The sequence below is a fragment of the Promicromonospora sukumoe genome (genome assembly GCF_014137995.1).
GTDB classification, from domain to species: domain Bacteria; phylum Actinomycetota; class Actinomycetes; order Actinomycetales; family Cellulomonadaceae; genus Promicromonospora; species Promicromonospora sukumoe.
In genome coordinates this window covers 915,194-971,394 of sequence record NZ_JACGWV010000003.1, presented here as the reverse complement: position 1 = coordinate 971,394, position 56,201 = coordinate 915,194, and the positions used below count along the sequence as shown (strand labels likewise).

Here is a 56,201-nt window from a genome sequence, read left to right as displayed (position 1 = left end):
AGGGCCGGACCGGTGGCGCGCTCGTCACCGCCCTGTCCGGTATCGGAACCACGCTGGAGGAACGGCGCCGACTGCGGCGCGAGGTGGTGAGCGCCACGATCGGGGCCCAGTTCTCCGGGTACACGGTCATCTTCCTCGGCTTCGGTGCGGTGCTGCTGATGAACGCTTTCAGCCCCGGGGTCATGGACGTGATGATCACCAACCTGGCGGGCCAGGCGGTGCTGGTGATCGCGACCGGGCTGTTCGCGATCGGTTACGTGGTAGTGCGCCGCGTCTCGAAGGTGGAGGTGTGACGTGCTGGACCTGTTGATCGCGGCTGCCGCCGCCGGGCTGGTGGCGCTGGGCATGACCGGGTTCCGGCTCGTGACGAGCACGGGCCTGGAAGACGTCGAGGCCGAGTACGCACCCAGCGCGGAGCCCCGGCCGCGCGGCTTCATCGCCGTGCTGGACGTGATCGGGGCGCCCCTGCTCTCCACGGCGGTCCGGCTGCACGGACGAGCCCGGCTGCAGCGGCTGGACACCATGATCCGTCGAGCCGGCCGGCCCGACGGCGTGACGCTGACGATGTTCGTCCGCCGCGAGGCGGCCTTCCTGGTGCTCGCGGTCGCGTTCGGCCTCCTGCTCACGCTCCAGGGTCTATGGATGTTCGGCCTGCTGCTGGCACTCGTGCTGGCCCTCTGGATGCGCCTGTGGCTCTTCCTGGCGGGGAACGCACGGCAGGAGCAGGTCGACAGCGAGCTGCCCGACTTCCTGGACGTGCTCAGCGTGACCGTGACCGCGGGCCTGGGCTTCCGGCAGGCACTCGAGCGGGTGTGCGAGCTGCACGACGGCGCGCTGGCCGCCGAGATGCGCACCGCGCTGCAGGAGATGAACGTGGGCACGTCCCGGCGTCAGGCGTTCATCGCGCTGCGGGAACGCAACAGGTCCGCGGCCGTCGGTACCTTCGTGACCGCGATGCTGCAGGCAGAGGAGCTGGGCGTGCCGCTGGCGGACGCCCTCACGGACATCGCCTCGGACGTGCGCCGCGAGCACGCCGAGAACGTGCGTCGGAAGGCGTCACGCGCAGCGCCCCTGGTATCGCTCGTCGTCACCCTGACCATCCTGCCCGGGGCCCTGATCCTCATCGTGTCCTCGGTGCTGATCGCGAACGCGGGGGTCCTCGGTGGGATTCTCTGAGCTGCTGGCGCCCAGGCACCCGATGGACCCGTTGACCCAGCGGGCCATCGGGTCCACCGTGCGCCTGCTGTGCCAGGTGCGCCTGGTGGTCCTGGCGTTCGCCCTGGTACTGGCCCTGCTCGACGGCGCGGGCTGGCTCGGTGTGTCCCTCGTGATGCTCGCCGCCCCGTTCTCCTTCGTGCCCGCGCTGAACTGGGACGCCCGTGGGCGGGCCTACGCCCGCAACGGGATCCTGCTGGCCGGGGACGTCGTCGTCGCCGTCGTGACGCTCCTGCCGATCGCCGGGTCGCCGCTCATGGCCATCTACGCTGCGGCGACCGCGGCGCTGTGGGGCCTCCTCGCCGGTCCGTTGCTCGGACTGGTCATGGCGGTGCCCCTGGCACTCCACCAGCTCACGGTGTACGGGGACGGTCTGCGTGGGGTGGTCACCGGGACCGCGGGTGCGGCCCTCGTCGTGGTGATGACCTGGACCGGTACCGTGCTGGGGCGGCGACTGCGGAGGCAGGCGCTCACGTCGGTGGCGCTGGTGGCGACGCGCGAGCACGAGGCCGCCCTGGCGGAACGGCTGCGCCTGGCGCGGGACCTGCACGACACCGTGGCGGGTGACCTCGCGGGCCTTGCCCTGGCGACCCGGGGGCTGGCCGACCGCCTGGACCGGGAGGGATCGGATCCGAGCACCATCCGGCTGGCGCGGGAGCTGTCCGACGCCGTCGGGGTGGCGCACCAGCACACCAGGGCGACCCTGGGGGAGCTGCGTGACGATGCCTCCGGTGTGACCGGCCCCGTGACCGACCTCGCCCGGCGCTGGACCGAACGCACCGGGATCCCGGCCCAGGTGTCCGCGGGACCGGAGGTCGACGACGTCGTCGGCCCGGGCCGCGCCCAGCACGTCCGGGCCCTGGTGACCGAGCTGCTGGAGAACGTGCGCAAGCACGCGGACGCCACCCGGGTCGAGATCACCGTGTCCGTGACCGACGGGATGGCGGAGGTGGTCCTGTCGGACGACGGCGCGGGGCTCTCGACGGGAGTCGCCGGCGGGTACGGGATGCGCGGCGTCCGCGAGCGGGCCGCGCTGTGCGGCGGCGACGCCGCGTGGTCCCTTGGGGTGGAGGGCGGCACCACCGTGCGGGTGACGCTCCCGGACGAACCCGTCGACCGGCCGGCCGCGGAGCCGACGACGGCGCACGACCCACCCGGACGGGACCGCACGACCGGTGCCGTTCCCGACCCCGCAGCGACTTCACACGCAGTGACTCCGAAGGTGGCTTGATGCGAATTCTCACCGTGGACGACAACCCGATCATCCGGATGGGCCTGCGAAGCCTCCTGGAGGGGACCGACGGCGTGACCTCGGTGGACGACACCGGCGATCCCGAGGAGGCGGTGGCGCGCGTGGACTCCGGGCAGGTCGACGTCGTGCTGTTGGACGTGCGGATGCCCCTGATGAGCGGGTTGGAGCTCCTGCCACGGCTCTCCGGGGCCACGGTGGTGATGTTGACGCACACCGACGACCCGGCCGCGGTCTCCGAGGCGATGGCGGCCGGCGCCGCCGGGTACCTCGTCCACGGCGTGCTGGAGCCGGGAGCGATGCTGGACGCGATCCGGCTGTGCCGGAACGGGAGCCAGGTGGTCTCCGGCGTCTCGACGCTCCGGGTCGAGGCCGCCGCCCCGGCCGCGGCGCCCGCCGTACGGAGCCTGCTGTCCCCGCGCGAGGCCGAGGTGATGGACCTCGTGGCCGGCGGGCTCTCCAACCGGGAGGTCGCGGCGCACCTCGTCCTCTCCGAGAAGACCGTGAAGAACCACCTCAACAGCCTGTTCGCCAAGCTCGGCGTCACCACCCGGAGCCAGGCCATCGTCCGCTGGCTGCACCAGGACCAGGACACCGGTAGGACCCTGGGCCCAGGCAGAACGGGCCCTGGTGTGGGACCGGGCACCCTGGGCGCGAGGTCCGCGGCTCCGTAGGTTCGTCGGTGTGGTTACGGCCGGTTCCGTAGCCGACACCGGATACCGAGCTATGGAGGACACCATGTCGAAGCTGCACCAGAAGGCGATTGACGCTCACACGATGCTGCGCTTCCGCACCGCTCGCGCGATGGACCGTTTCATCGACGAGGAGCGTGGGCAGGGCAGCGTCGAGTACATCGGCATCATCCTGGTCGTCGTGGCGATCGTCACCGCCGTCATTGCCGGCGCCACGCCCATCGGCACCGCGATCATCACCAAGCTCACGGCGGCAGTGAACAAGATCGGCGGCACCGCCTGATCTACCCGAGAACGACGACGGAGGTACCGATGCGTAGGACCGCGCTCACCACCCTTGCGGCCGGTCTCGTGGCCCTGTCGGCAGGTTGCGGGCTCCTCGGTACCACCGAGCCCGGTCCGACGGCGGAGCCCCCGGCTGACGCATCGGCAGACCCGACCTCGCCCGAAGGCTCCCCGCCTCCGGGCGAGGTCGTCTCCGTGGAGCGGGACTGGCACGGCGCGCGGGTGAGCTTCGACGTGCGTCCCGTCGAGGTCGACGGTGACCTGGCCGTCCTGCGGTACGACCTCCACGCGACGTCGCCGAGACCGGTGGAGCTGTCGACCATCGTCCTGAACCTCGGCGGGCTCGGCAGCGCCTCCACCGACGGCCGTGGCGTCCGGCTCTTCGACGCCGCCGAGGCTCGCGTCCACCCCGTGGCCGAGGCCTCCGGCGACCTGCCCGCCGCCGCGATCGACTGGACGGCCGACGACACCCTCCAGGGCTCGGCGGTCGCGGTCTTCGCGGCGCCCGCGGACGAGTCGGTGGACGTGCTGTTCCCCGGCTTCGGCGTCGTGACCGTACCCGTGGTCGCGGCGGGCGACGACTTCGAGGACGCCGTCGCCCGGGTCGGCGGTGTCGACGACGCGGAGACGAAGAAGATCCGGGCATTCACCCGCAGCCACGACGCCGGGTCGGCGACCTCCGCGGAGGACGACGAGGTCACGGTCACCCTCGCGTCCGACGTCCTCTTCGCCTCCGACAAGCACACGCTGTCGAAGAAGGCACAGGGCGTCGTGGACCGGGCCGCCGCATCGATCAAGAAGCAGGCGGACGCCGGTGACGTGCAGGTGGTGGGCCACACCGACGACGTCGACACCGATGCCTACAACCAGACGCTGTCCGAGCGCCGCGCCCGGTCCGTCGCCGACCGGCTGCGCGCCGCCCTCGCCGGCGACTTCACGGTGACCGAGGACGGGCGCGGCGAGAGCGAGCCGATCGCCGAGGGCACGAGCCCGGAGGCGCGGGCCGCGAACCGGCGCGTCGAGATCCACTTCCGCGGCAGCCTGGTCGTCGAGGCCGACTCGAAGGACGACATCCCCGAGACCGACGCCCCGTCCGCAGAGAACGGCCCCGTCACCATCTCCACGGATGGTGGCGAGTACGCGATCGAGGTGGAGTCGCTGGTGCGTCGGCCCGGCGCGATAGTGGGCACGCTCGTGGCGAAACGCACGAGCGGCGGCTCGATCGACCCGGCCTGGTTCCTCCCGGCCTACCTGAAGCAGATCGGCGACCGGCAGTTCGGTGCCCTGGGCGACCTCGCCGGGGCCCACAACCTCTCGCTGCTCGGCACCGAGGAGCGCGTGCTGCCCTTCGACTACACGGAGGACGAGACCGTCGGTTTCGTCCTGCGGCGGCTGCTCGGCGACGAGGAGGTCAAGCCCATGGGCCGCGGCGAGTCCACGCTGATCACCGTCGTGTGGCCCGACACCGGCCAGGACACGGTGACCGTCGACGCACCGGACCGTTTCCGGATCACCGACGTGCCGGTGACCGAAGCCCCGACAGGAGACTGAGCCATCATGGGACGCAGCCAACGGCACCGCCGCCCGCTCTTCGCCCGGTGGCGGCACGACGAGGACCGCGAGCGCGGTTCGTTGCACGTCATGGCCATCCCGATCGCCGTCGGCATGCTGAGCGTCGCTGTGCTGGTGATCTCGATGGTGGGCTCGGCGACGAACGACCGGCGCGAGGCCGGCACCGCGGCCGACTCAGCCGCGCTGGCAGCCGCCCAGGAGTGGGACGAGCACCTGGGCGCGCTGCACGGGCTGCACCTGCTGCCCGGCGACTTCGGCGACTTCTGGGGAATCATCGAGGAGCTGCTGCTCACCCTGGTGGTCGCGGACAAGATGGAGGAGGCCGCCACGGCGTACGCGGAGGCCAACGGCGCCGAGCTGGCCGACTTCGACTACGACGTCGACAGCCTCAGGGTGTGGGTCGAGGTGGAGCACGAGGACGAGGTGCCCGTCGCCGAGATCCGTTCGAAGGCGGAGGCCACGGCGCAGATCAAGCTCAACGGCGGGCTGTGCGAGGACGACGGCAGCCTCGGCTGGATGATCGACGGCGAGTGCGTCACCGAGCCGGACGAGGACGAGATGCCGGGCGAGGACCAGGGTGAGGACCCTGGCAGCGAGGAGCCCGGGGACGGCGACGAGGAAGAGGACGAGGAGCCGGCCTGGGAGGCACCCGAGGTCGACGGTTACGGCAGCCGCATCGTGCTCGTCGACTGAGCGGTCCGGCCGAGAGCCCCAGCCCTGGATCCAGTTGGAGCCCTGGGCCCTGTACCCGCCCGCACGCCGCGGTATGCTCTTGCCTCTCTCATGAAGGTCGAAATGTCCATTTTTTGGCAGGCGTCCACGGCCCGTAGCGAGCGTGGTCAGGGCACGGTCGAGTACATCGGTGTGGTGGCTGTCGTCATCGTGATCGTGGCCGCGGTCGTCGCTATGACGACCCCCGTGGGCGGTGCCGTCATAGCGAGCATGACGTGTGCGTTCCAGGACATCGGGTCGGTCCAGGAAACCGACGCGGCCTGCGAACCCGGCGAGGTCGAAGCCGACGACGAGGACGACCGTGAGGTCGATCTGCCTGGCGGCCTGGGCCCCGACACCGCTCTGCGCTGTCAGGACGACTGGGAGTTCTGCCAGCCCGAGAAGCTCGAGGACGGTGAGACCGCAGTCTGCCTCTTTCCGCTGGGAACCCTGGGGTGCGGGGTGGAGAAGGTGGACGAGGAAGACCTTCCCCCGTACGACCCCGAGGACGACTGCACCACGGACGACAGCTGCGAGGGCGTGTGGGACGGCGCGATGGAGCCCGGTGAGTCCGAGGGCGAGATCGAGCAGGTGGGGTGGTTCGAGTGCAACTTCAACATCCTGGGCTGGTACCCGAACGACAACGTCAGGTTCTCCTGGGAGGCCAACTCCCTCAGCGGTGCCGGCGCGGCAACGCCCAGCGTGTGCGTCGACGGACCCGGCACGATCAACATCGACCAGGAAGGGGTCGAGCGGTTCGACGCCGGCGAGCACACCGGGTGGTTCATCTACAAGGGCGATGACGGGTACGAGTACAAGCACTACTTCGAAGAGGGCGAGACCTCGTACTTCGACCCGTCGAGCACCGTCTACGAGGTCCACATCGACTGAGGTGCCGCTCGCCCGGCTCGAAGCTCGCGTCCGGCTCGCTGTCAGACGAGCGATCGACGGCGGCGGCTGACCCCGGTGGGCGCAATCTGCGCCCCGGGCTACTTCTCCTCGAACCTCACGATCTTCTCGTCGCTGTCGTAGTCGAACTGCCCCCGGAACCGCCAGTTGTTGTAACCGCCGTCGCCGTTGTTCTTGACCGTGCCGCCGTCCAGCGCGATCACGTCCATGCCGTCGACCGTTGCGAGGTGGTCGAAGCCGCCCACGAAGTTGAAGTCGAAGTTGTCGAAGTCCTTGACCACCAGGATGTTCTTGTCCGGGTAGGCCGCGGAGTACTCGTCGACGAGCGACTCGGTCAGGTCGTCGTTGTCGCCCGGCACGTCGCCGTCGTAGTCGGTACCGGGGTAGGTGCCGTCCGTGAATCGCGGGCTGTCGTTGTCGTACATGTCGAACTCGGTACCCGGCGCGGAGAAGTCATCGGTGTAGTACCCGTCGTCCGGCTCGAACTCGACGTGGTTGCATCGCGGTGCCGGATCGACGATCTGCTTGTCGCCGTTCACATCGGTCACCTCCAGCGAGGACTCGTTCAGGGTCCGTTCCTCATCGACCGTGGCCCACTCGACGTCAAGCAGGTCCAGGCCCTGCCAGCTGATGTTGGTGTTACCGCTCTCGGTGGTCTTCGTGGTGTCGTAGTCCAGCTCGCGGACGTTTCCGTACTCCTCGGCGACCTCGTAGATCCCACCGCCTTCGGAGTCGTTGCCGTCCATCTCGACGTCGTCCTTCTGAAGGTCGCCGTCCTTGCCACCCGGGAAGACCTCGTCGATCTTCGGCCCCAGGGAGTCGCGCAGCTCGGGGTACTGGTTGAAGTCGATGATCAGCTCCTTCACCGTCGCGGTCCCCTCCTGCTCCGAGCTGTTGTAGCCGCCGCCGGCCGTGAACCCGTACGGCAACGTCGCCTCCAGATCGACGCCGGCGTCCTTGAGCGTCTGCAGCACCTGGTCGTCCATCGTGATGTACATCTGGGCCAGCTCACCGTCCGGACCCCAGATCACCGTGGTGCGGGTCGTGCCCTTCCACTCGACGCTCTTCGTGCCACCTACGCTGCCGCCCGCCCCCGACTCGTCGTCATCGTCCGACTTCTCCTTGTCCTTCTTGTCCTTCGTGAAGGGCTTGTCCCCCGCCAGCCCCGCTCCGATGATGAACGCGCCGATGTCGGAGGACTGGTAGGCCACCTCGTAGCTGCCGTCGGACCATTTGCGGCTCTCGATCTGGATCTCGCCCTCGTAACCGCCCTCGACGCTGCCCTCGATGTTGACAGGGCCGCTGTCCGTCTCGAAGGTCAGCCCTCCGGAGAGCTTGACCTTCTTGACGTCCACGTCGGCCGAACCGGCCACGTGGTGCTCAGGCTCCTCGTCGGCCAGCTCCTCGAGCCGGTCGCTCCGGTCATCGACGCCCGGGCAGTACTGAGGGCCGTAGGAGTAGCCCGTGCAGTTCTCCTGGCCGGTGCTGTTACGGACCGAGTCGTACTCCGCGTACCAGTCGATCCACTCCTGGGCGTCCTCCATGGACGTGAACTCGTAGGTCGTGTCGTTGGTGTAACCCGTGATGCCCGCGACGTCGAAGCTGATCGGCGAGCCGCCGACGCCGTCACCGCTGACCCCGGCACCCATCTCGACGCCGTCGAGGATGTGGATACGCACGCGGCCGTCACCCAGCTGCTCGATCAGCGAGCCCTGGCTGTCGCCGAAGCGGAAGAAGAGGAACTTCACGTTGGTCTGGTCGACGTGCCCGGTCACCTCGATGAAACAGTCCGGCTCCATCGAGTCGTACGCCTCTTCCACGCACTCGCGTAGCTCCCGCTGCTCCCCCGCACGATCCGCGCCCGGATCCGCGTCCCGGTAGGCCTCCCACTCGGCCTCGCAGCCCACGGGCACCGGCAGGTCCTTGCACCCCACCTGCACGTTGGGAACATCTTCGTCGATGTCCTCGCTGGTCGGGGCCGTGTTGACGCACTCCTCGCTGTCGGGGTCGTCGCTCGGCTCGCCGAATCCGTCCGTGACACAGTCGACGAAATCCTGGATCTCGTCCCCGAGGTAGACCCGCTCGTCGTCCTCCCGGTCGAACCAGCCCTCGGGCAGGTCACCCGACGCGCAGATCGTCGGCACCCAGTACCAGACGCAACCGATCTCGACCACGTGCGTGGAGTACTCCTCGTCGAGGTTGGTCTTGTCGAAGGTGACGTCCTGCTCGCAGTCACCCGACGGCGGGCTATAGCTGTCGCCCGTGTCTTCCTCGTCCCCGGTGTCTTCCTCGTCCCCCGCGTCGTCCTCGTCGCCCGATCCGCTCTCGTCGCCCGAGCCGGTGGAGCAATCCTCAGGGCCGTCCTCGAAGCTGCTCTGCACGACGCAGAGCAGCTCCGCGCTGATGTCCCGGCCCACCGGGGTCGCTGCCGCGAACACGACGCCGATCACGACCACGAGGAGTGCGACCAGACCCACGAACTCGACCATCCCCTGACCGAGCTGTCCGGAGGCAGTCGTTCGGGAACGCCATCGCTCCGCAGTGCGACGGAAGATCGCGCGATGGAATGGAGACATAGGAGCAAACTAGGCATCGTGGGCATAGGGCGCCACGGTCCCGGGACCTGTTCGAGTGACGGTCGCATGGGACCGGGGGCCCAACAGCGGGTGGGCCCCCGGCCACAGTTCCGGGCGGGGCCTACTCCTTGGCGACGAGGGTGAGCACCTCGTACGTCGCGACCTGCTCGTCGCGCTGGTTGGTGAGCACGGCGTCCCACCGCACCTCGCCGTAGTCCTCGTCCTCGCGCGGCGTGATCTGGGCGGCCGTCAACCGCACGCGCAGCGTGTCCCCGGGCACCACCGGCGTCAGGAAGCGCAGGTTCTCCAGGCCGTAGTTCGCGAGCACCGGCCCCGGCGCGGGGTCGACGAACAGCCCCGCCGCGAACGACACGAGCAGGTACCCGTGCGCCACCCGGCCGGGGAAGAACGGGTTGGCCGCCGCGGCCTCCTCGTCGGTGTGCGCGTAGAACGTGTCGCCGGTGAAGTCGGCGAAGTGCGCGATGTCGTCGAGGGTCACCTCGCGCGGCCCGGACTCGACGGCGTCGCCGACCCGGAGCACCGCCAGGGACTTGCGGAACGGGTGGCCCGTCCCCGTGCTCGACGGCGCCCCCGCCCGCCACCGCCCGGTCAGGCCGGTCAGCGCGGCGGGCGTGCCCTGCAGGGCCGTGCGCTGCATGTAGTGCTCGACGGCGCGGACGCCGCCGAGCTCCTCGCCCCCGCCGGCTCGGCCCGGTCCGCCGTGCACCAGGTGCGGCACCGGGGAGCCGTGGCCGGTCGAGGAGCGCGCGTCGTCCCGGTCGAGCACCAGCACGCGGCCGTGCATCGGCGCGATACCCGTCACGAGGTGCCGCACGACGGCGGGGTCGGCGGACGCGACGGTGGCGACGAGCGAGCCGCCGCCGAGGTTCGCCAGCCGCACGGCGTCGTCGAGGTCGCGGTAGCCGAGCACCGACGCGACCGGCCCGAAGGCCTCGATGTCGTGCACCGCGGGCGCGTCGGGGTCGGGGAACCGGAGCAGGACGGGCGCGACGAACGCGCCGTCCGGGGCGGGCCCGCGCGTGCCGTCGGCGTGCACCACCTCGGGCTCCGCGAGGTCGCCGACGACGATCTGCCCGCCGCCCGCGACCAGCTCGGCGACGCCGCGCAGCACCTCCTCCTTCTGCGCGACGCTCGCCAGCGCGCCCATGGTGACGCCGTCGGCCCGCGGGTCGCCGACGACGACGCGCTGCGCGATCCGCTCGCGGACGGCGTCGACCACGGCGTCCTGCCGGTCGGCCGGGACGATCACGCGCCGGATCGCGGTGCACTTCTGCCCGGCCTTCACCGTCATCTCGGTGACCACGGAGGCCACGAAGGCCGTGAACTCCGGGCTGCCAGGCTCCACGTCCGAGCCGAGCACGGCGGCGTTCAGCGAGTCGGTCTCGGCGGTGAGCACCACGCCCCGGCGGATGACGGCGTCGTCGACGGCGAGCACCCGGGCCGTGGACGCGGAGCCGGTGAAGCTCACGGTGTCGCGCACGTCGAGGTGGTCCAGGAACCCGCGGGCGGGGCCGCTGACGAGCTGCAGCACGCCGTCGGGCAGGATGCCGGAGTCCACGATCGCGCGGACCGCGGCCTCGGCGAGGTACGCCGTCGCGGAGGCGGGCTTGACGACGCTCGGCACGCCGGCGAGGAAGGCGGGCGCGAACTTCTCCAGCATGCCCCAGACGGGGAAGTTGAAGGCGTTGACCTGGAAGGCGACCCCCTGCCGCCGGGTGCGCACGTGCTGGCCGCCGAACGACCCGTCGCGGGACAGGCTCTCCGGCGGCCCGTCGACCAGGAGGTGCGCGTTCGGCAGCTCGCGGCGCCCCTTGGACCCGTAGGTGAACAGCACGCCGATGCCGCCGTCGATGTCGACCATGGCGTCCCGCCTGGTGCCGCCGGTGCGCAGGCTGACCTCGTACAGGTCCTCCTTGACCCCGGTCAGGTGCTGCGCGAGCCGCTTGAGCAGCAGCGCCCGCTGGTGGAAGGTCAGCGCGCCGAGCGCGTCCTGGCCGACCGTCCGCCCGTAGGCGACGACGGCCCCCAGGTCGAGGCCCTGCCCGGCCACCTCGGCGACCGGCTCGCCGGTCGAGGCGTCACGCACGACCTGCCCCGCGCCGTCCGACGGCGGGCGCTGCCACGCCCCGAGGACGTAGCTGTCGAGGGTGCGGGCCGGGGTCTCGGTCGCGGTCATGGTTGCTTCCTCTCGGCTGTAACTCTCGGCTGTCCTGACGGTCCCGGCGTGCGGGTCACTCGTCCCACGTGAAGAACCCCTGACCGGTCTTGCGCCCCAGGTGCCCCGCGGCGACCATCCGGCGCAGCAGCGGCGGCACGGCGAACCGCTCCCCCAGCTCGCGCTCCAGGTGCTCCGCGATGCCGAGGCGCACGTCGAGCCCGACCAGGTCGGTGAGCCGGAGCGGCCCGACGGGGAACCGGTAGCCGCGCACCATCGCGGCGTCGATGTCGTCAGGCGTGGCGACGCCCTCCTCGACCATGCGGATCGCCTCCAGCGCGATCACCACGCCCAGGCGCGAGCTCGCGAAGCCCGGGGAGTCGGACACGACGATCGACGTCTTGCCGAGCGCGGCCACCCAGGCGGCCGCCTCCTCGACGAGCACCGGGACCGTGTGGGTGCCCCGCACGATCTCCACGAGCGCGGAGGACGGCACCGGGTTGAAGAAGTGCAGCCCGACGAAGCGCTCGGGCCGCTCCAGGTGGCCCGCGAGCACGTCGACGGACAGCGAGGAGGTGTTGCTCGCCAGCCAGGTGACCGGCGAGACCACCCGCTCGACCCGGGCCAGCACGTCGGCCTTGGTCGTGAGGTCCTCGGGCACGGCCTCGACGACGAGGCCCGCGTTGCCGAGGTCCGCGACGGCGGTGGTCGCGCGCGCCCGCTCCAGCAGCTCGGCCGCGGTGCGCGAGGTGGAGCCGCGCTCGACGCTGGCGGTCACGGCCCGTCCCAGCGCCGCCCGCGCCCGGGCCGCCGCCTCGGCGTCCCGCTCGACGACGACCACGTGGGCGCCCCCGAGCAGGAAGGCGTGGGCGATCCCGGCGCCCATCCGGCCGCCGCCGACGACGCCGACGGTCCGTGGCAGCGTCATGGCTTCCTCCGGTCCAGGAAGGCGGTCATCCGCTCGTGCTTCGCGGGCGACTCGAACAGCACGGACTGCGCGAGGTCGTCGACCTCGGGGTGCGCCGCCCGCGGGGCGCGGAAGGCCCGCTTGGTGAAGCGGACCGCCGTCGGGTCCTGCTCGGCGATCCGGTCCGCGAGCGCGTCGGCCGCCTTGAGCAGGTCCGACGACGCGTGGACGGCGCTGACGAGGCCGGCCGCCAGGGCCTCGGCGGCGTCGAGCACGCGGCCGGCGAGCAGGATCTCCAGCGCGAGCGTCTCGCCGACGAGCTCCCGCAGGCGCCAGGTGGCGCCCGCTGCGGCCATGATGCCGAGGCCCACCTCGGGCTGGCCGAACCGGGCGTTCTCGCCGGCGAGCCGGAAGTCGGCCGCGTAGGCCAGCTCGGCGCCGCCGCCCAGCGCCCAGCCGTCGACGGCGGCGATCACCGGCATGGGCAGCGCCGCGATCCGCACGAACAGCCGCGAGTTGATGCCGGCGAGCGCGTCGTCGCGGCCTCGCTCGCGCAGCTCGGCGATGTCGGCCCCGGCGGCGAAGACGCGCTCCGTCCCGGACAGGACCAGGATGCGGGGCCAGGCCTCCAGCTCGGCGCAGACCTCGTGCAGCTCGTCGACCATCGCCCGGTCGATGGCGTTGCGCACCTCGGGCCGGTCGAGCCGGACGTGCAGGCGGTCCGCGCGGTCGTCGACGCGCCGCAGGGCTGCTGCCATGGCCTCATCACCTTGGGTCGCACCGGCGTAGCGTCGGTGCGCTACTTACTGACCGTTCGTTCTGTAGATGGCAGCATGGCACGCGCGCGGTCGTGGTTCAAGGGCGCGCTAGGCGCGCAGCCCCTCGAACGCCATGGCGACGACGGCGTCGGCGAGCTGGTCGGCGGTGAGCCCGCCGCCGGGGCGGTACCACTCGACCAGCGAGTTGACCATGCCGAAGAGCAGCCGGGTCGCGGTGCGCGCGTCGACGTCAGACCGCAGGGCGCCGTCGGCGACGGCCTCCTCGACCAGGCGCGCGACGGCGTGGTCGAACTCGCGGCGGCGCCCGAGCGCCTCGCGCTCGATCTCGGTGTTCCCGCGCAGCCGGAGCAGGAGCGTCACGAAGGGCAGCTCGTCGACGAGCACCCGTACGGCGCCGCGGATGACGCGTTCGAGCCGCTCCAGGGCGGTGGCGTCGGCGTCGGGCTCCTCCAGGAGCCGCTCCAGGTTGCCGAGCGCGCGCTCCAGCGCGAGCCGGAGCAGCTCCTGCTTGCCGCTGACGTGGTAGTAGATCGCGGACTTGCTGGTGCCGAGGCGCTCGGCCAGCTCGCCCATCGACGTCGCGTCGTAGCCGCGCTCGTTGAACGCCTGGACGGCGACGGCCAGCACCGCGTCCAGGTCGTAGGCGACGCGCCCGGCGCGCCCGTTGCCGCCGCGTCGGGCGGGTGCGGGGGCGTCGGCCGGCTGTTCCATGCGAGCCAACCTAACCGACCGGGAGGCCGTTGCCGCCGCGCCCACCCCGGTGCTAGCCTGACTGAACGATCGGTAAGTAGGCCCGGTCGCACAGGAGCTCCAGCACAGGAGGCGGCATGCCAGCGGACCACCTGCCCCCGGCGTCGTCCGGAGGGGCCGCACCGCGAGAGGCCGCGCCCGGGGAGGACGAGCGGCTCGCGGCGTTCGACGCCCTCATCGCCGCCGACCAGCGGATCGAGCCCACCGACTGGATGCCCCCGGCGTACCGGAAGGCGCTGGTGCGGCAGATGTCGCAGCACGCCCACTCCGAGATCATCGGCATGCAGCCCGAGGGCAACTGGATCACGCGCGCGCCGAGCCTCAAGCGCAAGGCGATCCTGATGGCCAAGGTGCAGGACGAGGCCGGGCACGGGCTCTACCTCTACTCGGCCGCCGAGACCCTGGGGACCACGCGCGACGAGATGCTCGACGCGCTGCACTCCGGCAAGGCCAAGTACTCCTCGATCTTCAACTACCTCGCGCCGTCCTGGGCCGACATGGGCTCGATCGGCTGGCTCGTGGACGGCGCCGCCATCGCGAACCAGGTGCCGCTGTGCCGCGCGTCGTACGGCCCGTACGGGCGCGCGATGGTGCGCATCTGCAAGGAGGAGTCGTTCCACCAGCGGCAGGGCTTCGAGATCCTGCTGGCGCTGATGAACGGCACCGACGAGCAGCGGGCGATGGCGCAGGAGTCCGTGAACCGCTGGTACGCGCCGGCCCTGATGATGTTCGGCCCGCCCGACGGCGAGTCGCCCAACTCGCGGCAGAGCATGGCCTGGAAGATCAAGCGGTTCTCGAACGACGAGCTGCGCCAGCGGTTCGTCGACATGATCGTGCCCCAGGCCGAGATCCTCGGGGTCACGTTCCCCGACCCCGACCTGCGCTGGAACGAGGAGCGCGGGCACCACGACTTCGGCGAGCTCGACTGGGACGAGTTCCACGCCGTGCTGCGCGGCAACGGGCAGGCCAACGCGCTGCGCCTGGCCAAGCGCAACGCCGCGCACGCCGAGGGCGCCTGGGTCCGCGAGGCGGCGCGGGCCTACGCCGAGCGCACCGCCACGAGCGAACGGATCGCGTCATGACCGAGGAACCCCGCCGGGAGACCTGGCCGCTGTGGGAGGTGTTCGTGCGCTCGTCGCGCGGCCTGTCCCACGTCCACGCGGGCTCGCTGCACGCGCCCGACGCCGAGCTGGCGGTGCGGAACGCCCGCGACCTCTACACCCGCCGCAGCGAGGGGGTCTCGATCTGGGTGGTCCCCGCCGCCGCGATCACCGCGTCCGACCCCGACGCGAAGGACGCGTGGTTCGAGTCCCCGCGCGGCAAGGACTTCCGGCACGCGACGTACTACACGGCGTCGCAGGCCGTGCCGCACCTCTGAGCCTGACCCGCGCCACCCCGCACCCGCCCGACGCTCGATGGAGAGCCATGCCGAACCAGCACCAGTCCCCGTCCGCGGTGCTCACGCCCGAGGCCCTCGCCGCCCGGGTCGCCCCGCAGGACAGCCCGGTCCGGGCCGCAGACGACGTCGCGCGGTACGCGCTCGGCCTGGGCGACGACGCCCTGGTCCTCGCGCAGCGCCTCGGCTCGTGGATCGCGGCCGCACCCGAGCTGGAGGAGGACGTCGCCCTCGGGAACATCGCGCTCGACACCCTCGGCCACGCCCGGAGCCTGCTGACCTACGCGGGCTCCGCGTGGGACCAGACGGAGGACGACCTGGCGTACTTCCGCGACGAGCCGGACTTCCGGTGCCGGCAGATCTTCGAGCGGCCGAACGGCGACTTCGCCTGCACGATCGCCCGGCAGCTCGTCGTGTCTGCATACTTCACGGCGCTCTACCGCGCCCTGACCGGCAGCGCGGACCCGACGCTCGCGGCGATCGCCGCCAAGGCGGTCAAGGAGGTCGACTACCACCTGGACCACGCCACGCTGTGGACCTTGCGCCTGGCGCTCGGCACCGAGGAGTCGCGCCGCCGCACGGTCGCCGGGTTCGACGCCGTCTGGCCGTTCGTGGACGAGCTGTTCGCCGACGACCCCGCCGCCGACGCGGTCCCGGCCGCCGCGGTGGCGCCCGCCGGCCTGCGCGAGCCGTTCGACGCGCTGCTGCTGCCGGTGCTCGACCGGGTGGAGCTGCCGGTCCCGGCGGTCGCCGCCGTACGCGGCGGCGGGCGGCTCGGGGTGCACTCCGAGGCGCTTGGCCCCCTGCTCGCGGAGATGCAGGTGCTGGCCCGGCGGCACCCGGGGGCGGTGTGGTGATGGCCGCCGTCGAGCACGAGCAGGTCGCGCGCCCCCGCCCGGGCACGAAGCCGGAGCGCGCCGTCTGGGACGCCGCGGCGCAGGTCACCGACCCCGAGGTGCCGGTGCTGACCGTCGAGGACCTCGGCGTGCTGCGGGCCGTGCGGCTCGTGGACGGCACGCCGGTCGTGGACATCACGCCCACCTACTCGGGCTGCCCCGCCGTGGACGCGATCCGCGACGACATCGTCGCCGTCCTCGAGGAGCGCGGCTGGTCCGGGGCGCGGGTGAACGTGGTGCTCTCCCCCGCGTGGACCACCGACTGGATGAGCGACGCCGGCCGGCGCAAGCTCGTGGAGCACGGGATCGCCCCGCCGGCGCGGCGGGCGGGCGGCGTCGTCGCACTGGGGATGGGCGTGCGGTGCCCCCGGTGCGGGTCGCTGCACACGCGCGAGCTCTCGCGGTTCGGTTCGACGTCGTGCAAGGCGCTGTACGTGTGCCAGCGCTGCCGGGAGCCGTTCGACCACTTCAAGGAGCACTGATGACGCCCGCCGAGGCCCCGGCCGCGCCCACCGCCCGACGTCGGGCCCGCTTCCACCCGCTCACCGTCGCCGCCGTGCGCCCGCTGACGGCGGACGCCGTCGAGGTGACGTTCGACGTGCCCGACGACCTCGCCGACGCCTACTCCTACGCGCCCGGGCAGTACGTCGCCCTGCGCGCAGAGGTGGCCGGCGAGGAGGTGCGCCGCACCTACTCGATCTGCCAGGCGCCGGTCCGCGGCTCGCTCAAGGTGGGTATCAAGCGCGACATGGGCGGCGTGTTCTCGCCGTGGGCGGTGGACCACCTGGCGCCGGGCGCGGTGCTCGACGTGATGAGCCCCGAGGGCCTGTTCGTCTCGCACCGGGAGCCCGGCCAGGGCGGGCGCGTCGTCGGGATCGCCGCGGGCTCCGGCATCACCCCGATGATGTCGCTCGTGGAGCACACGCTCGGCTCGGCGTCGGACAGCACGTTCGACCTGGTCTACTCCAACCGGACGACGACGGACACGATGTTCCTCGACGAGCTGGCCGACCTGAAGGACCGCTACCCCGCCCGCCTGGCGCTCTACCACGTGCTCACCCGCGAGCAGCGGGGCGCCGAGCTGCTCTCGGGCCGTCTCGACGCCGACCGGCTGCGCCGCATCGTGACCACGCTCATCGGGCCGGACGGCGTGGACGAGTGGTTCCTGTGCGGGCCGTTCGAGGTGGTGCAGGCCTGCCGGGCCGTGCTGGAGGAGCTGGGCGTGCCGGCCGAGCGGGTACGGCACGAGCTGTTCACCACCGGCAGGCCCGAGCGGCCGGCGGCGCCCCGGGGCCTCCCCCCGACGTCGGGCGGGGACGGACCGACGCGCTCGGTCTCCTTCCGCCTCGACAGCACGACGACGACGGTGACCACCCCCGTCGGCGCGCGCGAGAGCGTGCTGAACGCCGCGCTGCGCGTGCGCGGCGACGTGCCGTTCGCGTGCGCCGGTGGCGTGTGCGGTACATGCCGGGCAAAACTGGTGTCGGGCACGGTGGAGATGGTGGAGAACTACGCGCTGGAGCCGGAGGAGCTGGCGCGCGGTTACGTGCTGACCTGCCAGGCGATCCCGACCAGCGAGGAGATCTCCGTGGACTACGACTCATGATCGACCTGACGATCGAGGACCAGGTCGCCGAGGTGGTGCTCGACGCGCCCGGCCGGCTCAACGCGCTCGACGAGGTGGCCCTGGCCGAGCTCGACGACGCCTACCGGGAGGCGGAGGCCGCCGGGGTGCGGGCCCTGCTGCTGCGCGGCGAGGGCCGCGCGTTCTGCGCCGGCCGGGACATCTCGGGGGTGGACGCCGCCACCGACGACGCGCTGGGCTACCTGCGCAACCGCGTGACCCCGCTGCTGTGGCGCATGACGGCCTTCCCCGCGCCGACGTTCGCGGCGGCCCACGGCGCCTGCCTGGGCGTGGGGCTCGGCCTGCTGATCGCCACCGACGTGGTCTACGTGGCCGACGACGCGAAGATCGGCTCGCCGTTCGCCAACCTCGGGGCGACGCTCGACTCGGGCGGGCACGCGCTGTTCTTCGACCGCCTGGGTGCGCACCGCACGCTCGACCTGATCTACACGGGCGAGCTGATGACCGGGGCCGAGGCGGTGGGCGCCGGGCTGTTCTCGCGGGCCGTCCCGGCGGCGGAGCTGCTGCCGTTCACGCGGGCCCGCGTCCAGCAGGTCGCGGGCGGGGCGACCAACGCCTTCCTCGCGTCCAAGCGCCTGGTCGGGGAGCTGCGCGACGAGCGGGTCGCGTTCTGGGCCGCCGTCGCGCACGAGAACGAGGCGCAGGGACGGCTCAGCGAGACCCTCGACTACCAGGAGGGCTTCGCGGCCTTCCAGGAGAAGCGTCGGCCCCGGTTCACGGGCCGCTGAACTGCTGACTCGCGTTCAGGCCACCGACGTGTCAGACGTACAGGTCCCTCGGGTGACCTGTACGTCTGACACGTCGTGAGCTGAACGCGTGTCAGAGGCGGACGATGGCCGGGAGCGGGTTCTCGATGGCGTCCGCGACCGTGCGCATGAAGCCCGCGGCGGTGCCGCCGTCGCACACCCGGTGGTCGAAGACGAAGGACATCTGCGTGATCTTGCGGGGCACGATCTGGCCGTCCACGACCCACGGCCGGTCGATGATCCGGCCGAGGCCCAGCATCGCGACCTGCGGGTGGTTGATGATCGGGGCGCTGCCGTCGACCCGCAGGCTGCCGTAGTTGTTCAGCGTGAACGTGCCCGCGGTGAGCTCCTCGGCCGTGGCCCCGCCCACCCGGGCGCGGGCGGTGAGATCGCGCAGCGCCACGTCGAGCTCGCGCGTGGTCATCGAGTCGGCGCCGAGCACCGCCGGGGCGACCAGGCCGCGCTCCCCCTGGACGGCGATGCCGAGGTTGACGGTGTCCGGGACGACGACCTCGGCGCGCTCCGTGTCGAGCCGCCCGTTCAGCACCGGGTAGGCCGCCAGGCCCGCGACGACGAAGCGCGCGACGTGCGCCAGCAGCCCCGGCCCGGGGTCGTCCGGCGTACGGGTCGCCTCGCGCAGCTCCCAGAGCGCGGTGGCGTCGACGTCGACCCAGACGGTCGCCTCGGGGATCTCGGCACGGCTGCGCGACAGCACGCGCGACGCCGCCCTCTGCGAGGCGCCAAGCGGGATGCGGCGCTGCCCGGGGGCCGGGTCTGAGACAGGGGCCGACGACGCGTCCGGGGCGGACGCCGCGGACACCACGGGCGCGGTGCCGGCGCGCGCCCGCTCGGCCGCGGCTCGCACGTCGGACCGGGTCACGGTGCCGCCTGCCCCGGTGGGCGGGATCTCGGCCAGGTCCAGGCCCGCCTCGCGGGCCAGCCGCCGCACGATCGGCGAGATCACGCGGACGGGGCTGCTGTCGTGCGCGAGCGCCGGGGCGCCGTCGTCGTCGGGCCGGGGCGCGGCGAGCGCCGTCGGCCGGGCGCCCGCCCGGGGCCGACGGCGGCGGCCGGGGCCGGGGTGCGCGGAGGTGCCGTACCCGATGAGCACGTTGCCGGAGCCGGCCTGCTCCTCGGTGCGGTAGGCCTCGGCCTCCGGCCCGACGGCGGCCGCGTCCGGCTCGGGAGCGGGCTCCGGCTCCGGCTCGTCGGCGCCCTCCGCCGTGATCGTGATGAGCGGCCTGCCCACCTCGACGGCCTCCCCCTCGGCGGCGTGCAGCACGCCGACCCGGCCCGCGTACGGGCAGGGCACCTCGACGACGGACTTGGCCGTCTCCACCTCGGCCACGGTCTGGTCCATGGCGACGACGTCGCCCACGGCGACCAGCCACTGCACCACCTCGGCCTCGGCCAGGCCCTCGCCGAGGTCGGGCAGCAGGAACGTCTGCTCGGTCGTGGTGCTGGTCATGCGTCCTCCCACTGCAGGTCGTCGACGGCGTCGAGGATGCGGTCCACGGACGGGAGCTGGAGGTGCTCGAGCTTGGGCGGCGGGTAGGGGATGTCGAAGCCGGTGACGCGGCGCACCGGGGCCGCGAGCGAGTGGAAGCAGCGCTCGCTCACCCGGGCGGCGATCTCGGACGCGACGCTGGCGAAGCCGGAGGCCTCGGCGACGACGACGGCGCGGCCGGTCGACTCCACGGCGGCGCAGACGGTGGCGTCGTCGAACGGGACGATGGAGCGCACGTCCACGACCTGGAGGCTGCGGCCGTCGCGCGCGGCGGCGTCGGCGGCCTCCAGCGCGACCGGCACGGAGGGGCCGTAGGCGATGAGGGTGGCGTCGGTGCCCGGGCGGCGCACGACGGCCCGGCCGATCCCCGGCTCGGCGCCCGCCCGGAACGCGACCTCGCCCTTGGCCCAGTAGAGCTTCTTCGGCTCGAGGAAGACCACCGGGTCGGGCGAGGCGATGGCCTCGCGCAGCAGCAGGTAGGCGTCAGCGGGGTTCGACGGCGCGACGACGTGCAGGCCCGGCGTGTGCGCGTAGTACGCCTCGGACGAGTCGCTGTGGTGCTCGACGCCGCCCACGCCGCCCGCGTACGGGACCCGGATGACCAGCGGCAGCTCGACCCGGCCGCGCGTACGGTTCCGCATCTTCGCGATGTGGCTCACCACCTGCTCGAACGCCGGGTAGGCGAAGGCGTCGAACTGCATCTCGATCACGGGCCGCATGCCGTTCATCGCGAGCCCGACGGCGAAGCCGGCGATGCCGGCCTCGGCGAGCGGCGTGTCGAAGCAGCGGTCCTCGCCGAACTCGGCCGTCAGCCCGTCGGTGACCCGGAAGACGCCGCCGAGCGCGCCGACGTCCTCGCCCAGCACGAGCACCGTGGGGTCCTCGGCCAGCGCGTCGCGCAGCGCCCGGTTGATCGCCTGGGCCGTGCTGAGCGTCTCGTGCTCCACCGCGGTGCTGGTCATCAGCGGGTCTCCTCCTGACTGGTCTCGTCCCGGCCCGGTTCGTCACGACTCAGCTCGTCCTTGACCAGGGCGAGCTGCTCCACGAGCTGCGGCGTCGGCCGGGAGTAGACGTGGCGGAACAGGTCCTCGGGGTCCGGGACGACGTCGACGTTGAGGCCGTCCCGGGTGTGCCGCGCGAGCCGCTCGGCGTCGTCGGCGTGGGCGGCCGCGCGCGAGTCGTCCAGCACGCCCGCCGCGCGCAGGTAGGCGTCGAGCCGCAGCAGCGGGTCCTTGGCGGCCCAGGCGGCGACCTCGGCGTCGGACCGGTAGCGGGTCGCGTCGTCGGCGTTGGTGTGGGCCTGCATGCGGTAGGTGCGGCCCTCGACGAGCTGCGGCCCCGCGCCCGCCCGGGCGCGCGCGACCGCCCCGGACAGGACGTGCAGCAGGGCCGCGAGGTCGTTGCCGTCCACCAGCTCGCCGGGCACGCCGTAACCCACGCCCTTGTGCGCCAGCGAAGGCGCGGCGCTCTGCCGGGCCAGCGGCACCGAGATCGCGTACTGGTTGTTCTGCACGAAGAACACGACCGGCGCCCGGAAGACGGCGGCGAAGTTCAGCGCCTCGTGGAAGTCGCCCTCGCTCGTGGCGCCGTCGCCGCACATCGCCAGCACCACCGTGCTCTCGCCGCGCAGCCGCGCCGCGTGCGCCACCCCGACGGCGTGCGGGAGCTGCGTCGCGAGCGGGGTGGCCAGGGGTGCGACGCGGCGCTCGTACGGGTCGTACCCGGAGTGCCAGTCGCCCTTGAGCAGGCCGAGCACCTCGACCGGGTCCACGCCGCGAGCGACGGCGGCGGCGGTGTCGCGGTAGGTCGGGAAGAGCCAGTCCTCGTCGCCGAGCACCTGGGCGGCGGCGACCTGGCACGCCTCCTGGCCGTACGACGAGGGGTAGACCGCCAGTCGGCCCTGGCGGACCAGCACGGAGGACTGCTCGTTGAACCGCCGCGCGGTGACCATGCCGGCGAGGCCCCGCAGGAGGTCGTCGGCCGGGGGCAGCGCGTCGTCGTCGCCGGCCGTCGGCCTGCCGTCCGGGTCGAGGAGCGCGACGGGCTCCGGGGACGGCAGCATGAGATCTACGTCGATCGCCATGTAGATATACTGGTCAACGTTCCATCCGGATTCCATCAACGGCGAGGATCCGAGAACCTGTCCAGTCATGGCTGGGTCACACGATCCAAACGTCCAGCACAGAAGGGGCTGAGGGCGTGGTCGCGAGACAAGTGGCAGGTGGCCTCGACGACGTCGACCAGCGCATCCTCGACGAGCTGCGCCGGGACGGCCGGATGTCCATGCGGTCGCTGGCCGAGAAGCTGCACATCTCGCGGGCCAACGCGTACGTGCGCGTGCAGCGGCTGGAGTCCGCGGGCGTGATCCGGGGCTACCGCGCGGAGATCGACCCGGTGCTCGCCGGGCTGGGCACGTCCGCCTACGTGACGGTCAACCTGGACCAGGCGCAGTGGCGCTCGGTCCGCGAGGAGCTGCGCACCCTGCGGGGCGTCGAGCACATCGGGCTGGTCGGCGGCGAGTTCGACCTCGTCCTGCTGGTCCGGGCCCGCGACAACGCCGACCTGCGGCACCTGATCCTGGACCAGATCCAGGGCATGGACGGCATCGTGAACACCCATACGCTGCTCGTGTTCGAGGAGCCGGTCCCCGCGGGACCCGCACCCATGGCCCCGCCTGCCTGATGCGGCCGGGCGGGGCCAGAGGGGACACTGTGTCGATGTCAGCCCGCCAGCCCACCAGCCACGACGTCGCGCGCGCCGCGGGAGTGTCGCAGTCGACGGTCTCCTACGCCCTGTCCGGCAAGGGCACGATCGCGCCCCGGACCCGCGAGCACGTGCTGGCGGTCGCGGCGTCGATGGGCTACCGGCCCAACCTCGCCGCGCGGTCGATGCGCACCCAGCGCTCGGGCCGCCTCGCCGTCGTCACCGGCGTCACCGTGGACAACCGGCTGCGCATGCTCACCGGCGCCGCGGAGGTCGCCGCCGAGGCGGGCTACGCGCTGGACACCCACAGCGTGGACGGCACCGCCGAGGCCCGCACCGAGCGCGTCGTCGACCTCGCCCGGAGCGGCCAGGTCGAGGGCGTGCTGACGTTCCTCCCCGTGGTCCCCGACGCGCTCACCCTGGACGACGACGCCGCGCCGGTCGTCGCCGAGACGGCGCTCGACGAGCAGCTCCGCACCACCGGCGAGCTCGCCGACGCCGGCCTGCTGGGCACCGTGATCTCGGCCCTGGCCGCGGCCGGCCACCGCCGGTTCCTGCACGTGGCCGGGCCCGAGCACTTCGCCTCGGCGCGCTCGCGCCGCGACGTCTACCTCGCGGAGGTCGAGCGCCTGGGCGTCGAGTCGCTGGGGGTCGTGGGCAGCGCCTGGTCGCCGGAGTCGGGCCGCGCGGCGATGCTCGCCCTGCCCGACGACGCCGTGCCGCTGGCCGTGATCGCGGCCAACGACTACGTGGCGCTCGGCGTGCTGCGGGGGGCGGCGGAGCGCGGCTGGTCCGTCCCGGGCGACCTGGTGGTCACGGGCTGGGACGACGCCGACTTCAGCGCGTTCACGTCGCCGTCCCTGACCACGATCCCCGTGGACTTCGTCGAGGCCGGACGGCGCGCGATGCGGCGGCTGGTCGCGGCGGTACGCGGCGAGGAGCCCCCGCGCCCGACGGCCCCGCTGCAGCGCGTCGTGTGGCGGGAGTCGACCGGAAACCTGCCCCGCACGGCCGGCTGACCGCGGGCCGCCCCTTGACATCCCGGGCACCGGACATGACGATGTTGAACCGTTGCATCATACGTATGATGCGATCTGCGACGTCGCACCGCTCCGCGTGGCCGGCGTCGTCACGTCGTCGTCCAACGGAGGAAGCATGCTCAAGATCGGCATCGTCGGGACCGGCGGGATCGCCGGAGCGCACGCCGAGGGATACCGCCGCTTCGCGCAGGAGTGCGAGGTCGTCGCCGTCTGCGACATCGTCCCGGGCAAGGCCGCCGAGCAGCGCGAGCGGCTCCAGGTGCCCGGCGCGCGGGCCTACGAGAGCATCGAGGAGCTGCTCGCCGCCGAGCCGGACCTCGACCTGGTGAGCATCACGACGCCGCCGTCGTCCCACGCGGAGCTGACCATCACCGCGCTGCGCGCGGGGGTGGACGTACTCGTCGAGAAGCCGATGGCGCCCTCCCTGGAGGAGTGCGACGCCATGATCGCGGCCGCCGCCGAGAACGACCGCGTGCTGTCGGTCGTGGCGCAGAACCGCTTCCGCGACGACATGGCGACGCTCAAGGAGGTGCTGGACTCCGGCCTGGCCGGGCCCGTCTCGCACGTCCAGGTGAGCTCGGCCTGGTGGCGCGGCACCGCCTACTACGACCTGTGGTGGCGCGGGACGTGGGAGTCCGAGGGCGGCGGCTGCACGCTGAACCACGCGATCCACCACCTCGACCTGACGCAGTGGATGCTCGGCGCGCCCCGCGCGGTCACCGCCGTGCTGACCAACGCCGCGCACGAGAACGCCGAGGTCGAGGACCTCTCCGTGGCCGTGCTCCAGTACGACCGCGCGCTGGCCGAGGTGACCAGCTCCGTGGTGCACCACGGCGAGGAGCAGGCCATCGTGGTGCAGGGCCGGGACGCGCGCGTCTCGCAGCCGTGGAAGGTCGTCGCCTCCGCTCCCTCGCCCAACGGCTTCCCCGCCCCCGGCGGCAACGCCGACCGCGTCGCGGAGATCGAGGCCCTGGCCGCGGCCCGGGAGCCGCTGGCCCACCTGGGGCACAACGGGCAGATCGGGGACACGCTGGCCGCCGTCCGCGAGCGCCGCGTGCCCGCCGTCACGGGTGCGGACGGCCGCCGCGCCGTCGAGCTGGTGACGGCCATCTACCAGGCCGGGATCGAGCGGCGCACGGTGGACCTGCCGCTTCAGCAGGACGACCCGTACTACCGGACGGGCACGCTGGTGGCGCGCGCCCCGCACTTCTTCGAGAAGACCGCGTCGGTGGGCGACCTGCCCGGCGCGATCACCGTCGGCAGCAGCCAGGAGGCGAACTGATGAACGCGAGCGGAGCCAACTACGCGCCCGAGCCGGTGCCGGACCCCGTGGTGGGCGGGGGCGACTTCCCCTTCGCGGCGGTCCGGCTCGACCACGGCCACATCTACGGCATGGCCGAGGGCCTCCAGTCCGCGGGCGGCACCCTGAAGTGGGTGTACGACCCGGACCCGGCGAAGGTGGAGGCGTTCCGCGCCAAGTTCCCGGACGTGCGCGTGGCACGCAGCGAGGACGAGGTGTTCGACGACGACGAGGTGCTCCTGGTCGCCGGCGCGGCCGTCACGTCGGAGCGCGCCGGCCTCGGCCTGCGCGCCATCGAGGCGGGCAAGGACTACTTCACCGACAAGGCCCCGCTGACGACGCTCGACCAGCTCGCGGCGGCCCGCGTGGCCACCGCGCGGACCGGCCGCAAGTACGCCGTCTACTACTCGGAGCGCATCCACGTGGAGGCGGCGGTCCTGGCCGACCAGCTCGTGGAGCGGGGCTCGATCGGCCGGGTGCTGCAGGTCATGGGCCTGGGCCCGCACCGCCTGGGCACCGGCCGCCCCGACTGGTTCTTCGAGAAGGAGAAGTACGGCGGCATCCTGTGCGACATCGGCAGCCACAACTTCGAGCAGATGCTGCACTACGCGGGCGCCAAGGACGCGCAGGTGACGCACTCCGCCATCGCCAACTACAACCACCCGGACCACCCGGAGCTGGACGACTTCGGCGAGGCCAACATCGTGATGGACAACGGCGCCGCGGGCTACTGCCGCGTCGACTGGTTCACGCCGGACGGCCTGAGGACCTGGGGTGACGGCCGCACGTTCATCCTGGGCACCGAGGGCTACATCGAGCTGCGCAAGTACACGAACGTGGCCACGGACGAGGGTCCCGGCCACGTGTTCCTGGTCAACGGCGAGGGCGAGCACCACCTCGTCGCCAAGGGGAACGTGGGCTACCCGTACTTCGGCCGGCTCATCCTCGACTGCCTGGAGCGCACCGAGAACGCGATGACGCAGGAGCACGCGTTCAAGGCGGCCGAGCTGAGCGTCCAGGCCCAGCTCGCGGCGCGGGTGCTGACGCCCGACGCCGAGGGCGCGGGCATCGGCTGACAGCCACCGATCCGCGAGGAAGGGGGGCCGGGTCCGGCGACGGGCCCGGCCTCTCGTGCGTCCCGGTTCAGGCGGGCGCGTCCCACGCGAGCCGGAGCACGCACGCGTCGTCGTCCTGGTTGGGGTGGTCGCCGAGCAGCGACGACACGAGCACGTCGGCGGCGGCGGTGCCGAGCGGCCCCGCGGCGGCCCGGGCGAACACCTCCAGGCCCGTGTGCAGGCTGCGCCCGCGCTGCTCGACCATGCCGTCCGTGTAGAGCCAGAGGACGTCACCGGGCCGCAGCTCGACCACCCCGGCGCCGGTCCGCGGTGCCGCGACGGGCACGGTGTGCACGCCGAGCGGCGCCCCGCGCCCCTCCCACAGGAACTCGGCGCCGCCGTCGGGCCGCGTGACCAGGGGTGGAAGGTGCCCCGCGCAGGCGTGGACGAGCCGTCCGGTGGTGACGTCGAGCTCGGCGTAGACGAGCGTGGACCCGAAGCCGACGCCGTGGCGCTGAACGTACCGGTCCACGCGGGCGAGGACGCCCGCCGGGCCGACGCCGCTCTCGGCGCAGCTCCGGACGGCGGTCCGGAGCTGGCCCATCGCGGTCGCCGACCGCAGTCCGTGCCCGACGACGTCCCCCACCGCCAGCGCGAGGGTCGTGTCGTCGACCCAGAAGGCGTCGTACCAGTCGCCGCCCACCTCCAGCGAGCGTTCCGCGGGCCGGTAGTCCGTGCTGACCCGGGCGCGCTCCGGCTGCGGGAGCTGGTCGGTGAGCATCGCGCGCTGCAGCTCGTGCGCCACCGAGACGCTCTGCTCGTGCAGCACGGCACGGTCGAGCGCGACGCCACCCTGCTGGCCGGCGGCGGCGAGCGCGCCGCGGTTGAGCGCGTCGTCGCCCGCCTGAGCGCGCGGGACCAGGACCAGGACGCCGTGCAGGGTGTCCGTGCCGCGCAGCGGGACCACGACCCGGCCATCGGGCGCGACCAGCACCTCGGTCTCCGCCGCGGTGGTCCCGGCGTCATGGGCGGCGTCGGAGCTCGCCCGCACCGTGGCCAGGAGCCGCGCGGACGGCCGCTCAGCCGGGCCGTCCTGGCCGAGCTGCGCCCGCAGGGCGGGAGCCCCCGCCTCGTCGAGCAGCCACACCGACGCGGCCCGGGCGCGCAGCTCGGCGACCGCCGCGTGCGCGAGCGCCGCGCAGACGCCCTCCACGCCGGCCGCCCGGGCGAGCGCGGTGGTCGTGCCGAGCAGGGTGCGCACGCCCGCCTCGGACCGCTCGGCCGCCGCGCGCGCAGCGACCAGCTCCCGTTCGAACCGTCTCCGCTCCCGGGCCTCGAACAGGACGACGTCGATCACCAGGCCGCCGTCGCCGGTCCGCCCCTCGCCGGCGTGCAGCTCCGCGGACAGCAGCACCGGGCGGGGCTCGCCCCCGGCGCGCAGCTCGAGCGCGATCTCCTCCACCCTGCCCTGCATGTGCAGCAGCGGGGCCAGGTGCGTCTCCCAGTAGATGCGGCCGCCCACGGACAGCAGCGCGCTGAGCCGGGTGCCCTCCAGGTCCAGGCCCGCGTCGCCCAGCCAGCCGCGGAACGTCTCGTTGGTGTCGATGATCGCGCCCTCGCCGTCGAGGCGGAGCAGTGCCACGGGGGCCGAGTCCCAGGACCGGGCCCGCCCCATGGGGATCACGGGGTGAGGTACTCGCGCATCGTGGCGATCAGCGCCCCGGGGGCGCTGAGGTTCGGGCAGTGGCCGACGGCGTCGATGAGGGCGAGCTCGCTGCCCGCGAGGTTCGCGTGGACGTAGCGCCCCACCTCGACCGGCGCGATGACGTCCTCGCGGCACTGGACGACGAGGCTCGGCGTGCGGACGGCGGCGAGGTCGGCGCGGTTGTCGGACAGGAAGGTGGTCCGGGCGAAGCGCTTGGCGATGGCCGGGTCCGTGCGGCAGAAGGCGTTGGTGAGCTCCTCGCCGAGCGCGGGCCGGTCCGGGTTGCCCATGATGACCGGGGCCATGGCCGCGGACCAGCCGAGGTAGTTGGCGTCCATGGTGTCGAGCAGCTCGTCGATCTCGTGGGCCGCGAAGCCGCCGCGGTAGCCGTCGTCGTCGATGTAGCGCGGGTTCGGGCCCACCAGGACGAGCCGGTCGAAGAGCTCCGGCCGCCGCGCGGCGGCCAGCGTCGCGATGGTCGCGCTCACCGAGTGGCCGACGAGCACGACGGGGCCGAGGGCGAGCTCGTCCAGGAGCTCGACCACGTCGTCCGCGTAGCCGTCGAGGGAGGCGTGCCGGTCGAGGTCGTACGCCGTGGCGTCCGAGCCGCCCGCGCCGACGTGGTCGAACAGGACCACCCGGAAGTCGCTCTCGAATGCCGGGGCCACGAGCCGCCACATGCTCTGGTCGCAGCCGAACCCGTGCGCGAACACGATGGCGGGTGCGCCCTCCGGCGCGCCCGAGATCCGGGCACTGTGGCGGGTGGCGACGATCACGGGGCCAGTCTAGGGGCCCGGATCGGGGTGGTTACGGCCAGGGAGAGCCCTCGGCGCACGCCCGACGGCGGCATGCTGGTGCCATGGATCCGGTAGCCGTCGTGGTGGCAGTGTCCGTGCTGGCGCTCGTGGCGTTCGGGATCGTCGCCGCCCTGCGCCTGGAGTCGCCGTGGCTCCAGCCGGTCGCGATCGTCCGTGCGACGGTGCAGCTGGGCCTGCTGAGCCTGGTCCTGACCGGGGTCCTGGCCCACGGGGCGTGGGTGGCGCTGTTCCTGGCGGTCATGGTCGCCGCCGCGACCGTGGTCGTGGTGCGGCGCGCCCGGCTGCCGCGGCGGTACGCGCCATGGCTGGCCGGGATCATGCTCGCCGCGGCGTCCGTGCCGATGGCGGTCGTGTTCGCCACCGGGGCGCTGCCCCTGGAGCCGCGGTACCTCCTGGCCGTGGGCGGGATCGTCGTCGGCTCCACCATGACCGTCAGCTCCCTGATGGGCCGGTCGCTGGCCGAGGCGCTGGTCACCGGGCGGGACGAGATCGAGGGGTGGCTCGCCCTCGGCGCCACGCCCCGGGTCGCGGCCCTGCGCGCGGTGCGCACGGCGGCCTCCACCGCCCTGATCCCGTCCACCGACCAGACGCGCACCACGGGGATCGTCACCCTGCCGGGCGCGTTCGTCGGCGCGATCTTCGCCGGGTCCTCGCCGCTCGAGGCGGCCGGCTTCCAGCTCGTCGTGCTGGCGAGCATCCTGGCCGCGGGCGGGATCTGCGTGGCGCTGCTGGGCCGGCTGCTCGGCGCCCCGGCCCAGCTCCCCGAGCGCGAGGCCGGCCGGGTCTAGGACGCCGACGGCGCCTCGGGGCCGCCCCGGCGTGTCACCTGAACGGCTCCGGGCGCCGGTGCGCGTCGTCGGTGTCGCCGCCGGAGACCAGGCCGCCCGTGCCCTCCGGGCCGATGAACGACACCAGGTTGGGCGCCGCGTCCCGGCTCCGCACGAGCACGGCGGGCGGGGCCAGGGGCGCCGGCCAGGCGAGCACCCGATACGTCTCGACCACGTCCGACGCGGTCGAGACGGACGCGAGCGAGCGCCCCCGCGCGTAGACCTGGAGCCGGTGGGGCCCGCCGCCCACACCGATCCGGCGGGCGTCCGAGCCGTCGTCCCCCGCTCCCACGACGACGACGCCGCGGGGCCCGGCCAGCACGCTGACCTCAGCGGCCTCGTCCCAGCCCTCGCCGTCGACGTCGAACGGGGCCTGGAAGAGGACCACCTCGACCCGGACCGGGCCGCTCTCGATGCCGGTGACGAGGGCGGGGCGGGGCGTCGTGTCCCAGGCCCGTGCGGCGGCGGGACGTCGCCGCACGTCCCTGATCTCGAGCAGGTGCCCGCTGACGAGCGTCTCGTAGGTAGCGGCCGGTCTCATCGGGCGGAGTCCCCGACCGGGCCGTGATCAACGACTCGAAAGGATCGGTACATAGGGCCAGAGTCACGACTTTCGGGGTGCGAAACTGCGAACGAGCCTGCGTCCCGCCCCGGATCACGATGCTAGGAGGCGGCTGGGAGGGTGGCTCGCCGAGTTCGTATCGCGAAACGCCCCGTGCGCTCGATGAACCAGACCATGAGCACGGCCAGCACGTTCATCACCATGAGGATGATGAGGGCGGCGCCCGGACCAGAACCGACACCACGGTCGACCACCGACGAGCCGCCTCCGGCGAAGAGCGCGTTCACGAGACCGACGAGAACGTTGTTGGAGACGTGGAAGGCCATCGCGGCCTCCAGGCCGCCGCTGATCAGGCCCATGATCACCGTGCAAGCGGAGAAGACGATCAGGTAGCTGACGAGCCACGGGTCCAGGGTCACGTGCACCGCGGCGAAGAGCACCCCGGAGACAAGGATGCCGAACACGACGCCGAGGCGGGTGCTGCGGAACCAGGAACCCGCGGCCGGGACGGCCGCCCCACGGAACGCCACCTCTTCACCTGCCGCCTGCAACGGAGTGAAGACAAGGGTCACGGCGATGGTGGCGACGACGAGCGGCCCGACCTCGAAAGCCCCCCATCCGCTCGACCCGGGAGCGATCAGCGCCGTCGCGATGGTGCCCAGGCCGACGACGACCGCGGCGCCCAGGAGATAGACACCGAGGCGGCGCCGGTCGAAGGCGCGGGTGTGCCGGAACACCGCCCGCCACGGCACCTTCGCCATCCTCGCGACCAGCAGCGTCGCGAGCACCGCGGTGACAGCGGTGCTGAGGCCGGTGGCGGCGATCGTGAGCGGCGTGAGCGCGGGCTTGCTCGGGTCCGCCGGGCCCTCGATCAGGACGACCCCCTGGAAGAGGATGATCTGGACCAGGAGCAGGATCAGCGGGATCGCGACCAGGACGACCAGGGACTTCCAGCGCGACATCCGGAAGTGGACGCCGAACGGACGGTCCGGCCAGGTACCGGGCAGTGCGGCTGCTGCCGCACCGGCGTGAGGATCCGCGCCCTGGGGCCCGAGAGGCTCTGGTGTGCGCATCATGAACGACCTTTCTTGAGGGGGATCCGTTGATCCACCCACGAGTAGAAGATCTGCCCCCGGGGCAGACACAAGCGCTCCGCGGTGTGCCCCTGGACACGTAGGACCGACCCGGTGAGCGGCACCGCCGTGGGCCGAGGCGGCGCCCGGCGTCGGCGTCGTCGCCATGCCCTGCGCCCATGCGCTCACGGCATGGATACCGTGCCCCAGGGCATTGGACGCCGCACAGCCGGCCGACATCCAATGAGTCCCACGTGACCCCGACGGCAAGGAAGGTATGACCAGCACGACACCGCGCCGTTTCCGGTTCGGCCTCACCACCACGCACGCGGCAGCCCCTTCCGCGGTGCGGGAGAGCGCACGCAGGCTGGAAGGAGAGGGATGGGCGACGCTGCTGATGAGAGAGCATGCCGGTCCGTCGTCCATCTTCGCGCCGCTGGTGTCGGCCGCTTCCGTCACGAGCGACCTCCGGGTCGGCACCCTCGCCGCGAACGACAGCGTGCCCGACCCCGTGCTCCTCGCTCACGAGGCGGCGGCCGTGAACCTGCTGGTCGACGGCCGCCTCGAGCTCGGCCTCGGGGCCGCCCGACGCACGGACACGACACGAATGAGGTCCACGTGGGCGGAGGGGGCTCATGTCCCGCTCCTGCTGACCGACCACGACGACGACGCCCTGGCACTCGCGGCGCAGGAGGCGGACATCGTCGCGTTGAACGGTCTCACCGCGACCGGATCGGACGTCGTGCCCGACGGCGCCGGGTTCGACGCCGTGGCCGCCCGCGTCCGCCTCCTCGAGGCGCACGCGGGCGAGCGGTTCAGCCGACTCGAGCTAGGTGCGCTCACACTCGTCGCCTCGGTCGGCGGCGACGCCGACCGCGCGGTGCTCCCGGTGGCATCGGCCCTGGGCCTGGCACCGGACGTGGTCCGCGACAGCCCGCTGGCCCTCGTCGGCTCGGCATCGGAGGTCATCGACAAGCTGGTGGCCACGCGCGAGCGCCTGGGGATCTCCTACGTCATGGTGCGTGACACGGCCATGGACGAGATGGGGCCGGTGGTCGCGAAGCTGGCCGGTACCTGACCCTGCCCCCGACGGCGGCGTCGGCGCAGCCGAGGGACCGCCGCGTCACGCCGCGTCCGCGACGTCCGAGACGTGCCGGACGAAGCCCGCGAGCACGGGCGAGGTCGCCAGCTCCGACCAGCCCATGCGCAGCTCGCTGTCGGAGAGCCCGGTCACCCGGACCACCGCGACGCCGGTCAGCGACGGCAGCTCGGACAGCAGCACCTCCGGCACGAAGCCGATCCCGTCGCCCAGCCGGACGCCGGCGGCGAACTGCGCCGAGTCCGACACGACAGGGCCCGGCCTCCACTCGTACGGAGCGAGGTCGGTCCCGGTCCAGAAGGACGTCTCGTCGGTGGACAGACCGACCCAGGCCACGATCGCCTCGCCGGCGAGCTCACCGCGGTCCACCGTGTGCCGGTGCGCGTGCCGATGGCCCGCGGGCAGCAGCGCGACACGGGCGTCGGAGCGCACCAGCTCGCTGTCCAGGCCCGTGGTGTCGAGCGGGGACCGGACGAGGGTGAGGTCGGCCTCGCCGTTCCGCACCTCCTCGACCTGCACCGAGGCGTCGACGACCGCCCCGCGGGCGACCGGCGCCCGGGGATCGCGTGCGTCGTTGTAGGACGCGACGAGGCCGTGGAGGGTGTCGATGTCGCAGGCACGCGCCGTGACGCGCAGATGCTTCGAGGCCCCGCCGTGCCGGCTCGGGCGGGACACCGCGGTACGCGCCATCCGGTCGAGGGCGACGGCGTCGTCCCGGAACACCGCGCCTGCCTCGGTGAGGGTCGCGCCGTGGCGGCCGCGGTCGAACAGGCGCGAGCCCACGGTCTCCTCGACGGCCTGGATCGCGCGGGACAGTGCCGGCTGCGTGATGCCCAGCTGTTCCGCGGCGGCGGTGAAGCTCTCCTGCTCCGCCACCGCCAGCACGTAGCGGAAGTGCCGCAGCTCGATCCCCGTGTCCATGCCCCCATTGTCGTCGCCTCCTTCACCCGGCACCCATGCCCTCCAGGCATGGATACCGCTCGCGCGGGCATTGGACGCCCCGCCGGCGACGTACGTCCAATGGAGCTCCACCGAGCTGAGGGAGACAGGACGATGCGTCAGGCGATCGTGACCGGCGGGACCAGCGGGATCGGATTCCACGTCGCGAGCAGGCTGCGGGAGCAGGGCCTCGCGGTGACCGTGGTGGGCCGCGACGCGGACCGCGGTGCCGAGACGGTCCGGCAGATCGGCGGGGAGACCCGGTTCCTGCAGGCCGACCTCTCGTCGTTGCGCGAGGTGGAGAAGGTGGCGGGGCGCATCGCGGCGGGCGGCCCCGTGCACGTGCTGGTGAACAACGTGGGCGGCATGTGGCCCACCCGCCGCGAGACTGTCGACGGCATCGAGGCAAGCTTCGCGCTGAACCACCTCTCCCGGGTCGTGCTGACCGCGGCCCTGCTGGACGCGCTCCGGGCCGGCGCGCCCAGCCGGGTCGTGGACGTCACCTCCTCGTCGATCACGACGATCGACGGCACACCGACCTACGACGACGTCGAGCAGGAGGGCGACCACTACGGCATGGCGGTCACGGGCCGGGCCAAGCTCGCGCACCTCGCCCACAGCCAGGACCTGGCGCGCGAGCTCGCCCCGGCCGGGATCACCGTGCTCGCGGTGGACCCGCTCGGGCCGGCGGCCGCCGCGACACCGAACGCCGCGGAGATGACGCCGGAGATCCTGCCGCCCGCGCTCCGCCACCTGTGGGACCCGATCCAGGACGGGATGCGGCCCGCGTCGGGAGTCGTCGACGCGATCGTCGCCGCGGCGGTCGACCCCGCGTTCGAGGGCAGGTCGGGCCTGGTGCTCGGCCCGGACGGCGAGCCGTCCGAGGACCTGCTGCGGTTCGTGACCCCCGAGATCTCGACGTCGGTCCGGGCGCTGACCCGGCGGGTGCTGGCGAGCTGACCGGTCGGTGCCCGACACGGGCGGCATGTCGAACCTCGACAAGTCACCGGTGCGGCGATCGTGTCATCGGCCGCTCGGGACCGCGGCGCACACCAGGTCACGTGCCGGGCGCTCGCCCGTGGTCAGGTACGCCGTCACCGCGTCCTTCGCGCAGGTGCTGGTCGTCCACGGGTAGACACCGTGCCCGCCCCCGTCGACCGTCACCATCGTGGCTCGCCGGCCGAAGGCCTGGCGCGTCTCCTCGGCACCTGCCAGCGCCGCGCCCGGGTCACGCTCGTTCTGCACCATGAGGACGTTCGACGGGCCGCGGTCGCTGATCGTCGTCGGCTGCTCGGTGCGCACGTCCGGCCAGAACGCGCACGGCCCGATGTTGGCGGTGGAACCGCCCAGCATCGGATACCGCGCCCTGTCGATCGCGACGTCGAGCTGGTACCGCCAGATCGTCTCCGGCCAGCGCTGGTCCCCGCAGATCACGTACAGACGGGCGGACAGGAGGTTGTCGTGGTCTCCGGCCGGGATGACCGGCTGCGGCTGACCGGTGTCGACCAGCCGCCACATCTTGGCGACGACGGGGATCGTGGCGTCCGAGTAGAGGTAGCCGAACGTGTCCACGCGGAACTTCATCGCGTCCATGTCCGGCTGAGGGTTCGCCTCCAGCTTCTCGACCAGCTCGTAGAACTTCGCCTCCACCTGCTCCGGGGTGGTCCCCAGCCCGTACTCGGGGTGAGCGGCGGCGTACTCGGCGAAGTCGGGGAACCGGTCCTGCAGGCCGCGGGCGAACCTCCGCATCTGCTGCACGTCGTAACCGTCCGGTCCCAGCACGCTGTCGATGACGACGCGGTCGGTCGTGTCCGGGAACAGGGTCGTGTACACCGCACCGAGGTAGCTGCCGTAGGAGGCACCGAGGTACGAGGCCTTCTCCTCGCCCAGGGCAGCACGGACCCGGTCCAGGTCACGGGCGGTGTTCGCGGTGGTGGTGTGCGGCATCATCCAGGCCGTCGACGACGCGGCGCACTGGTCGGCCACGGTGCGCGCGTACTCCGCCTCCCGGGTGACGTCGAAGATCGTGCCGGCGTACCGAGGGAACGAGCCGAGGGCTTGCTGTTCCGGTGTGGAGTCGCACGTCACCGGCGCGCTGCGTCCGACGCCGCGCGGGTCCATGCCGATCACGTCGTACGAGCCGAGCACGTCCTGGGGCAGGCCCGCGACGGCGAGCTCGGCCGGGTAGGCCAGTCCGGCGATCCCCGGTCCACCGGGGTTGGTCAGCAGCACGCCGCGGCGCTGTGCCGGCTCCGTGGAGGCCAGTCGCGAGATCGCGATCTCGACCTGCCGGCCGTCCGGCCGGCCGTAGTCCAGCGGCACGTCGAGCGTCGAGCACTCCAGCGGCAGCGGCGTGACGACGTCCGCCGGACACGGAGCCCACCGCAGGGTGCTCGGCGTCGGCCCGGCGACGGCGCTCGGCCCGGCCGTGGGCACGTCGGGTGCGGCGGCCACCGGCACGGCCGCCGGTACGGTCATGACGGCGGCAAGTGCGCCGGCGAGCACGAGCCTCCTGGTCCTGCGCATCGGGAGTCCTCCTGAACGGTTCTTCTCGCTGTCGGTCACGTCGGAGCCAGGTCGCGGCATCAGCCGACCGCGGGCCGTTTGATCACGACGGCGATCTCGAGCGTCTGACCGGCGCCCAGCGCGGGGATGATGGTCTGCACCACCTCCCAGCCCTCACGGCCGTAGTCGTTCAGGTCCTGCTCCATCTGCTTGTAGTCGAACCCCTTCCAGGCCAGCTTGTAGGTGAGGATCTTGTTCTCCCAGGCGGTCGTCATGCCGAGGCTCCCTTCGGGCTCGTGAGGGTCGTCGTGGGCGTTCATCGCGACGAGCACACACCATGCACCTGGTGCAGGGTCAAGGAGCACCGGGTCGAGGCGCACGCGGTCGAGGCCGGGAGCGGCCGCGCGCGGTCAGGAGATCGGATCGCCGAGAGCTCAGGCGTGCCGGACCCGCGCGAGCACATCGAGCTGCGCGCCGTTGTAGAGCGACGCGAACGCCTCGTGGAGCAGGCGGCGGACCTCGTCGGGCGACCGGGTGCTCCCCAGGCCGGGCTCCAGGGTCCACGGGTTCTCGGCCCGGACAGGGCGCATCGTCGCGCTCAGCCGGCCGGCGAGCCGCGCCCGGGTCGCCTCGTCGGCGTCCTCGGTCAGGCGTGCGAACTCGAGCTGGTCCGGCGTGGGCGGGGCGGCCAGCATCGCACGGAGCGACGCCATCTCCTCGGGCCCGAGGATGAGCGAGTAGACGAGCAGCATGGCGCGGTCGGTGACCGTCGTGTTCTCGGCGACCCCGCTGAATCCTGGCGGCAGGCCGGCCGGTGCGGCATGCTCCAGCGTCTGGGAGAGCTCGTCACGTACGAGCTGGAGGCGCGCGATGCTTCCCGCGAGCTCGGCCTCCAGGATGCGGAGCGCGTCGTGGGGCGGCTCGTTCTCGTCGCCCAGAGCGGCGACCTGCTCGAGCGACATGCCGAGCTCGGTCAGCCGGCGGATCCGCAGCAGCCGCACGAGGTGACGTACCTCGTAGTTCTTGTACCCGTTCGGCTGCCGTGCGGGCATCTCGAGCAGACCCACGGAGTGGTAGTAGCGGATCGTGCTGACCGCGGTCCCGGCAAGGTTGGCGATCTCCCGGGTGCTCCACGGCACAGCGGTCTCCTTCCGGGCAAAGCACTCAGGCCCGGGATTCCGTAGAATCCCGGGCCTGATCTTGTAGCGGGGGCAGGATTTGAACCTGCGACCTCTGGGTTATGAGCCCAGCGAGCTACCGAGCTGCTCCACCCCGCGTCGGTGATCCCTACTTTACGCACCCCGAGCGACGAAGCGCAAACCGGGCCACCCGGTCGAGACGCAGGTCACAGCCGGTCGAACCGTTCCGGCCGTGGAACCATCGTCCCCATGACGACGGAGCTGAGCGATACCACCCTGTCCGCCGACCGGATCGTCCACCTCACCGACCAGCTTGCCGCCCTTCCCCACCTGCGCCCCGGCCCCGACACGGACGCCCTGTTCGGCGGCCTGGTGCAGGCGGTGCTCGCGACGCCCGACCGGCAGGCCGGGGACGTCCTGGCGCACCCGGAGGTGCACCGCCGCAAGGACGCGATCCGCGACCTGTCGGCACGCGGCGAGACCGCGCTCGAGCACGCCTGGGCGGAGCACATCGGCACGGCGCCCGACGCGCGGGCCGCGCTCGCCGCGTTCCCCTACCTCGACAACTACCGGCGGCTCACGGCCCTGGAGGCCCGGCTGATCGCGCACGCGGGCGCCGGCACACCGACGTCGGTCGCCGTGCTCGGCAGCGGACCGCTGCCGCTGAGCACGCTCGGGTACGCCCACGCGCTCGACGCCCCCGTCGTCGGGCTGGACCGGGACGCCACTGCTGTGGCCCTGGCGCGGCGGGTCGCCGAGCGCCTCGGGTCGGCGAACGTGCGGTTCGAGCAGGCCGACGCCGCCGACGTCGCGCTCGGCGGGTACGACGTCGTGGTGCTCGCGGCGCTGGTCGGCGAGACGCCGTCGGCCAAGGCGGCCATCCTGCGCAGGATGGCCGACGTCATGCGCCCCGGGGCGCTGCTGCTCGCGCGCAGCGCGCGCGGGGCCCGCACCCTGCTGTACCCGCCGGTCGACCTGGCCGCGATGCCGGGGTTCGAGGTGCTGGAGGTGGTGCACCCCACCGACGACGTCATCAACTCGGTGGTGGTCGCCCGCCGGGCCGCATGAAAAAACCGGGCCCGCAGGTCACCGAGGTGACCTGCGGGCCCGGCTGGGGGCGGGAGCGGCGTCAGCCCTGCTGCTGCGCCTCTTCCGCCGCGATCGCGTCCTCCAGCGCCTTCTGGAGCCGGTCCTGCGCCTCGCCGTAGGCGGCCCAGTCACCGGCCCGCTGGGCGGTGTTGGAGTCCTCCAGCGCGGCCGCGGCGTCCTGCAGTGCCGCGTCCAGCTCCGAGGACGGCGCCTGGGTGCTGTCCGGCGTGGGCTCGCCGGACGGCTCCTGGCTCGGCTCCGGCGTGGGCGTCGCGCCCGTGTCTCCCTCGCCCGTGGGCGGGGCCACCGGGGCCTCGTCCTCGGCCGCCGCGCCGGCGTCGCCGGCCTGGGCGCCCGAGTCACCGCCGAACACCTGGTCCAGCGCCTCGTCGAGCGTGTCGGCGAAGCCGATGTCGTCACCGAACGAGACCAGCACCTTGCGCAGCAGCGGGAACTGCGTGCCACCGGTCGACTGGATGTAGACCGGCTGCACGTACAGCAGGCCGCCACCGACCGGCAGGGTGAGCTGGTTGCCCCGCCGCACCGTGGACGCACCGATCTGCAGGATGTTCAGCTGCTCGGAGATGGTCGGGTTCGAGTCGAAGTTGTTCTGCACCTGACCCGGTCCGGGGACAGTCGTGTCCCGTGGAAGCTCCAGCAGGCGTAGCTTGCCGTAGTCCTCGGACTTGGTACCCGCGTCGCTGCCGGCGTCGGCGTCCACGGCGAGGAAGCCGGTGAGCACCTCACGGTCGGTGTTACCGCCCGGGATGAAGGTCGACGTCAGCGAGAACGTGGACTCGTCCTGGCCCGGCATCTGCAGCGTCAGGTAGTACGGCGGCTGCAGCGGGGCGGTGGTCGCCTCCGACGTCGGGTCGGTCGGGTTGTTCCAGAAGTCCTGGCCCGAGAAGAACTCGGCCGAGTCCGTCACGTGGTACTGGCTGAGCAGGGTGCGCTGCACCTTGAACAGGTCCTCCGGGTACCGCAGGTGGCTCATCAGGTCACCGGAGATCTCGTCCATCGGCTTCACCGAACCCGGGAAGACGTTGCTCCAGGCCTTCAGGATCGGGTCCTCGGCGTCCCAGGCGTACAGGTCGACCGAACCGTCGTAGGCGTCGACCGTGGCCTTCACCGAGTTCCGGATGTAGTTGACCTCCTCCGGCAGCTCGATCGGGGCGCCCGCCTGCGTGGTCAGCGTGTCCGCCACGGCCTCGTCGAGCGGGGTCGACGTCGAGTACGGGACGGCGTCGCTGGTGGTGTACGCGTCGACGATCCACTTCACGCGGCCGTCCACGACCGCCGGGTAGACCCGGTTGTCGAGCGTGAGCCACGGGGCGACCTTGCTGACGCGCTGCTGCGGGTCACGGTCGTACAGGATCTGCGACTCGCTGGTCACGCGGTCGGAGAACAGCAGCTGCTCCTCGCCGAACTTCAGCGCGTACAGCAGCTTGCTGCCGAAAGCGCCGACGTCGGGCCCGGCGTCGCCGGCGAAGGTCGTGTTGACCTGGCCGCCGTCGTCCGCGTCGTCCGCCTGGTAGTCGAGCTCCCAGGGGTCGGTGCCCTCGGGGGCGCCGACGATCGAGTACGTGGTGGTGCTCGGGCTGAAGTAGATGCGCGGCTCGTACTCGCCCTCGAGGTCGGTGATCGCGCCCTGCGACGGGATGCCACCCTCGAAGAAGGCCGGGCGGCCGTCCGGGCCCGGCTGGTTGCCGTACGCGGCGACGACGCCGTAGCCGTGCGTGTACACGGTGTGGTCGTTGACCCAGTTGCGCTGGTCCTGGCCCAGGCCGTCGAGGTTCAGCTCGCGCACCGCGATCACGGTGTCGCGGGACTCGCCGTCGATCTCGTACTTGTCGACCGACAGGGAGTCGTTGAAGTTGTAGTACTGCTTGTTCTGCTGGAGCTGGCGGAACGACGGCGAGACGATCTGCGGGTCCAGGAGACGGATCGACGCGGCCGTGTCGGCGTCCGAGCGCAGCGCGCCCTCTTCCGCCTGGGTCGTCGCGTCGTACGGTTCCTTCTCGACGTCGTCGATGCCGAAGGCGGACAATGTCGCGTCGATGTTGCGCTGGATGTACTCGGCCTCCAGCTCCTGCGCGTTCGGGTTCACCTGGAACCGCTGGACGACGGCGGGGTAGATGCCGCCGATCGCGATGGCGGAGACCACCATGAGCCCGACGCCGATGGCCGGCAGGCGCCAGTCGCCGCGGAACGCGGTGACGATGAACAGCGCGGCCACGAAGACGGCCACGACCGTGAGGATGCCCTTGGCGGGGATCACGGCGTGCACGTCGGAGTACGACGCGCCGTCGAACCGGTCGCCCGCGTTGGTCAGGATCGAGTACCGGTCCAGCCAGTAGTTGCCGGCGATGAGCAGCAGGAGCGCGGCGCCGACGACGGACAGGTGGATGCGCGCCGCGGGGGTGGTGCGGGGGCCGCCGGCCGCGGCGGGGCCGATCCGGAGCCCGCCGTACAGGTAGTGCGTGATGACCCCGGCGATGCCGGCGATCACGACCACGGAGATGAGGAACCCGACGCCGAACCGCAGCGCGGGCAGCATGAAGACGAAGAACCCGAGGTCCATGCCGAACTGCGGGTCGTTCTGGCCGAACGGCTCGCTGTTGAACGCGAGCAGCACGGCGCGCCACTGCGCGGACGCCGCGACACCGGCGAAGAAGCCGACCAGCACGGGGGCCGCGATCATCACGACCCGGCGCAGCGGCTCGACCGCCTCGCGGTACTGGTCGAGCGTCGCTTGCTCGGGGGTGCTCGGCGCGTAGACCGGGCGCGAGCGGTAGGCCGCGGTGAACGACCAGAACACGGCGCCCGCCATGACGACGAAGCCGACGGCGAACAGGGCGCCACGCATGCCCCACTCGGTCCAGATCACCCGGGAGAACCCGAGCTGCCCGAACCACATCACCTCGGTCCAGAACTGGGCTAGGAGGAGCAGGGCCGCGATGACGACGGCGACCGCGACGACCGCCACCCCCAGGGGACTGCGTCGTCGGGCTCGGGGTGCGCCGCCGGATGGGCGACGAGGTGCTGCGGCGAAGGACACTTCTGCGTTACCTCACGTCATGAATGGTTGGGCCGTACGCAGTTGGAACGGCCAGGCTCTGGTCAAGGTTCCCACCACAAGGTTCCCACATCCTCCAGATGTGCAACACGTCGTCAACGCCCGGCAACCCGCCCGCAGGCGTCAGGAGCACGTCGGGAGGTCGGCGCCCTCGCCACGCCCGATCTGCTCGACGGCGTCGCGCGCCTCCGCCAGGGTCGCGACCCGCACGACGTGCAGCCCGTCGGGCACGTTGCCCACCACCTGGTCACAGTTGTCGGCGGGGGCGAGGAACCACTCGGCGTCGTCGCGGACGGCGCCGTACAGCTTCTGCTCGATGCCGCCGATGGGCCCCACGTTGCCCTCCGGGCTCATGGTCCCCGTGCCCGCGATGATCTCGCCGTTCGCCTCGTCCTCGGGCGTCAGCTTGTCGATGATGCCGAGCGCGAACATGGTGCCCGCGCTGGGCCCGCCGATGTCCTCGATCTCGATGGAGACGTCCACCGGGAAGTCGTAGTGCGGGTCGATGAAGACGCCGAGCACGGCCCGCTGGCCGTTGTCGGCGGTCGTGACGGTCACGTCCGACGTGCGGTCGCCCCGCTTCACGCCGAGCGTCACGTCCTCGCCCGGCGTCGTCGCGGCCAGCCCGTCGATGAGGTCGGCGTAGGTGCCCACGGGTTCACCCTGGAACTCCGTGATGACGTCGCCCTCCTCCAGCTTGCCCTCGGCCCCGGAGTCCGGCTCCGTCCCGGCGACCTCCAGCACGGCGGGCACGTCGTAGCCGAGCTCGGTCAGCGCAGCGGCCGTGGCCGACTCCTGCGACGACACCATCTCGGCCTGGCTGACCTCCTGCTGCTGCTCCTTGGTGGTGGCCTGGGGGAAGATCGCCTCGACCGGGAGCACCGAGCGGCGCGGGTCCAGCCAGCCCTGGATCACCTGGCCGGCCATCATCGGGTAGCCCGGCCCGCCCAGCACGGAGACCGTCGTCAGGCGCAGCTGACCGGTGGACTCGTACGTGCGCGCGCCCTCGATCCGGATGAGGTTGCGTTCCAGGGTGTCCTCGGTGGGCCCCGGCGAACGCATCGCGTACGGCGTCGGCACCACCAGCGCCAGGGCGGCTAGAACCGCCGTGAGCAGCAAGGACACCCCCAGCGTGACCGTGCGGCGGGTGATCGGCGCATACGAGTCGCCCGCGTCGTCGAACGGTGACGGCTCGGGTTGCGGAGCGTGCTGGAGGTCGCGCATGTCAGTCACCGGCCCATCATTCCTCACTTGGCTGTGGGTTCCGTGAACAGTGCCGGTCCACGGCCCGCACGGCAAAGTTTTTCCACTTGAACGGTGTGTTATACCCCACAAGGACGCCGATAACCGGTACGGTCGTCCCGTGGCCCACGACGCCCTGACGTCCGTGGAGGTGCGCCGGAGCCGCCGTCGCACCGCCACGGTGAGCGCATACCGCGACGGTGGACGGACCATCGTCGCCATTCCTGCGCGCTTCTCTCGGGCTCAGGAGCGGGAGTGGGTGGCGAAGATGGTGGCCCGGCTCGAGGACAAGGAACGGCGACGGCGCCCCTCCGACCAGGAGCTGATGGACCGCGCCGGCGAGCTCTCCGCCAAGTATCTCGGCGGCAGCGCCAAGCCCTCCAGCGTGCGCTGGTCGGCCAACCAGGGCAGGCGCTGGGGGTCGTGCACGCTGCTCGACGGGTCCATCCGGATCTCGACCCGCCTGCAGGGCATGCCGTCGTGGGTGCTGGACTACGTGCTGCTGCACGAGCTGGCCCACCTCCTGCACGCCGGTCACGGTCCCGAGTTCTGGCGGATCCTGGAGGTCTACCCCAAGACGGACCGGGCCCGCGGATTCCTGGAGGGCGCCTCGTTCACGCAGGACGACCCGGGGACCGCGACGCCCGACGACGAGCAGGACTGAGCCGGCTACTTCTCGGGGTCCGCCGGCTTCTCGGGGTTGGTCGGCGTCTCGGGGCCCGCCGGCTTCTCGGGGTCGGAACCGGTCGGGTCCTGCCCCTCCTCCTCGCCGAAGATCTCCTTCAGCGCGGCGTCGACGTCGGCGTGCTCGTTCTCCGCCGCCTCCCGGCGCACCAGGTAGCCCGCCGGGTCGTCGAGGTCCTCGGTCCCGGGCAGCAGGTCGGGGTGGTCCCACACGGCGTCGCGGCCCTCCGGCCCCTGGGCGCGGGCCACGATCGCGAACAGCGTCGCCGCGTCGCGCGACCTGCGCGGGCGCAGCTCCAGGCCGACCAGGGTCGAGAACGTCTGCTCGGCGGGCCCGCCCGCGGCCCGGCGACGGCGGATCATCTCCCGCAGCGGGATGGCGTGCGGCAGGTGCGGCAGGGCGGCGAGGGCGCTGACCTCGTCCACCCAGCCTTCGACCAGCGCGAGCGTGGTCTCCAGGTTCAGGAGCACGGCCTTCTGCTCGTCCGTGTTCTGCAGGCCGAAGACGCCGCCCGACAGGGCGCTGCGCAGCGCGTCGGAGTCGGCGAGGTCGATGTCGCGCACCTGGGCCTCGAGCGCGTCGAGGTCGATGGTGATGCCGCGCGCGTACCGCTCCACGATGGACAGCAGGTGCGACCGCAGCCACGGGACGTGCGTGAACAGGCGCGCGTGGGCGGCCTCGCGCACGGCGAGGAACTGGCGGACCTCCTCCAGCGGGGCGTCCAGCCCGTCGGCGAACTCGGCCACGTTGGTGGGCAGCAGCACCGTGTCGGGGCTGTCGAGCAGCGGGAGGCCGACGTCGGTCGCGCCGAAGACCTCGCGCGAGAGCGTGCCGGCCGCCTGGCCGACCTGCATGCCGAACACCGCCGAGCCGAGCCGCTTCATCATCTGGGCCGGGTCGATCGAGCCGCCCAGGCCGTGCAGCACGCCCGCGGGCATGCCGGGCACGGCCTCGCCGTCGTCGACGCCGTCGGGGAGCTGGTCGCGCAGCACAGTGGCGAGGGCCTCCGAGACGGAGGACGCGACGGGAGCTGCGAGCTCGTTCCACACCGGGAGCGTGGCCTCGACCCACTCGGACCGGTTCCACGCACGCCGGGTCCCGCCAGCGGGCGGGAGGTCGGTCACGGCGTCGAGCCACAGCTCGGCCACCCCGAGCGCGTCGGTCGCGTCCTTGGCCTGCCTGCCGGTCAGGGACGGGTCGCCCTCGCTGACCGCCACCTGGCGCGCGACGTCGTGCGCGACGTCCGCGTTGACGGGTCCGGTGCCCTCGGCCGAGAGCATCTTCTGCACCTGGGCCAGGGCGTACTGCATCATCACGGGGTCGGGGGCTCCGCCGAGCGCGGTCGGGTCGATGCCCCGCTCACGCATCTCGGCCATCACTTCGTCTGCGCCGTCGCCGAGCATGGAGCGCAGCATCTCCTCCCACGACTGGGGAGACTCGCCGGGCTGGTGCTGGTCGCTCATAGTGTTCACCGTAACCGGGTCCGCAAGCGTTGCGCCGTGCATTTGGCTCTGGGCGCAGCCGGGAACTTCCCGCCCGCCCGATGCTTTGGATATGCCTCCGGGCCGGTGGACGCGACCGGGCCTGTTTGCCTCTGAACCTGTGGACAACCCTCCGGGCGCGCCGCCGTCGGGCAGGGTGGTGGGCATGACGCCCGCCCCCGCCCTCCGGCTGCGGCCCGGCACGCCCGTGCTCACCCGCGGCGGCGGCCAGGTGCAGTGCGGCTCGGACCCCCGCTGGTCCTTCGTGCTGTCGGGGCTCAGCCCCGCCGAGGAGTCCTGGCTGGAGGAGATCGCGGAGCGCCGGCACGTGACGGTCGAGCAGTCGGCGGCGCGGTGCGGGGTGCCCACCGAGCGGCGCGACGAGATCATGGACGCGCTGGCCCGGGCGGGCGTGCTGGTCCCCGTCCCGGGGCCGGTCGGCGCGGTGACCGCTCCGGCCGACGGCGCGGCGGACGCGACGGTGCTCGGCATGCTGCGGCCCGACGGCGCGGGGCTGGCCACGCTCGCCGAGCGCGCCGAACGGGTCGTGGGCGTCGTCGGACTCGGCCGGCTGGGCACGGCGGTCGTGCTGCACCTCGCGACGGCGGGGGTGGGCAGCCTGGTGCTGCACGACCCGCTACCGGTGCAGACCACCGACGTCGGACTGGGCGGGCTGCGCGCGTCCGACGTGGGCGAGGCGCGCGACCTGGCGGTGCGTGGGCTGCTCGCGGAGCGGTCCCCGCGGGTCCTGGTCCGGGTGGACGACGCCGTCGGGGACGGCACGGGGCCGGACCCGGAGGCGCTCGACGTCGTCGTGGTGACAGAGCCGCACGCCGCGCACCCGGCGCGGTACCAGCGGCTGCTGGGACTAGGGGTGCCGCACCTGCCGGTAGTGGTGCGCGAGGCCGACGTCGTGGTGGGCCCGCTGGTGCGGCCGGGCCGCTCGGCGTGCGTGAGCTGCGTGGACCTGGCGCGCGGGGACGCGGACCGGGACTGGCCGGCGCTGGCCGCCCAGCTCCGCAAGGCGCCGGAGCCCACGCACGAGGCGACGCTCGCCGCCGTAGCAGCGGCGACGGCCGCGGGCCAGGTGCTCGCCCAGCTGGACGGGCACCGGCCCACGGCCGTCGGTGCGTGCCTGGAGATCTCTCTCCCGGCGGGACTCCCCCGCGCCCGGCCGGCGGAGCCGCACCCGCGCTGCGGGTGCGTGGTCCTGCCGGTCCGGGCGGCCTGATCCGCGCGGGATCATGCGGCGGCGACGTTCTCCGACTTGCGCGGCCGGCCCCGGCCACGCTTGCGGGCGACGACGGCGCCGTCCACGAAGACCTCGCCGCCCCAGACGCCCCACGGCTCGTTACGGTCGAGGGCACCCGCGAGGCAGCCCTCGATCAGGGGGCACGTACGGCAGAGGGCCTTGGCCTGCTCCACCTGGGTGCTGTGCTCGGCGAACCACAGCTCCGGGTCGTTGGTACGGCACGGCAGCAGTGTGTCCATGATCCGGTTGAACTCCGCCGAGTCCGAACCGGTCCCGCTCGTGGCGGGGTGTTGAGGCGGGTCCCAGGGGCCCGAGCCGCCCTGGGGAAGAGTGTCGAGGAGCGCAGTGAGGCGCACGGTTGTCTCCTGTGTCCTGAAGGAACGTCGTCGATGAACGTTGGTGGTGCAGGACCCAGGGGCTAGATCCTTGCCGGGCCGGCCGAGGTGGGGCCGGATCTCCGGGCAAGAATTAAGGCCGCGGGTCCTAGGTGGACTCCGCGGCCTGGAACTCTTCGGTCGTCAGACCGGGGAGTCTCCTGGAGATGCGGAGTCGGGTGCGAGAGCGGACGGCTTGACGCCTCCGCGGTGAGTGCGCGCGCGGAAAGGCAGAGCTGCGCCAGTGGCCGGGACGGGCTCGTAGCCGAGCACGTGCTTGCACACCTGCAGATCCGTCTGCGGAATCATGTTCATCTCCAATGCACCCACCTCCTCACTCGAATCCGGGCCAGACCTCTCGGTCTCGCCCACTGCTGTCAGGGACATGTGAACACTATGCCGGGCCGCCGTGGCGAGCCAACTCTTTTTCCAAACTTTCTTGAGAAGTTTTTCGGGGCCCCTCCGAAGGGCCTGAAAACCGCTCAGGAATGCGGATCGCCGGCCACGATCGCGAGGATCGTGGCGCCGTACCTGTCGATCTTCGCGGGTCCGATCCCGTTCACGCGAGCAAGTTCGGCCGTGCCCGAAGGTCGGATCTCCGCGATGGCCGCGAGGGTCGCGTCCGTGAGCACGGTGTAGGCGGGCTTGTCGGTCTCCTGGGCCACCTCCCGGCGCCACTCGCGCAGGGCGTCGAACAGCGCGGTGTCGCGCTCGTCCGTGAGCAGCGCCCTGGCCTGGGCCTTCGGTGCCGTACGCGCCCGTGGAGCGCGCTGGTCCTCCGGCCAGAGCCCGTCGAGGAACCGCGTGCGCTTCCGCGTGGCCCGGCCGCCCGGGTTGCGCGACCGCGCGAACGAGACGTCGAGGTGCTCGCGGGCCCGGGTGATCCCCACGTACAGCAGCCGCCGCTCCTCGTGCACCGCGGCGTCGGTGTCCGCGAGCGAGATGGGCATGAGCCCCTCGCTCATCCCCGCGAGGAACACGGCGTCCCACTCCAGGCCCTTCGCCGCGTGCAGCGAGGCGAGCGTCACGCCCTCGACCGTGGGCGCGTGCTGCGCGGAGGCGCGCTCGTCGAGCTCCGCCACGAGCCCGGAGATCGTCGCGGGGCTGTCCGGCGTCGCCGCGGCCGCCAGGTCGTCGGCCAGGGAGACGAGCGCCTGCATCGCGTCCCAGCGCTCCCGGGCGGCACCGCGGGCGGTGGGCGGCTGGTCGGCCCAGCCGGCGGCCGCGAGCACGTCCCGCACCTGGTCCGGCATGGACGCCAGCGGGTCGGCGGACCGGGCAGCGCCCCGGAGCAGCACGAGCGCGTCCCGGACCTCCTTGCGCTGGAAGAACCGCTGGCCGCCGCGCACGAGGTAGCCCACGCCGGCGTCGGCGAACGCGGACTCGAACGCCTCGGACTGGGCGTTGGTGCGGTACAGCACGGCGATCTCGCTCGGCTTGACGCCCGACCCGATGAGTCGCGCGGCCCGCGTGGCGATCCCCTTGGCCTCGGCCTCGTCGTCGTCGTACGCCGTGAAGCCGACCGCGGGGCCCGGCTCGCGCTGAGCGATCAGCTCGAGCGCCTGGTGCGCGCCGCCCTCCCGGCCCGCCCGGCGCAGCACGTCGTTGGCGAGCCTCACCACCTGAGGCGTGGACCGGTAGTCGCGCACGAGGCGCACCTCCTGCGCCTCGGGGAAGGTGCGCCGGAAGTCGAGGAGGTGCCGCGGGGTGGCGCCGGTGAACGAGTAGATGGTCTGCGACGGGTCGCCGACCACGCACAGCTCCTTGCGCCCGCCCAGCCACTGGTCCAGCAGGAACTGCTGCAGGGGCGAGACGTCCTGGTACTCGTCGACCACGAAGTGGCGGTACTGCGAGCGGACCTCGTCGGCGACGATCTTGTGGCTGTTCAGCATGTCCGCGAGCATGAGCAGCACGTCCTCGAAGTCGATGACCTCGCGCTCCGTCTTCACGTCCTCGTACGCCGTGATGAGCCGGGCCACGGCCTGCGCGTCGTAGCCCGACGGCGCCTCGCGGCCCGTGCGGTGCGCCGCCTTCTCGTAGTCGTCCGCGGTGACCAGGGAGACCTTGGCCCACTCGACCTCGCTGCTCAGGTCGCGGACGGCCACGCGGTCGACGCTGAGGCCGACCCGCCGCGCGGCCTCGGCCACGATCGGCGCCTTGAACTCCTGCAGCCGCGGCGGGGCGCCGCCCACCACCCGCGGCCAGAAGTAACCGAGCTGCCGCAGCGCCGCGGAGTGGAAGGTGCGGGCCTGCACGCCCTGGACGCCGAGGCCGCGCAGGCGCGTGCGCATCTCCCCCGCCGCGCGGGCCGTGAACGTCACCGCCAGCACGCCGGTCGGCTTGTACGCCCCGATGCGGACGCCGTACGCGATGCGGTGCGTGATGGCGCGGGTCTTGCCCGTGCCCGCCCCGGCGAGCACGACCACCGGCCCGTTGAGCGCGAGGGCGACCTCGCGCTGCTCGGGGTCGAGCGCGGTCAGGATCGCGTCGGGACTCAACGGCCCAGGATGATTCGGACCGCCGGCGGAGTTGGTCTGGGTGAGCATCGTCTGCGATTCTCGCAGCAACCACTGACAGGGAGAACTGATGTCCGAGACGACCACGCCGCTTCCCGAGGACGGGACCGTCCTCATGTACTCGACCACCTGGTGCGGGTACTGCCGGCGGCTGCGCACGCAGCTCGACTCCGAGGGCATCGGCTACACCGTCATCGACATCGAGGAGCAGCCGGAGGCCGCCGCCTACGTGGAGCAGGTCAACGGCGGCAACCAGACCGTGCCCACCGTGGTCTTCCCGGACGGCTCGGCGGCGACCAACCCGAGCCTCGCCCAGGTGAAGCAGGCCCTCGCGGCCTGACGTCCGGGCCGGGCCCGCTCACGGGCCGGGGCTGCTGAAAGGCCAAGGGCCGACGACGGTGACGTCGTCGGCCCTTTTCGCCGCGCTCTTACCTTGCTACGCAAGTCTTGTATTGCAAGTCTTGCTATGCAAGGTTACTGTTCCTGCCATGACCGAAGAGCGCATCGCAACGAACCTCCGCAAGGGAGTGCTCGAGTACTGCGTGCTCGCACTGCTCTCCCGCGGTGAGAAGTACGGCCTCGAGCTGGCCGACGACCTCACCTCGCGCGAGCTCATCGCGAGCGAGGGCAGCCTGTACCCCCTGCTGGCCCGCATGCGCGAGAACGGGCTCGTCGAGCCGCGGTGGGACTCGTCCGGCACCGGGCGTCCCCGCCGCTACTACGCCATCACCGATCACGGCACCGAACAGCTCACCACCTTCGCGAAGGTCTGGTCGTCGCTCGGCGCCCAGGTCGACGCCCTTCTGGAGGGATCACGATGACCGAGAGGGACACGATGAACGCGAACGCCGAGGACACCTACCTGCGCGACGTCGGCAAGCGCCTGCGGACGCTCACCCCCGAGCAGCGGGGCGCGGTGCTCGACGACGTCCGGGCCCACTTCGCGGACGCCGCCGACGCGGGCCGCTCCCCCGAGCAGGCCGCCGAGAGCCTCGGCGACCCGGCGCAGTTCACCGAGCGCGTGCGGGCCGAGCTGGGGCACGACACCGGCCGGACGGACCGGATGTGGCGCGTGCTGCAGTGGCTGGCGACCGGCGCGGCGGTCTTCACCGCGATGTTCGTCTCGTTCCTCTGGCCCGACACGATCCTCCCCGGCCTGGACACCCAGGTCGAGCAGTCCGGCTTCGGCATCGTGCTGCTGAACCTGGTCCCGGCGCTGGTCGCCGCGCTCCCGCTCTTCGTGCCGGGGCGGGCCCGGAAGATCACCGCCGTGGCGGTCGCCGTCGTGCTGACGGTGCTGAGCCTTGTCGGCACCACCACGTTCCACACGCTCACCGCCATGCTCGCGTGGGCCGCGCTCGCCGTGCCGGCGATCGCGCGCGGCGGCCGCCCCGCGGCCGCCTGGCGCATCACCGGCGGGGTGGTCGCCATCCTGCCCGCGGTCCTGCTCGTCGTCGGCGGCCTCGTGGGGTCCTACGGGATCGATCCCGACGGCTGGCTCTGGATCGGCGGCTTCGTCGTCATCGGCGCGCTGATCATGGTGGGCCGGGCGTGGGCCGGCGCGGTCGTCGCCGTGGCCGGGGTAGCCGTGCTGGTCGTGGCCACGCTCGACGTGGGGATGATCACCCTCGGCATCTGGTGGGCCGGCGGGGTGCTCTTCACCGTCGGGGTGAGCCACGCCGTCGCGCACGCGCGGCCACGCACGCTCGCCGGCGAGTGACCGGGAGGCGATCCTCGGCGGGATCCTGCCGGGCGGCCGGACGGTCGGCCGGTCAGCTCTCGTCGAGGGTCGCCTCGTCCAGGTCCTCCAGCATCGAGGTGGCGTCCTCGACCACCTCGGGCAGGCGGTGCCGCACGCCGTGCAGGAGCCAGCGCGCCAGCGCGAGCTCGCCCACGAGCATGGCCCGCTCGGCCAGCCGCGGGTCGGTGAGCTCCTTGCGGCGCAGCTGGTAGGCCTCCATGATCGAGTCCACGGCCTCCATGGGGGCCGCCGCGATCAGCCACGCGAGGTCGTCCGCGGGGTCCGCGACCCGGGCCTCGGCCCAGCCCGACACCGCCACGACCCGCTGCCGGTCCACGAGGAGCTGGTCGGGCGCCAGGTCGCCGTGCGTGACGACGGGCTTGAACCGCCAGAGGGAGACGTCCTCCAGCGCGGTCTCCCAGCGGCGCAGCAGGGTGGGCGGGATGCGGCCGGTCCTGGCCGCCTCGTCCACCTCGGTGAGCCGACGCTCGCGGTACTCGGACGCGGTGTAGCTGGGCAGCCCGCACGTCTCGACGACCGACGTCGGCAGCTCGTGGATGGCCGCGATGGCCCGGCCCAGGTCGGCCGCCAGGCCGGGACCCTGCTCCAGCACCTCGACGTCCAGGTTGTCGCCGATGATCCGGCGGTGCACGACCGCCCGGCCGCCCTCCGGCAGCAGCGCGTAGCCCGCGACCTGCGGCACCACGAACGGGAGCACACCCGTGTCGATGTACAGCCGGAGCGCGTCGAGCAGCTCGATCTCGGCCTCCAGCGCGGCCCCGGCCACCGTGGTGCGGGGCGCGCGCACCACCCACTCCTGGTCGTCCGCGCCGGTCACGACGGCGACGTCGTAGTCGCCGGCGAGGTCTCCGACGCGCACCGACTGGGCGTCGAGACCCGGCACGGCGGCGGTCGAGAGGGCGGCGAGAGCGAGGGGCGTGCGGGACACGTGCTCACCCTAGAGCAGCGTCCGGCGCACCACGGGACAGGTCCGTGGCGTGTCCGGCGTTGCCGCCCACGAGGTCCGGCGTCACGAACCCGCGCGGAGGACTACCGTCGTCCCGTGCGTTCCCTCGACCTCCCCTTCGCCCGCGCCGCCCACGACCGCGCCGCGCACCGGCGCGCCGAGCCCGGCCTCCTCGACGACCTGCTCAAGGAGCCGGCCACGCGGGTGCTGGTGGTGCGCGGGACCCGCGTGGCGACGACGGAGCAGCGGGTCGCGTTCCTCGCGCCCGACGACGTGGCACACCTGGGCGCGCGGACGGTCCTGTTCCTGGGCGAGGGTGCCGACGCTCCGGAGGGCAGTGCTCCGGAAGGCGACGGCGCGGTCGCCTACCTGGCCGTGGTCCTGGCCGACTCCGGGCGCGCGCCGGGGTCCGATCCCGTGCCGGAGCCCGACCTCGACGTCGAGTGGACCGGCCTCCGGTCGCTCGACGCGCCCGACCTGGAGGTCGGGCTGGTCGTCGAGGCCGTCGCCCTGGCCCAGTGGCACGCCGTCTACACGCACTGCCCGCTGTGCGGCACGCGGACCGAGGTGCGGCAGGGCGGCTGGGTGCGGCACTGCCCCGCGGACGAGTCCAACCACTTCCCACGCACCGACCCCGCGGTGATCATGGCGGTCACCGACGCGGACGACCGCCTGCTCCTGGCCCGCGGCCCGCAGTGGGACCCGGGCCGTCGCTCCGTGCTGGCCGGCTTCGTGGAGCCCGGGGAGGGGCTGGAGCAGGCGGTGGCGCGCGAGACCGGCGAGGAGGTCGGCATCACGCTCGACCCCGCGTCGATCGAGTACCGCGGCAGCCAGTCGTGGCCGTTCCCGGCGTCACTCATGCTCGGCTTCCGCGCCCGCGCGACCAGCACGGAGCTGGTGCGGCAGGAGGACGAGATCGCCGAGGCCTCCTGGTTCACGCGCGACGAGGTCGCCACCGCCGTCGCCGACGGGCACCTGGGCCTGCCCGGACGCGCCTCGATCGCCCGCTCCCTCATCGAGGAGTGGTTCGGCGGGCCGATCGGGGACTGACCCGGATCTCGGGGACCGGCTGGATGTCAGAGACCGGCTCAGTCGTAGGGGACAGGCTCAGTCGCCCCTGATCAGCGCCTCCAGCTCGGCCTCGTCGAGCAGCCGCTCCGGGCGGACGGTCGTGTCGGACCCCGCGTAGTAGAACGCCGCGCTCACCTGGTCCAGCGGCAGCCCCGTCCAGCGGGACCACGCCAGCCGGTACACGGCGAGCTGCACCTCGCGCGCGGCCCGCGCGGCGGCGTCGAGGGGCTCTCGGCCGGTCTTCCAGTCCACCACGACGACGGCGTCCGGGCCGGTAGCCGGGTCCCGGAACACGGCGTCCATGCGGCAGCGCAGCATGACGCCCGCGACCGGCGTCTCGACGTCGACCTCGACCGCGACGGGCATCCGGGCCGACCACTCCGAGCCCAGGAAGGTGTCGCGCAGCTTGTCGAGGTCGGTGTCCTCGGGCAGGTCGTCGTCCTCGGCGCTCGGCAGGTCGTCGACGTCGAGCAGCGTGGCCGACGTGAAGAACTGCTCCACCCACTCGTGGAACCGGGTGCCGCGCCGGGCGTGCACGGTGGGCTGCACCGGCACCGGCCGGCGCAGCTGCAGGGCGAAGGCGTCGCGGTCCGCGGCGAGCCGCACCAGGCCCGACGCCGAGACGTGGGCCGGGAACGCGATCTCCCGGTCCGCGTGCCGGTTGCGCTCGGCCAGCAGCATCCGGGCGAGGTCGACCAGGTCGTGGCCGGCGGCGTCGGCGAGGACGCCCTGCGGCGCGGTCAGCGCGTCCGCCGGGAGGCGCATGGCGGCGAGCGCGACCAGGCGCTCGTCGGCCGCCTCGTCGACGAGCCCGGCCGTGGCACGCAGGACGTCGCGTGCGGTCAGGGGCTGCCCGGGCTGGCCGGTCGAGCCGGCCTCGTCGTCCTGGCCGCTCCCGTCCGGGGCCGGCCAGACGGCCGTGATCTCCTCCGCGTTGCGCGGGTTCTCGGCGTCGGCCTCCGGGACGGGCGCCCACAGGTCGGCGGTGAAGAGCCCGGCGTCGCCGAGCTCGGCGAGGAACGGGGAGACGCCGCGCGGGCGGCTGGCCGTGCCCCACCACGAGGCCGTGAGGAAGAGCTCCTGGCGCGCGCGGGTGAACGCGACGTACGCGAGCCGTCGCTCCTCGGCGAGGCGGTGCTCGCCGCACTCGGCCTTGAACTCGTCCCGCAGCGCCACCAGGTCCTTGGTGTCGGAGGCGTGCTCCCAGTCGAAGCGCGGCAGGTCGTCCGCGTCGCCGCGCAGGTGGTAGGGCAGCTCGCCGAGGTCGGACAGCCAGCCCGACGACGACTCGCCGGACCGCGAGCCGCGGTCCCAGGTGGGGAACGCGCCGTCGGCCAGGCCGGCCACGGCCACGGCGTCCCACTCCAGGCCCTTCGCGGCGTGCGCGGTGATCACCTGGACGGCGTCCGGGTCGGGCTCGTGCACGGGCATGTCGAGCCCGCGCTCCCGCTCGCCCGCGACGCCGAGCCAGGCCAGGAAGGCGCCCAGCGTCGCCGTGTCCGAGGACTGCGCGAACGACGCCGCGACGTCCCGGAACGCGTCGAGGTGCTCGCGGCCACGGTCGCTCACCGCGCCGCCCACGCCGGCGCCGGCCAGCGCGAGCGCGGTCGCCGCCTCGACGTCGAGGCCGAGCGCGCGCTCGGCCTGGACCACGAGCTCGGGGAGCGAGAGGTAGGTGAGGCCGCGCAGGTCGCGCAGCAGCCGGGCGAGCGCGCCCAGGCGGCCGTGCGCCTCCGCGGACAGGACGCGGCCGTCGCGCGCCGGCTCGCCCGCCGGCGGGAGGTCGTCGAGCGCGTCGACGATCGACCGGTGGTCGGAGACGTCGCCCTCGACGACGCGGAGGTCGTCGTCCGACGACTCACCCGCCGGTGCGCCCTCGCGCGCCGCGCGCTCTGCCTCGGCGGCGGCGCGGCGCGGGTCGTCCAGGCGCGCGAGGTCGGCCGCCCACGAGCCGAGCGCGTGCAGGTCGGAGGCGCCGAGGTTGAGGCGCGGGCCGGTGAGCAGGCGCAGCAGGGAGTCGCCGCGCGACGGGTCGTGCGCGGCCTGGAGCAGCGCCACGACGTCAACCACCTCGGGGGTGGACAGCAGGCCACCCAGGCCGACGACCTCGACCGGGAGACCGCGGCGGCGAAGCGCCACCTCGATCGCGGGGAACTGGGCCCGGGCCCGGCAGAGCACGGCGGCCGTGGACCGGCCGTCGGGGTGGGCGCCGGAGCGCCAGCGCTCCGCGACCCACTCGGCGACGGCCTCGGCCTCCTCCTCCAGGGTCGCGGCGACGTGCGCCGTCACCCGGCCCTCGCCGGCACCAGGCCGCAGGTCCAGGGGCGGCACCTCGACGCTCGTGGCCGCTCCGGTCCGCGAGCGCAGCGGCCCGGACACGATGTTGGCGGCGGTCAGGATCGCGGCGTCGTTGCGCCACGAGGTGGAGAGGTAGTGCACGTCGGCGGGGACGCCGTCGTCGCGCTGGAAGCGGCCGGGGAAGCGGGCGAGGCCCGCCGCGGAGGCACCACGCCACCCGTAGATGGACTGGTGCGGGTCGCCGACGGCGGTGACGGGGTGGCCGCCGCCGAACAGGCCGGACAGCAGCTCGACCTGGGCGTAGGAGGTGTCCTGGTACTCGTCGAGCAGCACCACCTCGAACCGGGCGCGCTCGGCGGCGCCGACCATCGGCACCTCGCGGGCGAGCTGGGCGGCGAAGGAGACCTGGTCGCCGAAGTCGAGCGCCTCGGCGATGCGCTTGCGGCGCCGGTACTCGACCACGAGGTCCACGAACCGGGCCCGCTCGGCGATCGAGCCGATGAGCTTGTCGACGTCCTTGGTGCGCTTGCGCTGCTTGGGGCCGAGCGGCACGGACTCGAGGTGCTCGGCCATGTCGGTGAGGCGGGCCCGGGCGTCCGCGGGGTCGACGAGGTGCTCGCCGAGCGCGTCGGACAGCGCCACGACCGCCGCGGTCACGGTGCTCACGGCTCGGTCGGTGGCGAGATCCTCGTCCCAGGACTCCACGACCTGGGACGCGAGCTGCCACTGCTCGGCCTGGCCGAGGAGGCGCGCGCTGGGCTCCACGCCGAGGCGCAGGCCGTGGTCGGCCACCAGCGAGGCGGCGTAGGCGTTGTAGGTGGCGACCGTGGGCCGGTCGAGGTCGAGGCCGGCCAGCGCCTCGCCCGACTCCTCGCCGAGCGCCCGGTTGAGCTGAGCCAGGCGGGTCTGCACGCGCTGAGTGAGCTCGCCCGCGGCCTTGCGCGTGAAGGTGAGGCCGAGCACCTGCTCGGGCTGGACCAGCTTGTTGGCGATGAGCCACACCACGCGTGCGGCCATGGTCTCCGTCTTGCCGGACCCGGCGCCCGCGACGACGAGCGCGGGCTCAAGCGGCGACTCGATGACGCGAACCTGCTCGTCGGTGGGCTCGTGCCGCCCGAGCAGCCGCGCGATGGCCCGCGCCGACAGGCGGATCTCCGGCTCGTGCCCGATCACTCGACCACCTTCCGTCCCTCGGGCTGCAGCGGGCAGGACCGCCGCACCCCGCACATCTCGCACAGGTCGTTGTTCTTCGCGGCGAACTTCGCCGCGGCCATCGTGTCGGCGGCGCCCTCGACCGTCTCGCGCGCCCAGCTGTTGCCCTCGGCGTCGGGGGCGAGCGCGGGCTGGTTCCGCACGCTCGCCGAGACCGTCTCGGTGCCCACGTAGACGAGGCTCGCGCCCTTGCTGACCGTGCCCTCGGGCAGGTCGAGCGCGCCCTCCTCGACGGCGAGCTGGTAGGCGCCGAGCTGCGGGTTCTCCGCCGCCTTGTCCTTGCTGGCCGCGGTCTTGCCCGTCTTGAGGTCGGCGACGGTCACGCTGCCGTCCCCCGCGTCCTCGACGCGGTCCACCTGGCCGCGCAGCCGGGCGCGGTCCACCCGTAGGTCGAAGTCGGCCTCGACGAGCAGCGGCTCAC

52 protein-coding genes and 1 tRNA gene (2 of these 53 running past the window's edge) are annotated in these 56,201 nt (G+C 72.9%); 28 read left to right on the top strand and 25 right to left on the bottom strand.

Annotated elements, in window-relative coordinates:
- The 8 genes from FHX71_RS28340 to FHX71_RS28305 all read left to right on the top strand — a co-directional run.
- Positions 1–293: the 3' end of a type II secretion system F family protein gene (locus FHX71_RS28340; protein WP_182620780.1), read on the top strand. Its footprint begins 631 nt before the window's first position; the window shows 293 of its 924 coding nt (coding positions 632–924); the start codon falls outside the window, past its left edge; it ends in the stop codon at positions 291–293.
- Position 294: 1 nt separating this feature from the next.
- Positions 295–1,176, top strand: coding sequence for a type II secretion system F family protein (locus FHX71_RS28335; RefSeq protein WP_182620779.1), 882 nt, complete (start codon positions 295–297; stop codon positions 1,174–1,176).
- Positions 1,163–2,446 (top strand): sensor histidine kinase, encoded by a 1,284-nt coding sequence (locus tag FHX71_RS30255; RefSeq protein WP_182620778.1) that lies wholly within the window; start codon positions 1,163–1,165, stop codon positions 2,444–2,446. Before FHX71_RS28335 ends, FHX71_RS30255 begins: the two co-directional genes overlap by 14 nt.
- A complete protein-coding gene (locus FHX71_RS28325) occupies positions 2,446–3,138 on the top strand; it encodes a response regulator transcription factor (RefSeq protein ID WP_182620777.1) in 693 nt (230 codons plus the stop codon). Before FHX71_RS30255 ends, FHX71_RS28325 begins: the two co-directional genes overlap by 1 nt.
- Before the next feature lie 64 nt (positions 3,139–3,202).
- Positions 3,203–3,439, top strand: coding sequence for a hypothetical protein (locus tag FHX71_RS28320; protein ID WP_220490513.1), 237 nt, complete (start codon positions 3,203–3,205; stop codon positions 3,437–3,439).
- Positions 3,440–3,468: 29 nt separating this feature from the next.
- Entirely contained in the window at positions 3,469–4,992 is a 1,524-nt protein-coding gene (locus FHX71_RS29610) for an OmpA family protein (protein WP_182620776.1), read from the top strand.
- Positions 4,993–4,998: 6 nt separating this feature from the next.
- Positions 4,999–5,706, top strand: a complete 708-nt coding sequence (locus FHX71_RS28310; RefSeq protein WP_182620775.1) for a pilus assembly protein TadG-related protein — start codon at positions 4,999–5,001, stop codon at positions 5,704–5,706.
- Between the two features lie 90 nt (positions 5,707–5,796).
- Entirely contained in the window at positions 5,797–6,615 is an 819-nt protein-coding gene (locus tag FHX71_RS28305) for a hypothetical protein (RefSeq protein WP_182620774.1), read from the top strand.
- A gap of 98 nt (positions 6,616–6,713) precedes the next feature.
- Here FHX71_RS28305 and FHX71_RS28300 read toward each other — a convergent pair whose 3' ends face one another.
- The 5 genes from FHX71_RS28300 to FHX71_RS28280 all read right to left on the bottom strand — a co-directional run bounded on the left by FHX71_RS28300 (position 6,714) and on the right by FHX71_RS28280 (position 13,782).
- Positions 6,714–9,122, bottom strand: a complete 2,409-nt coding sequence (locus FHX71_RS28300; protein ID WP_182620773.1) for a hypothetical protein — start codon at positions 9,120–9,122, stop codon at positions 6,714–6,716.
- Positions 9,123–9,330: 208 nt separating this feature from the next.
- Positions 9,331–11,406, bottom strand: a complete 2,076-nt coding sequence (paaZ, locus tag FHX71_RS28295) for a phenylacetic acid degradation bifunctional protein PaaZ (protein ID WP_182620772.1) — start codon at positions 11,404–11,406, stop codon at positions 9,331–9,333.
- A 55-nt stretch (positions 11,407–11,461) separates the two neighbouring features.
- Positions 11,462–12,313: a 3-hydroxyacyl-CoA dehydrogenase family protein gene (locus FHX71_RS28290; RefSeq protein ID WP_182620771.1), complete on the bottom strand. Its 852-nt coding sequence runs from the start codon at positions 12,311–12,313 to the stop codon at positions 11,462–11,464.
- Positions 12,310–13,050 carry an enoyl-CoA hydratase/isomerase family protein gene (locus tag FHX71_RS28285; protein ID WP_182620770.1) on the bottom strand — a complete coding sequence of 247 codons (741 nt, stop codon included), beginning with the start codon at positions 13,048–13,050 and terminating at the stop codon, positions 12,310–12,312. The genes FHX71_RS28290 and FHX71_RS28285 overlap by 4 nt, the downstream gene beginning before the upstream one ends.
- A gap of 108 nt (positions 13,051–13,158) precedes the next feature.
- The gene (locus FHX71_RS28280; protein WP_182620769.1) at positions 13,159–13,782 is read right to left on the bottom strand and encodes a TetR/AcrR family transcriptional regulator; all 624 of its coding nucleotides are present in this window, start codon (positions 13,780–13,782) and stop codon (positions 13,159–13,161) included.
- A gap of 116 nt (positions 13,783–13,898) precedes the next feature.
- Between FHX71_RS28280 and paaA the strand changes: the two genes are divergently transcribed.
- From paaA to FHX71_RS28250, 6 genes are read left to right on the top strand one after another with little or no spacing between them, the layout of a single operon-like run.
- Positions 13,899–14,903, top strand: a complete 1,005-nt coding sequence (paaA, locus tag FHX71_RS28275) for a 1,2-phenylacetyl-CoA epoxidase subunit PaaA (RefSeq protein WP_182620768.1) — start codon at positions 13,899–13,901, stop codon at positions 14,901–14,903.
- Positions 14,900–15,199, top strand: a complete 300-nt coding sequence (paaB, locus tag FHX71_RS28270) for a 1,2-phenylacetyl-CoA epoxidase subunit PaaB (protein ID WP_182620767.1) — start codon at positions 14,900–14,902, stop codon at positions 15,197–15,199. The genes paaA and paaB overlap by 4 nt, the downstream gene beginning before the upstream one ends.
- Positions 15,200–15,246: 47 nt before the next feature.
- On the top strand, positions 15,247–16,074 hold the full coding sequence (gene paaC / locus FHX71_RS28265) for a 1,2-phenylacetyl-CoA epoxidase subunit PaaC (protein WP_182620766.1): 828 nt from the start codon (positions 15,247–15,249) through the stop codon (positions 16,072–16,074).
- On the top strand, positions 16,074–16,595 hold the full coding sequence (paaD, locus tag FHX71_RS28260; protein WP_182620765.1) for a 1,2-phenylacetyl-CoA epoxidase subunit PaaD: 522 nt from the start codon (positions 16,074–16,076) through the stop codon (positions 16,593–16,595). The genes paaC and paaD overlap by 1 nt, the downstream gene beginning before the upstream one ends.
- Positions 16,595–17,719 carry a 1,2-phenylacetyl-CoA epoxidase subunit PaaE gene (gene paaE / locus FHX71_RS28255; protein ID WP_182620764.1) on the top strand — a complete coding sequence of 375 codons (1,125 nt, stop codon included), beginning with the start codon at positions 16,595–16,597 and terminating at the stop codon, positions 17,717–17,719. Before paaD ends, paaE begins: the two co-directional genes overlap by 1 nt.
- Entirely contained in the window at positions 17,716–18,486 is a 771-nt protein-coding gene (locus FHX71_RS28250) for an enoyl-CoA hydratase/isomerase family protein (protein ID WP_182620763.1), read from the top strand. Before paaE ends, FHX71_RS28250 begins: the two co-directional genes overlap by 4 nt.
- Positions 18,487–18,577: 91 nt before the next feature.
- On the opposite strand, the gene FHX71_RS28245 is transcribed toward FHX71_RS28250, so the two are convergent.
- Genes FHX71_RS28245 through FHX71_RS28235 form a run of 3 tightly spaced genes read right to left on the bottom strand, consistent with a single transcriptional unit; the run spans position 18,578 to position 22,094 of the window.
- Positions 18,578–19,972 carry a dihydrolipoamide acetyltransferase family protein gene (locus FHX71_RS28245; protein ID WP_182620762.1) on the bottom strand — a complete coding sequence of 465 codons (1,395 nt, stop codon included), beginning with the start codon at positions 19,970–19,972 and terminating at the stop codon, positions 18,578–18,580.
- Entirely contained in the window at positions 19,969–20,973 is a 1,005-nt protein-coding gene (locus FHX71_RS28240; RefSeq protein WP_182620761.1) for an alpha-ketoacid dehydrogenase subunit beta, read from the bottom strand. The genes FHX71_RS28245 and FHX71_RS28240 overlap by 4 nt, the downstream gene beginning before the upstream one ends.
- The gene (locus FHX71_RS28235; protein ID WP_182620760.1) at positions 20,973–22,094 is read right to left on the bottom strand and encodes a thiamine pyrophosphate-dependent enzyme; all 1,122 of its coding nucleotides are present in this window, start codon (positions 22,092–22,094) and stop codon (positions 20,973–20,975) included. The genes FHX71_RS28240 and FHX71_RS28235 overlap by 1 nt, the downstream gene beginning before the upstream one ends.
- Before the next feature lie 116 nt (positions 22,095–22,210).
- On the opposite strand from FHX71_RS28235, the gene FHX71_RS28230 reads away from it, so the two are divergent.
- The 4 genes from FHX71_RS28230 (at position 22,211) to FHX71_RS28215 (ending at position 26,130) form a co-directional block, all read left to right on the top strand.
- Positions 22,211–22,693 (top strand): Lrp/AsnC family transcriptional regulator, encoded by a 483-nt coding sequence (locus FHX71_RS28230; RefSeq protein WP_312877249.1) that lies wholly within the window; start codon positions 22,211–22,213, stop codon positions 22,691–22,693.
- A gap of 35 nt (positions 22,694–22,728) precedes the next feature.
- Entirely contained in the window at positions 22,729–23,733 is a 1,005-nt protein-coding gene (locus FHX71_RS28225) for a LacI family DNA-binding transcriptional regulator (RefSeq protein ID WP_182620759.1), read from the top strand.
- Between the two features lie 136 nt (positions 23,734–23,869).
- Positions 23,870–25,036, top strand: a complete 1,167-nt coding sequence (locus FHX71_RS28220; protein WP_182620758.1) for a Gfo/Idh/MocA family protein — start codon at positions 23,870–23,872, stop codon at positions 25,034–25,036.
- Positions 25,036–26,130 (top strand): Gfo/Idh/MocA family protein, encoded by a 1,095-nt coding sequence (locus FHX71_RS28215; protein ID WP_182620757.1) that lies wholly within the window; start codon positions 25,036–25,038, stop codon positions 26,128–26,130. Before FHX71_RS28220 ends, FHX71_RS28215 begins: the two co-directional genes overlap by 1 nt.
- 67 nt (positions 26,131–26,197) lie before the next feature.
- Here the strand turns inward: FHX71_RS28215 and FHX71_RS28210 are convergent, their stop codons facing one another.
- Positions 26,198–27,751, bottom strand: a complete 1,554-nt coding sequence (locus FHX71_RS28210) for a SpoIIE family protein phosphatase (RefSeq protein ID WP_182620756.1) — start codon at positions 27,749–27,751, stop codon at positions 26,198–26,200.
- 38 nt (positions 27,752–27,789) lie between these two features.
- A complete protein-coding gene (locus tag FHX71_RS28205) occupies positions 27,790–28,590 on the bottom strand; it encodes an alpha/beta fold hydrolase (protein WP_182620755.1) in 801 nt (266 codons plus the stop codon).
- An 83-nt stretch (positions 28,591–28,673) separates the two neighbouring features.
- On the opposite strand from FHX71_RS28205, the gene FHX71_RS28200 reads away from it, so the two are divergent.
- Complete coding sequence (locus FHX71_RS28200; RefSeq protein WP_182620754.1) at positions 28,674–29,420, top strand: ABC transporter permease; 747 nt, start codon at positions 28,674–28,676, stop codon at positions 29,418–29,420.
- Positions 29,421–29,454: 34 nt separating this feature from the next.
- Here FHX71_RS28200 and FHX71_RS28195 read toward each other — a convergent pair whose 3' ends face one another.
- Positions 29,455–30,000 carry a hypothetical protein gene (locus tag FHX71_RS28195; RefSeq protein WP_182620753.1) on the bottom strand — a complete coding sequence of 182 codons (546 nt, stop codon included), beginning with the start codon at positions 29,998–30,000 and terminating at the stop codon, positions 29,455–29,457.
- A 122-nt stretch (positions 30,001–30,122) separates the two neighbouring features.
- Positions 30,123–31,097 (bottom strand): CPBP family intramembrane glutamic endopeptidase, encoded by a 975-nt coding sequence (locus tag FHX71_RS28190; protein ID WP_182620752.1) that lies wholly within the window; start codon positions 31,095–31,097, stop codon positions 30,123–30,125.
- A gap of 274 nt (positions 31,098–31,371) precedes the next feature.
- Here FHX71_RS28190 and FHX71_RS28185 point away from each other — a divergent pair, with 274 nt between their 5' ends.
- The gene (locus tag FHX71_RS28185) at positions 31,372–32,172 is read left to right on the top strand and encodes an LLM class flavin-dependent oxidoreductase (protein WP_182620751.1); all 801 of its coding nucleotides are present in this window, start codon (positions 31,372–31,374) and stop codon (positions 32,170–32,172) included.
- A gap of 45 nt (positions 32,173–32,217) precedes the next feature.
- Here FHX71_RS28185 and FHX71_RS28180 read toward each other — a convergent pair whose 3' ends face one another.
- Positions 32,218–33,114 carry a LysR family transcriptional regulator gene (locus tag FHX71_RS28180; RefSeq protein ID WP_220490512.1) on the bottom strand — a complete coding sequence of 299 codons (897 nt, stop codon included), beginning with the start codon at positions 33,112–33,114 and terminating at the stop codon, positions 32,218–32,220.
- 132 nt (positions 33,115–33,246) lie between these two features.
- Here FHX71_RS28180 and FHX71_RS28175 point away from each other — a divergent pair, with 132 nt between their 5' ends.
- Entirely contained in the window at positions 33,247–34,092 is an 846-nt protein-coding gene (locus tag FHX71_RS28175; RefSeq protein WP_182620750.1) for an SDR family NAD(P)-dependent oxidoreductase, read from the top strand.
- Between the two features lie 63 nt (positions 34,093–34,155).
- Here the strand turns inward: FHX71_RS28175 and FHX71_RS28170 are convergent, their stop codons facing one another.
- The 4 genes from FHX71_RS28170 to FHX71_RS28155 all read right to left on the bottom strand — a co-directional run bounded on the left by FHX71_RS28170 (position 34,156) and on the right by FHX71_RS28155 (position 36,914).
- Positions 34,156–35,658: an alpha/beta hydrolase gene (locus tag FHX71_RS28170; protein ID WP_182620749.1), complete on the bottom strand. Its 1,503-nt coding sequence runs from the start codon at positions 35,656–35,658 to the stop codon at positions 34,156–34,158.
- 59 nt (positions 35,659–35,717) lie between these two features.
- Positions 35,718–35,912: a DUF4177 domain-containing protein gene (locus FHX71_RS28165; RefSeq protein WP_182620748.1), complete on the bottom strand. Its 195-nt coding sequence runs from the start codon at positions 35,910–35,912 to the stop codon at positions 35,718–35,720.
- A gap of 159 nt (positions 35,913–36,071) precedes the next feature.
- Entirely contained in the window at positions 36,072–36,776 is a 705-nt protein-coding gene (locus FHX71_RS28160; protein ID WP_220490511.1) for a MerR family transcriptional regulator, read from the bottom strand.
- A 64-nt stretch (positions 36,777–36,840) separates the two neighbouring features.
- A tRNA-Met gene (locus FHX71_RS28155) sits at positions 36,841–36,914 on the bottom strand.
- A gap of 111 nt (positions 36,915–37,025) precedes the next feature.
- Here FHX71_RS28155 and FHX71_RS28150 point away from each other — a divergent pair.
- Positions 37,026–37,844, top strand: coding sequence for a nicotianamine synthase family protein (locus tag FHX71_RS28150; protein WP_182620747.1), 819 nt, complete (start codon positions 37,026–37,028; stop codon positions 37,842–37,844).
- A gap of 61 nt (positions 37,845–37,905) precedes the next feature.
- Here FHX71_RS28150 and FHX71_RS28145 read toward each other — a convergent pair whose 3' ends face one another.
- Together FHX71_RS28145 and FHX71_RS28140 are read right to left on the bottom strand one after the other, a co-directional pair.
- Complete coding sequence (locus FHX71_RS28145) at positions 37,906–40,923, bottom strand: UPF0182 family membrane protein (protein ID WP_182620746.1); 3,018 nt, start codon at positions 40,921–40,923, stop codon at positions 37,906–37,908.
- 141 nt (positions 40,924–41,064) lie between these two features.
- Positions 41,065–42,165, bottom strand: a complete 1,101-nt coding sequence (locus FHX71_RS28140) for a YlbL family protein (RefSeq protein WP_182620874.1) — start codon at positions 42,163–42,165, stop codon at positions 41,065–41,067.
- A gap of 139 nt (positions 42,166–42,304) precedes the next feature.
- Here FHX71_RS28140 and FHX71_RS28135 point away from each other — a divergent pair, with 139 nt between their 5' ends.
- A complete protein-coding gene (locus tag FHX71_RS28135; RefSeq protein ID WP_182620745.1) occupies positions 42,305–42,847 on the top strand; it encodes a M48 metallopeptidase family protein in 543 nt (180 codons plus the stop codon).
- 5 nt (positions 42,848–42,852) lie between these two features.
- Here the strand turns inward: FHX71_RS28135 and FHX71_RS28130 are convergent, their stop codons facing one another.
- Positions 42,853–44,331: a zinc-dependent metalloprotease gene (locus FHX71_RS28130; RefSeq protein WP_182620744.1), complete on the bottom strand. Its 1,479-nt coding sequence runs from the start codon at positions 44,329–44,331 to the stop codon at positions 42,853–42,855.
- Positions 44,332–44,515: 184 nt separating this feature from the next.
- On the opposite strand from FHX71_RS28130, the gene FHX71_RS28125 reads away from it, so the two are divergent.
- The gene (locus FHX71_RS28125) at positions 44,516–45,580 is read left to right on the top strand and encodes a ThiF family adenylyltransferase (protein WP_182620743.1); all 1,065 of its coding nucleotides are present in this window, start codon (positions 44,516–44,518) and stop codon (positions 45,578–45,580) included.
- Between the two features lie 11 nt (positions 45,581–45,591).
- Here FHX71_RS28125 and FHX71_RS28120 read toward each other — a convergent pair whose 3' ends face one another.
- Together FHX71_RS28120 and FHX71_RS28115 are read right to left on the bottom strand one after the other, a co-directional pair.
- The gene (locus tag FHX71_RS28120; RefSeq protein ID WP_312877248.1) at positions 45,592–45,957 is read right to left on the bottom strand and encodes a WhiB family transcriptional regulator; all 366 of its coding nucleotides are present in this window, start codon (positions 45,955–45,957) and stop codon (positions 45,592–45,594) included.
- 500 nt (positions 45,958–46,457) lie between these two features.
- Complete coding sequence (locus FHX71_RS28115; protein WP_182620742.1) at positions 46,458–48,521, bottom strand: ATP-dependent helicase; 2,064 nt, start codon at positions 48,519–48,521, stop codon at positions 46,458–46,460.
- A 40-nt stretch (positions 48,522–48,561) separates the two neighbouring features.
- On the opposite strand from FHX71_RS28115, the gene FHX71_RS28110 reads away from it, so the two are divergent.
- The 3 genes from FHX71_RS28110 to FHX71_RS28100 all read left to right on the top strand — a co-directional run bounded on the left by FHX71_RS28110 (position 48,562) and on the right by FHX71_RS28100 (position 50,211).
- Positions 48,562–48,831, top strand: a complete 270-nt coding sequence (locus tag FHX71_RS28110; RefSeq protein ID WP_020016326.1) for a mycoredoxin — start codon at positions 48,562–48,564, stop codon at positions 48,829–48,831.
- A gap of 148 nt (positions 48,832–48,979) precedes the next feature.
- Entirely contained in the window at positions 48,980–49,312 is a 333-nt protein-coding gene (locus tag FHX71_RS28105) for a PadR family transcriptional regulator (RefSeq protein WP_182620741.1), read from the top strand.
- Complete coding sequence (locus FHX71_RS28100) at positions 49,309–50,211, top strand: HAAS signaling domain-containing protein (RefSeq protein ID WP_182620740.1); 903 nt, start codon at positions 49,309–49,311, stop codon at positions 50,209–50,211. Before FHX71_RS28105 ends, FHX71_RS28100 begins: the two co-directional genes overlap by 4 nt.
- A gap of 52 nt (positions 50,212–50,263) precedes the next feature.
- Here the strand turns inward: FHX71_RS28100 and FHX71_RS28095 are convergent, their stop codons facing one another.
- Positions 50,264–51,181 carry a phosphotransferase gene (locus tag FHX71_RS28095; protein WP_182620739.1) on the bottom strand — a complete coding sequence of 306 codons (918 nt, stop codon included), beginning with the start codon at positions 51,179–51,181 and terminating at the stop codon, positions 50,264–50,266.
- 114 nt (positions 51,182–51,295) lie between these two features.
- On the opposite strand from FHX71_RS28095, the gene nudC reads away from it, so the two are divergent.
- A complete protein-coding gene (gene nudC / locus FHX71_RS28090; RefSeq protein WP_182620738.1) occupies positions 51,296–52,249 on the top strand; it encodes an NAD(+) diphosphatase in 954 nt (317 codons plus the stop codon).
- 57 nt (positions 52,250–52,306) lie between these two features.
- Here the strand turns inward: nudC and FHX71_RS28085 are convergent, their stop codons facing one another.
- Entirely contained in the window at positions 52,307–55,741 is a 3,435-nt protein-coding gene (locus FHX71_RS28085; protein ID WP_182620737.1) for an ATP-dependent helicase, read from the bottom strand.
- On the bottom strand, positions 55,738–56,201 hold the 3' end of the coding sequence (locus tag FHX71_RS28080) for an ATP-dependent helicase (protein ID WP_182620872.1). 2,860 nt of this gene lie beyond the right edge of the window; 464 of the gene's 3,324 nt are visible here — the last part of the coding sequence; its start codon lies off the right edge, out of view — the gene reads right to left on this strand; its stop codon occupies positions 55,738–55,740. The genes FHX71_RS28085 and FHX71_RS28080 overlap by 4 nt, the downstream gene beginning before the upstream one ends.

Coding starts and splice junctions, on each gene's coding strand:
- FHX71_RS28245 (WP_182620762.1), bottom strand. CDS start 19,972: ATGACCAGCACCACGACCGAGCAGACGTTCCTGCTGCCCGACCTCGGC.
- FHX71_RS28325 (WP_182620777.1), top strand. CDS start 2,446: ATGCGAATTCTCACCGTGGACGACAACCCGATCATCCGGATGGGCCTG.
- FHX71_RS28225 (WP_182620759.1), top strand. CDS start 22,729: ATGTCAGCCCGCCAGCCCACCAGCCACGACGTCGCGCGCGCCGCGGGA.
- FHX71_RS28115 (WP_182620742.1), bottom strand. CDS start 48,521: ATGCTCACCCAGACCAACTCCGCCGGCGGTCCGAATCATCCTGGGCCG.
- FHX71_RS28195 (WP_182620753.1), bottom strand. CDS start 30,000: ATGAGACCGGCCGCTACCTACGAGACGCTCGTCAGCGGGCACCTGCTC.
- FHX71_RS29610 (WP_182620776.1), top strand. CDS start 3,469: ATGCGTAGGACCGCGCTCACCACCCTTGCGGCCGGTCTCGTGGCCCTG.
- FHX71_RS28235 (WP_182620760.1), bottom strand. CDS start 22,094: ATGGCGATCGACGTAGATCTCATGCTGCCGTCCCCGGAGCCCGTCGCG.
- FHX71_RS28310 (WP_182620775.1), top strand. CDS start 4,999: ATGGGACGCAGCCAACGGCACCGCCGCCCGCTCTTCGCCCGGTGGCGG.
- FHX71_RS28110 (WP_020016326.1), top strand. CDS start 48,562: ATGTCCGAGACGACCACGCCGCTTCCCGAGGACGGGACCGTCCTCATG.
- FHX71_RS28185 (WP_182620751.1), top strand. CDS start 31,372: ATGACCAGCACGACACCGCGCCGTTTCCGGTTCGGCCTCACCACCACG.
- FHX71_RS28130 (WP_182620744.1), bottom strand. CDS start 44,331: ATGAGCGACCAGCACCAGCCCGGCGAGTCTCCCCAGTCGTGGGAGGAG.
- FHX71_RS28165 (WP_182620748.1), bottom strand. CDS start 35,912: ATGACGACCGCCTGGGAGAACAAGATCCTCACCTACAAGCTGGCCTGG.
- paaC (WP_182620766.1), top strand. CDS start 15,247: ATGCCGAACCAGCACCAGTCCCCGTCCGCGGTGCTCACGCCCGAGGCC.
- FHX71_RS28290 (WP_182620771.1), bottom strand. CDS start 12,313: ATGACGCTGCCACGGACCGTCGGCGTCGTCGGCGGCGGCCGGATGGGC.
- paaA (WP_182620768.1), top strand. CDS start 13,899: ATGCCAGCGGACCACCTGCCCCCGGCGTCGTCCGGAGGGGCCGCACCG.
- FHX71_RS28200 (WP_182620754.1), top strand. CDS start 28,674: ATGGATCCGGTAGCCGTCGTGGTGGCAGTGTCCGTGCTGGCGCTCGTG.
- FHX71_RS28285 (WP_182620770.1), bottom strand. CDS start 13,050: ATGGCAGCAGCCCTGCGGCGCGTCGACGACCGCGCGGACCGCCTGCAC.
- paaZ (WP_182620772.1), bottom strand. CDS start 11,406: ATGACCGCGACCGAGACCCCGGCCCGCACCCTCGACAGCTACGTCCTC.
- FHX71_RS28175 (WP_182620750.1), top strand. CDS start 33,247: ATGCGTCAGGCGATCGTGACCGGCGGGACCAGCGGGATCGGATTCCAC.
- FHX71_RS28125 (WP_182620743.1), top strand. CDS start 44,516: ATGACGCCCGCCCCCGCCCTCCGGCTGCGGCCCGGCACGCCCGTGCTC.
- FHX71_RS28140 (WP_182620874.1), bottom strand. CDS start 42,165: ATGCGCGACCTCCAGCACGCTCCGCAACCCGAGCCGTCACCGTTCGAC.
- FHX71_RS28150 (WP_182620747.1), top strand. CDS start 37,026: ATGACGACGGAGCTGAGCGATACCACCCTGTCCGCCGACCGGATCGTC.
- paaB (WP_182620767.1), top strand. CDS start 14,900: ATGACCGAGGAACCCCGCCGGGAGACCTGGCCGCTGTGGGAGGTGTTC.
- FHX71_RS28305 (WP_182620774.1), top strand. CDS start 5,797: ATGAAGGTCGAAATGTCCATTTTTTGGCAGGCGTCCACGGCCCGTAGC.
- FHX71_RS28215 (WP_182620757.1), top strand. CDS start 25,036: ATGAACGCGAGCGGAGCCAACTACGCGCCCGAGCCGGTGCCGGACCCC.
- FHX71_RS28300 (WP_182620773.1), bottom strand. CDS start 9,122: ATGGTCGAGTTCGTGGGTCTGGTCGCACTCCTCGTGGTCGTGATCGGC.
- FHX71_RS28280 (WP_182620769.1), bottom strand. CDS start 13,782: ATGGAACAGCCGGCCGACGCCCCCGCACCCGCCCGACGCGGCGGCAAC.
- FHX71_RS28250 (WP_182620763.1), top strand. CDS start 17,716: ATGATCGACCTGACGATCGAGGACCAGGTCGCCGAGGTGGTGCTCGAC.
- FHX71_RS28320 (WP_220490513.1), top strand. CDS start 3,203: ATGTCGAAGCTGCACCAGAAGGCGATTGACGCTCACACGATGCTGCGC.
- paaE (WP_182620764.1), top strand. CDS start 16,595: ATGACGCCCGCCGAGGCCCCGGCCGCGCCCACCGCCCGACGTCGGGCC.
- FHX71_RS28180 (WP_220490512.1), bottom strand. CDS start 33,114: ATGGACACGGGGATCGAGCTGCGGCACTTCCGCTACGTGCTGGCGGTG.
- FHX71_RS28190 (WP_182620752.1), bottom strand. CDS start 31,097: ATGATGCGCACACCAGAGCCTCTCGGGCCCCAGGGCGCGGATCCTCAC.
- FHX71_RS28170 (WP_182620749.1), bottom strand. CDS start 35,658: ATGCGCAGGACCAGGAGGCTCGTGCTCGCCGGCGCACTTGCCGCCGTC.
- paaD (WP_182620765.1), top strand. CDS start 16,074: ATGGCCGCCGTCGAGCACGAGCAGGTCGCGCGCCCCCGCCCGGGCACG.
- FHX71_RS28105 (WP_182620741.1), top strand. CDS start 48,980: ATGACCGAAGAGCGCATCGCAACGAACCTCCGCAAGGGAGTGCTCGAG.
- FHX71_RS28220 (WP_182620758.1), top strand. CDS start 23,870: ATGCTCAAGATCGGCATCGTCGGGACCGGCGGGATCGCCGGAGCGCAC.
- FHX71_RS28100 (WP_182620740.1), top strand. CDS start 49,309: ATGACCGAGAGGGACACGATGAACGCGAACGCCGAGGACACCTACCTG.
- FHX71_RS28240 (WP_182620761.1), bottom strand. CDS start 20,973: ATGACCAGCACCGCGGTGGAGCACGAGACGCTCAGCACGGCCCAGGCG.